Origin of the sequence: Peteryoungia wuzhouensis (assembly GCF_003205195.1) — a bacterium.
Taxonomy (GTDB): domain Bacteria; phylum Pseudomonadota; class Alphaproteobacteria; order Rhizobiales; family Rhizobiaceae; genus Allorhizobium; species Allorhizobium wuzhouense.
This window is the reverse complement of record NZ_QJRY01000014.1, coordinates 1-54,874: the sequence shown is the minus strand read 5'-3', so window position 1 is coordinate 54,874 and position 54,874 is coordinate 1. Positions and strand designations below refer to the sequence as shown.

The 54,874-nt window shown below is 62.7% G+C and carries 60 protein-coding genes (1 of these 60 cut by a window edge); 29 read left to right on the top strand and 31 right to left on the bottom strand.

The features are described from left to right. A protein-coding gene (locus DMY87_RS23650) for a sugar-binding transcriptional regulator (RefSeq protein WP_110794100.1) crosses the window boundary here: on the top strand, window positions 1-773 show its 3' portion. It extends 205 nt beyond the left edge of the window; only the last 773 of its 978 coding nucleotides appear in the window; its start codon lies off the left edge, out of view; its stop codon occupies window positions 771-773. A 67-nt stretch (window positions 774-840) separates the two neighbouring features. Continuing rightward, a complete protein-coding gene (locus DMY87_RS23645; protein WP_165826442.1) occupies window positions 841-1,794 on the top strand; it encodes a class I SAM-dependent methyltransferase in 954 nt (317 codons plus the stop codon). 17 nt (window positions 1,795-1,811) lie between these two features. Here the strand turns inward: DMY87_RS23645 and DMY87_RS23640 are convergent, their stop codons facing one another. Together DMY87_RS23640 and DMY87_RS23635 are read right to left on the bottom strand one after the other, a co-directional pair. After that, window positions 1,812-2,696 (bottom strand): methylated-DNA--[protein]-cysteine S-methyltransferase, encoded by an 885-nt coding sequence (locus DMY87_RS23640; protein WP_110794105.1) that lies wholly within the window; start codon window positions 2,694-2,696, stop codon window positions 1,812-1,814. An 81-nt stretch (window positions 2,697-2,777) separates the two neighbouring features. Next, window positions 2,778-3,272, bottom strand: coding sequence for a DUF2244 domain-containing protein (locus tag DMY87_RS23635; protein ID WP_110794098.1), 495 nt, complete (start codon window positions 3,270-3,272; stop codon window positions 2,778-2,780). Between the two features lie 25 nt (window positions 3,273-3,297). Between DMY87_RS23635 and nth the strand changes: the two genes are divergently transcribed. After that, on the top strand, window positions 3,298-4,077 hold the full coding sequence (gene nth, locus DMY87_RS23630) for an endonuclease III (protein WP_110794097.1): 780 nt from the start codon (window positions 3,298-3,300) through the stop codon (window positions 4,075-4,077). A 3-nt stretch (window positions 4,078-4,080) separates the two neighbouring features. On the opposite strand, the gene DMY87_RS23625 is transcribed toward nth, so the two are convergent. Together DMY87_RS23625 and DMY87_RS23620 are read right to left on the bottom strand one after the other, a co-directional pair. After that, complete coding sequence (locus DMY87_RS23625) at window positions 4,081-4,794, bottom strand: sulfate transporter family protein (protein ID WP_110794096.1); 714 nt, start codon at window positions 4,792-4,794, stop codon at window positions 4,081-4,083. A gap of 75 nt (window positions 4,795-4,869) precedes the next feature. Continuing rightward, window positions 4,870-5,658 (bottom strand): carbon-nitrogen hydrolase family protein, encoded by a 789-nt coding sequence (locus tag DMY87_RS23620; RefSeq protein ID WP_110794095.1) that lies wholly within the window; start codon window positions 5,656-5,658, stop codon window positions 4,870-4,872. 216 nt (window positions 5,659-5,874) lie between these two features. On the opposite strand from DMY87_RS23620, the gene DMY87_RS23615 reads away from it, so the two are divergent. Beyond that, the gene (locus DMY87_RS23615) at window positions 5,875-7,824 is read left to right on the top strand and encodes an AI-2E family transporter (RefSeq protein ID WP_110794094.1); all 1,950 of its coding nucleotides are present in this window, start codon (window positions 5,875-5,877) and stop codon (window positions 7,822-7,824) included. Between the two features lie 118 nt (window positions 7,825-7,942). Further along, entirely contained in the window at window positions 7,943-8,425 is a 483-nt protein-coding gene (locus DMY87_RS23610) for a hypothetical protein (protein ID WP_110794093.1), read from the top strand. A gap of 69 nt (window positions 8,426-8,494) precedes the next feature. Here DMY87_RS23610 and DMY87_RS23605 read toward each other — a convergent pair whose 3' ends face one another. After that, complete coding sequence (locus DMY87_RS23605) at window positions 8,495-9,658, bottom strand: M20 aminoacylase family protein (RefSeq protein ID WP_110794092.1); 1,164 nt, start codon at window positions 9,656-9,658, stop codon at window positions 8,495-8,497. A 153-nt stretch (window positions 9,659-9,811) separates the two neighbouring features. Continuing rightward, the gene (locus DMY87_RS23600) at window positions 9,812-10,504 is read right to left on the bottom strand and encodes a phosphatase PAP2 family protein (RefSeq protein WP_110794091.1); all 693 of its coding nucleotides are present in this window, start codon (window positions 10,502-10,504) and stop codon (window positions 9,812-9,814) included. 754 nt (window positions 10,505-11,258) lie between these two features. Between DMY87_RS23600 and DMY87_RS23585 the strand changes: the two genes are divergently transcribed. The 4 genes from DMY87_RS23585 (at window position 11,259) to DMY87_RS23570 (ending at window position 16,417) form a co-directional block, all read left to right on the top strand. Further along, on the top strand, window positions 11,259-12,257 hold the full coding sequence (locus DMY87_RS23585) for a P1 family peptidase (protein WP_110794089.1): 999 nt from the start codon (window positions 11,259-11,261) through the stop codon (window positions 12,255-12,257). A gap of 314 nt (window positions 12,258-12,571) precedes the next feature. Continuing rightward, window positions 12,572-13,960: a bifunctional enoyl-CoA hydratase/phosphate acetyltransferase gene (locus DMY87_RS23580; RefSeq protein WP_110794088.1), complete on the top strand. Its 1,389-nt coding sequence runs from the start codon at window positions 12,572-12,574 to the stop codon at window positions 13,958-13,960. Further along, on the top strand, window positions 13,957-15,162 hold the full coding sequence (locus tag DMY87_RS23575; RefSeq protein WP_110794087.1) for an acetate/propionate family kinase: 1,206 nt from the start codon (window positions 13,957-13,959) through the stop codon (window positions 15,160-15,162). Before DMY87_RS23580 ends, DMY87_RS23575 begins: the two co-directional genes overlap by 4 nt. A 61-nt stretch (window positions 15,163-15,223) precedes the next feature. Next, entirely contained in the window at window positions 15,224-16,417 is a 1,194-nt protein-coding gene (locus DMY87_RS23570; protein WP_110794086.1) for an alpha-D-ribose 1-methylphosphonate 5-triphosphate diphosphatase, read from the top strand. A gap of 21 nt (window positions 16,418-16,438) precedes the next feature. On the opposite strand, the gene DMY87_RS23565 is transcribed toward DMY87_RS23570, so the two are convergent. The 7 genes from DMY87_RS23565 to DMY87_RS23535 form a co-directional block, all read right to left on the bottom strand. Continuing rightward, window positions 16,439-17,188, bottom strand: coding sequence for an ABC transporter ATP-binding protein (locus tag DMY87_RS23565; protein WP_110794085.1), 750 nt, complete (start codon window positions 17,186-17,188; stop codon window positions 16,439-16,441). Next, window positions 17,185-18,018, bottom strand: a complete 834-nt coding sequence (locus DMY87_RS23560) for an ABC transporter ATP-binding protein (RefSeq protein ID WP_110794084.1) — start codon at window positions 18,016-18,018, stop codon at window positions 17,185-17,187. Before DMY87_RS23560 ends, DMY87_RS23565 begins: the two co-directional genes overlap by 4 nt. Next, a complete protein-coding gene (locus tag DMY87_RS23555) occupies window positions 18,015-18,947 on the bottom strand; it encodes an ABC transporter permease (RefSeq protein ID WP_110794083.1) in 933 nt (310 codons plus the stop codon). The genes DMY87_RS23560 and DMY87_RS23555 overlap by 4 nt, the downstream gene beginning before the upstream one ends. Continuing rightward, window positions 18,944-20,011 carry an ABC transporter permease gene (locus tag DMY87_RS23550; RefSeq protein WP_110794082.1) on the bottom strand — a complete coding sequence of 356 codons (1,068 nt, stop codon included), beginning with the start codon at window positions 20,009-20,011 and terminating at the stop codon, window positions 18,944-18,946. Before DMY87_RS23550 ends, DMY87_RS23555 begins: the two co-directional genes overlap by 4 nt. A gap of 6 nt (window positions 20,012-20,017) precedes the next feature. Next, window positions 20,018-21,655, bottom strand: coding sequence for an ABC transporter substrate-binding protein (locus DMY87_RS23545; protein ID WP_110794081.1), 1,638 nt, complete (start codon window positions 21,653-21,655; stop codon window positions 20,018-20,020). Between the two features lie 45 nt (window positions 21,656-21,700). Further along, window positions 21,701-22,753: a dipeptidase gene (locus tag DMY87_RS23540; RefSeq protein ID WP_110794080.1), complete on the bottom strand. Its 1,053-nt coding sequence runs from the start codon at window positions 22,751-22,753 to the stop codon at window positions 21,701-21,703. Between the two features lie 141 nt (window positions 22,754-22,894). Continuing rightward, window positions 22,895-24,334, bottom strand: coding sequence for an amidase (locus tag DMY87_RS23535; protein ID WP_110794079.1), 1,440 nt, complete (start codon window positions 24,332-24,334; stop codon window positions 22,895-22,897). Window positions 24,335-24,778: 444 nt separating this feature from the next. Here DMY87_RS23535 and DMY87_RS23530 point away from each other — a divergent pair, with 444 nt between their 5' ends. The 8 genes from DMY87_RS23530 (at window position 24,779) to DMY87_RS23495 (ending at window position 33,989) form a co-directional block, all read left to right on the top strand. Further along, window positions 24,779-25,879 carry an ABC transporter ATP-binding protein gene (locus DMY87_RS23530; RefSeq protein WP_110794078.1) on the top strand — a complete coding sequence of 367 codons (1,101 nt, stop codon included), beginning with the start codon at window positions 24,779-24,781 and terminating at the stop codon, window positions 25,877-25,879. Between the two features lie 2 nt (window positions 25,880-25,881). Continuing rightward, the gene (locus DMY87_RS23525; protein WP_110794077.1) at window positions 25,882-26,805 is read left to right on the top strand and encodes an ABC transporter permease; all 924 of its coding nucleotides are present in this window, start codon (window positions 25,882-25,884) and stop codon (window positions 26,803-26,805) included. Beyond that, the gene (locus DMY87_RS23520; RefSeq protein WP_110794076.1) at window positions 26,798-27,601 is read left to right on the top strand and encodes an ABC transporter permease; all 804 of its coding nucleotides are present in this window, start codon (window positions 26,798-26,800) and stop codon (window positions 27,599-27,601) included. Before DMY87_RS23525 ends, DMY87_RS23520 begins: the two co-directional genes overlap by 8 nt. Window positions 27,602-27,643: 42 nt before the next feature. Beyond that, a complete protein-coding gene (locus tag DMY87_RS23515; protein WP_110794075.1) occupies window positions 27,644-28,678 on the top strand; it encodes an ABC transporter substrate-binding protein in 1,035 nt (344 codons plus the stop codon). A gap of 75 nt (window positions 28,679-28,753) precedes the next feature. After that, window positions 28,754-29,935 carry a serine hydrolase domain-containing protein gene (locus DMY87_RS23510; protein WP_110794074.1) on the top strand — a complete coding sequence of 394 codons (1,182 nt, stop codon included), beginning with the start codon at window positions 28,754-28,756 and terminating at the stop codon, window positions 29,933-29,935. A gap of 17 nt (window positions 29,936-29,952) precedes the next feature. Then, a complete protein-coding gene (locus DMY87_RS23505; RefSeq protein ID WP_110794073.1) occupies window positions 29,953-31,623 on the top strand; it encodes an amidohydrolase in 1,671 nt (556 codons plus the stop codon). A 12-nt stretch (window positions 31,624-31,635) separates the two neighbouring features. Continuing rightward, entirely contained in the window at window positions 31,636-33,312 is a 1,677-nt protein-coding gene (locus DMY87_RS23500; RefSeq protein WP_110794072.1) for an amidohydrolase, read from the top strand. Further along, window positions 33,309-33,989, top strand: coding sequence for a TetR/AcrR family transcriptional regulator (locus DMY87_RS23495; protein WP_110794071.1), 681 nt, complete (start codon window positions 33,309-33,311; stop codon window positions 33,987-33,989). Before DMY87_RS23500 ends, DMY87_RS23495 begins: the two co-directional genes overlap by 4 nt. Here the strand turns inward: DMY87_RS23495 and DMY87_RS23490 are convergent. Together DMY87_RS23490 and DMY87_RS23485 are read right to left on the bottom strand one after the other, a co-directional pair. Next, the gene (locus tag DMY87_RS23490; protein ID WP_110794070.1) at window positions 33,986-34,825 is read right to left on the bottom strand and encodes an amidohydrolase family protein; all 840 of its coding nucleotides are present in this window, start codon (window positions 34,823-34,825) and stop codon (window positions 33,986-33,988) included. The two genes, DMY87_RS23495 and DMY87_RS23490, sit on opposite strands and share 4 nt — an antisense overlap. Window positions 34,826-34,853: 28 nt before the next feature. After that, window positions 34,854-35,657, bottom strand: coding sequence for an IclR family transcriptional regulator (locus DMY87_RS23485; protein ID WP_110794069.1), 804 nt, complete (start codon window positions 35,655-35,657; stop codon window positions 34,854-34,856). Window positions 35,658-35,844: 187 nt separating this feature from the next. Between DMY87_RS23485 and DMY87_RS23480 the strand changes: the two genes are divergently transcribed. Beyond that, a complete protein-coding gene (locus DMY87_RS23480) occupies window positions 35,845-36,579 on the top strand; it encodes an SDR family oxidoreductase (RefSeq protein WP_110794068.1) in 735 nt (244 codons plus the stop codon). Between the two features lie 98 nt (window positions 36,580-36,677). Beyond that, on the top strand, window positions 36,678-37,520 hold the full coding sequence (locus DMY87_RS23475; RefSeq protein ID WP_110794067.1) for a fumarylacetoacetate hydrolase family protein: 843 nt from the start codon (window positions 36,678-36,680) through the stop codon (window positions 37,518-37,520). A gap of 112 nt (window positions 37,521-37,632) precedes the next feature. On the opposite strand, the gene DMY87_RS23990 is transcribed toward DMY87_RS23475, so the two are convergent. From DMY87_RS23990 to DMY87_RS23455, 5 genes are all read right to left on the bottom strand, one after another. Next, window positions 37,633-37,995, bottom strand: coding sequence for a hypothetical protein (locus DMY87_RS23990; protein ID WP_114149348.1), 363 nt, complete (start codon window positions 37,993-37,995; stop codon window positions 37,633-37,635). Between the two features lie 37 nt (window positions 37,996-38,032). Beyond that, window positions 38,033-38,242 (bottom strand): nucleotidyl transferase AbiEii/AbiGii toxin family protein, encoded by a 210-nt coding sequence (locus DMY87_RS24685; protein ID WP_425353527.1) that lies wholly within the window; start codon window positions 38,240-38,242, stop codon window positions 38,033-38,035. Continuing rightward, entirely contained in the window at window positions 38,239-38,505 is a 267-nt protein-coding gene (locus DMY87_RS23465) for a hypothetical protein (RefSeq protein WP_110794066.1), read from the bottom strand. The genes DMY87_RS24685 and DMY87_RS23465 overlap by 4 nt, the downstream gene beginning before the upstream one ends. 217 nt (window positions 38,506-38,722) lie before the next feature. Beyond that, window positions 38,723-40,156, bottom strand: coding sequence for an NAD(P)(+) transhydrogenase (Re/Si-specific) subunit beta (locus DMY87_RS23460; protein ID WP_110794065.1), 1,434 nt, complete (start codon window positions 40,154-40,156; stop codon window positions 38,723-38,725). Between the two features lie 21 nt (window positions 40,157-40,177). Next, the gene (locus DMY87_RS23455; RefSeq protein WP_425353526.1) at window positions 40,178-41,755 is read right to left on the bottom strand and encodes a Re/Si-specific NAD(P)(+) transhydrogenase subunit alpha; all 1,578 of its coding nucleotides are present in this window, start codon (window positions 41,753-41,755) and stop codon (window positions 40,178-40,180) included. Window positions 41,756-42,004: 249 nt separating this feature from the next. Here DMY87_RS23455 and DMY87_RS23450 point away from each other — a divergent pair, with 249 nt between their 5' ends. Beyond that, on the top strand, window positions 42,005-42,169 hold the full coding sequence (locus DMY87_RS23450; RefSeq protein ID WP_099058977.1) for a DUF1328 domain-containing protein: 165 nt from the start codon (window positions 42,005-42,007) through the stop codon (window positions 42,167-42,169). Between the two features lie 72 nt (window positions 42,170-42,241). Here DMY87_RS23450 and DMY87_RS23445 read toward each other — a convergent pair whose 3' ends face one another. Next, window positions 42,242-42,997 (bottom strand): Crp/Fnr family transcriptional regulator, encoded by a 756-nt coding sequence (locus DMY87_RS23445; RefSeq protein ID WP_110794063.1) that lies wholly within the window; start codon window positions 42,995-42,997, stop codon window positions 42,242-42,244. Window positions 42,998-43,116: 119 nt separating this feature from the next. On the opposite strand from DMY87_RS23445, the gene DMY87_RS23440 reads away from it, so the two are divergent. Next, on the top strand, window positions 43,117-43,512 hold the full coding sequence (locus DMY87_RS23440) for an ANTAR domain-containing protein (protein WP_110794062.1): 396 nt from the start codon (window positions 43,117-43,119) through the stop codon (window positions 43,510-43,512). Here DMY87_RS23440 and DMY87_RS23435 read toward each other — a convergent pair. Together DMY87_RS23435 and DMY87_RS23430 are read right to left on the bottom strand one after the other, a co-directional pair. Further along, on the bottom strand, window positions 43,480-44,046 hold the full coding sequence (locus tag DMY87_RS23435; protein WP_062280489.1) for an RNA polymerase sigma factor: 567 nt from the start codon (window positions 44,044-44,046) through the stop codon (window positions 43,480-43,482). The two genes, DMY87_RS23440 and DMY87_RS23435, sit on opposite strands and share 33 nt — an antisense overlap. Then, window positions 44,043-44,252: a NepR family anti-sigma factor gene (locus DMY87_RS23430; protein ID WP_165826441.1), complete on the bottom strand. Its 210-nt coding sequence runs from the start codon at window positions 44,250-44,252 to the stop codon at window positions 44,043-44,045. The genes DMY87_RS23435 and DMY87_RS23430 overlap by 4 nt, the downstream gene beginning before the upstream one ends. Window positions 44,253-44,423: 171 nt before the next feature. Here DMY87_RS23430 and DMY87_RS23425 point away from each other — a divergent pair, with 171 nt between their 5' ends. Beyond that, on the top strand, window positions 44,424-44,588 hold the full coding sequence (locus DMY87_RS23425) for a DUF1328 domain-containing protein (RefSeq protein ID WP_082511077.1): 165 nt from the start codon (window positions 44,424-44,426) through the stop codon (window positions 44,586-44,588). Between the two features lie 101 nt (window positions 44,589-44,689). Here DMY87_RS23425 and DMY87_RS23420 read toward each other — a convergent pair whose 3' ends face one another. From DMY87_RS23420 to DMY87_RS23400, 5 genes are all read right to left on the bottom strand, one after another. Next, complete coding sequence (locus DMY87_RS23420; RefSeq protein WP_110794060.1) at window positions 44,690-44,914, bottom strand: hypothetical protein; 225 nt, start codon at window positions 44,912-44,914, stop codon at window positions 44,690-44,692. Beyond that, on the bottom strand, window positions 44,911-45,264 hold the full coding sequence (locus DMY87_RS23415) for a hypothetical protein (protein ID WP_245409032.1): 354 nt from the start codon (window positions 45,262-45,264) through the stop codon (window positions 44,911-44,913). The genes DMY87_RS23420 and DMY87_RS23415 overlap by 4 nt, the downstream gene beginning before the upstream one ends. Before the next feature lie 76 nt (window positions 45,265-45,340). Continuing rightward, window positions 45,341-46,426 (bottom strand): zinc-binding metallopeptidase family protein, encoded by a 1,086-nt coding sequence (locus DMY87_RS23410; protein WP_110794059.1) that lies wholly within the window; start codon window positions 46,424-46,426, stop codon window positions 45,341-45,343. A gap of 48 nt (window positions 46,427-46,474) precedes the next feature. Continuing rightward, a complete protein-coding gene (locus tag DMY87_RS23405) occupies window positions 46,475-47,455 on the bottom strand; it encodes a sensor histidine kinase (protein WP_245409031.1) in 981 nt (326 codons plus the stop codon). A 99-nt stretch (window positions 47,456-47,554) separates the two neighbouring features. Next, window positions 47,555-48,349, bottom strand: coding sequence for a response regulator (locus DMY87_RS23400; protein WP_110794057.1), 795 nt, complete (start codon window positions 48,347-48,349; stop codon window positions 47,555-47,557). Window positions 48,350-48,398: 49 nt separating this feature from the next. On the opposite strand from DMY87_RS23400, the gene DMY87_RS24490 reads away from it, so the two are divergent. Beyond that, window positions 48,399-48,701 carry a NepR family anti-sigma factor gene (locus DMY87_RS24490; protein WP_245409030.1) on the top strand — a complete coding sequence of 101 codons (303 nt, stop codon included), beginning with the start codon at window positions 48,399-48,401 and terminating at the stop codon, window positions 48,699-48,701. 32 nt (window positions 48,702-48,733) lie between these two features. Here DMY87_RS24490 and DMY87_RS23390 read toward each other — a convergent pair whose 3' ends face one another. Both DMY87_RS23390 and DMY87_RS23385 read right to left on the bottom strand, forming a co-directional pair. Next, window positions 48,734-49,174 (bottom strand): hypothetical protein, encoded by a 441-nt coding sequence (locus DMY87_RS23390; RefSeq protein ID WP_110794055.1) that lies wholly within the window; start codon window positions 49,172-49,174, stop codon window positions 48,734-48,736. 2 nt (window positions 49,175-49,176) lie between these two features. Continuing rightward, complete coding sequence (locus DMY87_RS23385) at window positions 49,177-49,530, bottom strand: ElaB/YgaM/YqjD family protein (RefSeq protein ID WP_245409029.1); 354 nt, start codon at window positions 49,528-49,530, stop codon at window positions 49,177-49,179. A 180-nt stretch (window positions 49,531-49,710) separates the two neighbouring features. Here DMY87_RS23385 and DMY87_RS23380 point away from each other — a divergent pair, with 180 nt between their 5' ends. Further along, the gene (locus DMY87_RS23380) at window positions 49,711-49,908 is read left to right on the top strand and encodes a CsbD family protein (protein WP_110794054.1); all 198 of its coding nucleotides are present in this window, start codon (window positions 49,711-49,713) and stop codon (window positions 49,906-49,908) included. A 61-nt stretch (window positions 49,909-49,969) separates the two neighbouring features. On the opposite strand, the gene DMY87_RS23375 is transcribed toward DMY87_RS23380, so the two are convergent. Next, entirely contained in the window at window positions 49,970-50,827 is an 858-nt protein-coding gene (locus DMY87_RS23375; protein WP_110794053.1) for an aromatic ring-hydroxylating oxygenase subunit alpha, read from the bottom strand. 117 nt (window positions 50,828-50,944) lie between these two features. Between DMY87_RS23375 and DMY87_RS23370 the strand changes: the two genes are divergently transcribed. The 5 genes from DMY87_RS23370 to DMY87_RS23350 all read left to right on the top strand — a co-directional run. After that, window positions 50,945-51,226 (top strand): hypothetical protein, encoded by a 282-nt coding sequence (locus tag DMY87_RS23370; RefSeq protein WP_110794052.1) that lies wholly within the window; start codon window positions 50,945-50,947, stop codon window positions 51,224-51,226. After that, window positions 51,223-51,894, top strand: coding sequence for a Rieske (2Fe-2S) protein (locus tag DMY87_RS23365; protein ID WP_110794051.1), 672 nt, complete (start codon window positions 51,223-51,225; stop codon window positions 51,892-51,894). Before DMY87_RS23370 ends, DMY87_RS23365 begins: the two co-directional genes overlap by 4 nt. After that, window positions 51,894-52,520 (top strand): glutathione S-transferase family protein, encoded by a 627-nt coding sequence (locus tag DMY87_RS23360; protein WP_110794050.1) that lies wholly within the window; start codon window positions 51,894-51,896, stop codon window positions 52,518-52,520. Before DMY87_RS23365 ends, DMY87_RS23360 begins: the two co-directional genes overlap by 1 nt. Before the next feature lie 59 nt (window positions 52,521-52,579). Further along, complete coding sequence (locus DMY87_RS23355) at window positions 52,580-53,536, top strand: D-2-hydroxyacid dehydrogenase (RefSeq protein WP_110794049.1); 957 nt, start codon at window positions 52,580-52,582, stop codon at window positions 53,534-53,536. A gap of 273 nt (window positions 53,537-53,809) precedes the next feature. After that, on the top strand, window positions 53,810-54,874 hold a 1,065-nt coding region (locus DMY87_RS23350), incomplete at its 3' end, for an enoyl-CoA hydratase/isomerase family protein (RefSeq protein WP_110794048.1).

The following is a 54,874-nucleotide window of genomic DNA, read 5'->3' as shown; positions in this document are numbered from 1 at the left end:
CCGATTGCGTCGAACTCGCCGTCCGGCTGGAAAAGGCCTATGGCCTCGACGAAGCGGTCGTCGTGCCCTCGCCGGACAAGGAGGACGCCGGATCGATCGCCAAGGCCGTGGGCCTGGCCCTCGGCCAGTTCTTGACCGAGGTCATCACCAACGACATGACGATCGGCGTCGGCTGGGGCCGCACCATGACCGCTTCGCTGTCAGGATTCCGCCCGCCGAACCGCGAGAACTGCAAGGTCGTCTCGCTGCTCGGCGGCATCGTTGCGGTGCGCCAGACCAATCCGATCGACTACACTTGGCGGCTGGCAAGCCAGCTCGGCGCGGAATGCTACATGTTCCTCGCCCCCCTGCTCGTCGATTCCGTGACGACCAAGCAGGCGCTGATCGAAGAATGCGGCCTGAAGGCGATCTATGATCTGGCTGAAAACCTCGACCTCGCCATCGTCTCCTGCGGCGATATCGGCCCGCACTCAACCTCGCTGTCGGAAGGCTTCATCAGCCAGCAGACGCTGACCGAACTGGTCGAGGCCGGCTGCGTCTGCGACACCATGTTCAACTTCCTCGACGCCGACGGAAACTCGGTCGCCCACCCGATCAACCAGCGTGTGATGTCCGTCGATCTCGATACGCTGAAGAAGGCGAAACACATCGTGCTGTCGTCGGGCGGTGCGCATCGTGCAAAGGCGATCCGGGCGACGATCAGAAGGATCGGATGCAATACGCTAATTACCGATGAAGCGGCGGCGCGGGAGTTGCTGGGGCTGGCGGATTAGGGATAGTGTAACGGCGTTAAACTCGCCAGTGGCGAGAAAATGCTTTCATTGCCCCGGGAATTCCATTTTGGCTCAGCGTCTTCTACGTCAGTTCCGCTACGGCAGGACCTTCGCCTTCCTCAGACGCCTCACAAGCAGCCGGTCGAAGAGCATCCGCGCCGTGCGCAAACTCTATCGGGACTATGGCCTGGAAAACCGCCCCTGCGTCTTGTGTGGCGGACGCGAATTCACCCTGATCTGCGAGGGCGACAGGTATGGCTTCGACCTCGACAAGCAGATCTGCGACCACTGCGGCCTCGTGCAAACCAGTCCGGCGGTCAAGAAGGACTTCCTGGACGTCTTTTACCGCGACCACTACCGCCGCCTTTATACAAAGCGCAACGATGTCGATCACGCCCGTCTGGTGGACGAACAGAGGCAGAAGGGTGAGCGTTTCCTGGGCTATCTTGAGACGACGTCCGTCGCCGCGAGCCTGAAGGATCTCGCCGTCATCGAAATGGGCTGTTCTTCGGGGGGCATCCTGGATGAATTCAGAACCCGGTGCCGCAGCGTCCAGGGCTGCGATCTCGATATCGAGGCAATACGTTACGGCAAGGAACAGCTGGAGCTCGACCTGGAAGTTGCCGAATTCCCGACACATCTCCCCGACGGACCGCGACTCTTCATCCTCTCGCATGTCCTGGAACACACGCATGATCCGCTCGCATCGATGAAGCAGATCAAGACCTTGATGGCAGCAGAGGATTACCTGTTCATCGAGGTCCCTGGCATCAACATGGTCGCCGAAGGCGACTACAAGCACGACTTGAAGTCGTACTTCCATCTTGCCCATGTCTGCGACTTCTCGGAAGGCACGCTGCGCGCACTCGCCGCTCGCGCCGGCTATGAGGTGATCAGTTGCAACGAGACAGTCACAGCACTGCTGCGCCCCTCAAACGAAGCGGAATTGCCATGGCAGCGCAGCGAGAAGGATACACCGGAAAACATTCTTCGGATCGACGCAACCCGCAAAGGCCGCTAATCGGCCCGAAGACCGCCTCACCCCTTGCCCGCTTCCCATCCCAGCATCGCCCGCTTGCGCGTCAGACCCCAGTGATACCCCGTCAGCGCGCCGCTCTTTCCCAGTGCCCGGTGGCACGGCACGACAAACGAGATCGGATTGCGGCCGACGGCGGCACCGACGGCCCGGCTGGCGGTCGGCTGGCCGATCTTCTGGGCGATATCGGAATAGGTGACGGCGCGCCCGAGCGGAATTTCCAGCAGACTTTCCCAGACGCGGATCTGGAAATCGGAGCCGATCAGGACGACCCGCAAGGGCTCCTCCGCCGACCACCGCTCGGGATGGAAGACACGTGCCGCGTAAGGCGCCGTGGCCTCGATGTCCTCGACATAATGCGCATTCGGCCAGCGCTGAGCCATGTCGTCGAAACAGGCGACCTCGCCACCGGGATCGGCAAAGGCAAGGCCCGCCAGCCCGCGGTCGGTGATCATCACAAGCGCCAGTCCGAAGGGCGAGGGATGAAAGCCATGGCGGATGGTAAGCCCCGCCCCGCGCGCCTTCCACTCGCCCGGACTCATCGCCTCGTGGGTGACGAAGAGGTCATGCAGACGGCCCGGCCCGGAGAGACCGAGTTCCAGCGAGGTTTCGAGCAGCGGCAGTTCCTCGCGGCCGAGCAGCCGCTTGGCATGATCGAGCGTGACAGCCTGCAGGAAAGCCTTCGGCGAAAGCCCGGCCCAGCGCGTGAACGTCTTCTGCAACTGCGTCGGCGACTGGCCGAGCCGATCCGCGATCAGTTCCAGCGACGGCTGGCTCTGATAGTCGAGCGTCAGCATCTCGATCACCTGGCGCACGGTCTCGTAATCCGTTCCGTCGGGCGTGATGTCGGTGGTGCGGGAAAGGTCGATCTGTTGCGCGAGCGTCATGGCAAAATCCTCATCTTGCGCAGACTTCACCATGGGCAAAACCATTATGCCACCCGTTTCTTGCGCCGGAAGCTAGAGGCTTCAGATGCGCTGCTTGGCTGTCGCCAAGGCGCCCTTGAAGGCCTTGGCGAAACTTTCGCGATCATCGGGGTTGAGGAAGGAGCCGATATCGGTCCGCCGCCCCTCGCCGGCCACACCCATGGAGGTGATGCCGAACTCCTCGTGACGCTTGACGAAGAAACGCGCCCAAAGCGTCTTGAAGCGATGTTCGGTCATCCGGCCGGCCGGCGTGTATTTCCGGATCGACAGGTTGGTGCGTGACACCGTCACCTCTTCGCGAGCCCGCGCGGCGCGGTAGTTCAGCCAGAAGGCGCCGTAGAGCAGCACAAAATCGAGCCCGAAAAACAGGCCGATCGGCCAGGCCCCGGTCGCCATGAAAAAACCGGCATGCACCAGGCAGACGATCCCGGTGATCGCAAACAGCACACGGTAACCCTTGCGGCCGAGCGACCGATAAGGAGTCAACTCTGCGGCGAAAATTGGCTGGTCTGCAGCCTGCTCGACATTGCCTTCCACGATTGCACCCGACTATAGGTTTTGCATGACTGAAGCGAAGCCGAAATCCAGCACCCAAACCTTGAAAAAGTCAAATCCGGAGACCCGTCGCAAGCCGGCGACACGCGGTCGCACGGCCTATTCGCGGGCCGAACTGGAGGAGATTTTTCGCCGCTTCTCGATCCAGAGGCCGGAGCCCAAGGGCGAGCTGGAACACGTCAACCCCTTCACGCTGGTGGTTGCCGTGGCACTCTCCGCCCAGGCGACCGACGCAGGCGTCAACAAAGCGACACGCGCCCTTTTCAAGGTGGCCGACACGCCGGAAAAGATGCTTGAACTGGGCGAAGAAAAGGTCCGCGACTATATCAAGACCATCGGGCTTTACCGCAACAAGGCGAAGAACGTCATCGCCCTGTCCCGGAAGCTGGTCGACGACTTCGGCAGCGTCGTGCCGCGTACACGCGAAGAGCTGGTGACCCTGCCGGGGGTGGGCCGAAAGACCGCCAATGTGGTGATGTCCATGGCCTTCGGCATCCCGACCATGGCGGTCGACACGCATATTCTCCGGATCGGCAACCGCATCAAGCTCGCGCCCGGCAAGACGCCTGACGAGGTTGAAGCCATCCTGATGCGGATTATTCCCGAGCAGTATCTGTTCCACGCCCATCACTGGCTGATCCTGCATGGCCGCTACTGTTGCAAGGCCAGGCGTCCCGAATGCGAACGCTGCGTGATTGCCGACATCTGCAAGTCGCCGGAAAAGACGGTGGATGTGCCGGCCCCGCTGGTCGAACTGCCGCCGCAGGCAATCAGCGCCGTGGAATAATGCTCAGCGCGCGAGCGCCCCATCCCGCGCCGCGAGCGCCTTGTGCAGATGCACCATCAAGCCTGCAGCAAAAAGCGGCGTCAGCAGGTTGAGGATCGGCACCGCGAGGAAGGCTGCAATCACGAGACCGGCCATGAACACCGTTCCCGAATGCCTTGACCGCAACAGCTTCGCCTCCTCCACCGAGCGGAAGCGCATGGCGGCGAATTCGAAGAATTCCCGGCCGAGCAGATAGCCGTTGACCAGGAAGAAGGCGAGGATGTTGACGCCCGGAATGAACAGCAGCATCAGCGCAATCAGGTTGCCGACAATGACGACGCCGAAGAACTTGATCGAGGCAAGGATCGCCTCGCCGATTGGCATGGCCTTGCCCGGCGGGTCGTTGGGATAATCCCGTTTCTCGACCACCTCGGCCACATCGTCGAGAAAGAGGCCGGCGATGATCGCGGTCACCGGCGAGAGCAGAAGAGCAAGACCCAGGGCAAGCCCGATGCTGGCGAGGATGCCGAAGACGAAGGTGAGCCACCCCGCCCAGGCCGGAAGATCGGGCACGAAACCTTCGATGAAGGGCATGACGAAGGCGATGAAGCTCTCGCGCAGACCGAACCACAAGCCGATCAAGACGAGGACCGTGAGGCCCAGCGTCTTCCAGAAAACGGAGCGCGTTTCCGGCGCAAAGAGATTGCGCAGGGAAAGCGCGGCAGCATCGAATATCATCAGGGCCTCCTTCGAACTTGGCCATGATGTAGGAGCGATGGTTCCCCACTGCAATCGGCGCCGTGGCGCGTGAGATCAGCCGAGGCGGTAGAGTGCCGGGCGCCGGTCGGCAAAATAGGGGTTCTGCGATTTGGCACCGGCATAGGCGGAAGTATCCACCTCCGCCACCAGCAGGGTCTCGCGCAAGCCAGCCCGCGCCAGTTCGTCGCCATCGGGGGCCAGGATCACCGAGCGTCCGCCATAGGACAGATCGTTCTCGGTGCCGCAGAGATCGGCATAAACGAGGAAGACGCCATTTTCGAGCGCCCGCGCCGGCACCACGGTATCGGCAATCCGCCGGCTGATGATGCCGTCCGGCAGCGCCGTCGGCACGATCACAAGTTCGGCTCCGGCCAGCGCCAGCGTGCGAACGTTTTCCGGGAACTCCACATCGTAGCAGATCAGCATCCCGGCCTTGATGCCACCGATCTCGAACACATGCGGCGCCTCGTCGCCGGGTGCAAAGGCCGCCCTTTCACCGTCGCCGTAAAGATGGCTCTTGCGGTAGAATTCGGCCGAGCCGTCCGGCCGCACGAGCACGGCGGAATTGAACACGCGGTTGCCGTCGCGCTCGGGAAAGCCCGCACAGATGGCAAGCCCGCAATCGGCCGCGATCTCCGTCAGCGCGCCGACAATCGAACCGTCCCGTCCCTCGGCGAGGTCTTCGAAGGCAGCCCCCTGTGCATAGCCGCTGGTCCCCAGTTCCGGCGTTACCAAAAGTTCGGCACCCATCTCGGCAGCGGCCATCGCCGCCTGGGCGATCTTGCCGATATTGCCGGGCACATCGCCGGAGATCGGCTGCATCTGGTAGAGGGAAATCAACATGCGGCACCTGTCGGACTGAGGGGTTTTCGCTAGACTTGAACCTCTTGGATAGCCGAGACAAGCGGCAACTCCAAGGCACGGAATGCGACCCGTCGGAATGCTTTGCAGAGGCACACGGCGAGTGGATCAAAAACCGCTCAGAACCGTTGTATCGCAGGCATCGACGAAAGCCGGCCATGTGGCCGGCGCGCGGTGGTCTGGGGAACGAGAAACATCATGGACAACCTTCGGGTGGGCAACCTCGAATCGCTCGACATTGCGCAGCGCACGACGGATGCGTCGGCAGCAACGAAATTCAGCGGCCGGACGATCCTGATCCTGATCGGGGTCGCGGTCATCCTGAAGGTTGGTCAGGAGATCCTGGTCCCGCTGGCGCTCGCACTTCTCCTCACCTTCGCCCTTGCGCCGATCGTTTCGTTTCTCCGCAAGCGTTCGGTGCCGAAGATCGTGGCCGTCATCTTTGCGGTTGTCTCCGCGTTTTCCGCCATTGCCCTGTTCAGCTTCCTGGTCGCGACCCAGGTGTCGAACCTCGCCGAAAACATCCCGACCTATCAACGCAACATCGTCGACAAGGTCCAGTCTCTGCGTGCGGCAGGTTCCGGCAACGGCGTGATCGAACATCTGAGCCGTGTCGCCGAGCGGGTCGGTTCGGAACTGCAGATCCGCGCCGAGGAAAGCCAGGAGGCCGAAGCCGTTCCCCCGGCCGTGGACCGCGATCCCCTGCCCGTCGAAATCATCACGCGGTCGAACCCGATCCAGACGCTCGGCAATCTGATCCTGCCGCTGATCAGTCCCTTCGCGACGGCCGGCCTCGTCGTAGTCCTCGTCATCTTCATGCTGCTGGAGCGCGAGGATCTGCGCGACCGGTTCATCCGTCTGGTCGGCCTCGGGGATCTGCACCGCACCACGTCTGCCCTTCAGGATGCCGGCCGGCGCGTCGGTCGATATCTGCTGATGCAGCTGGTGGTGAACACGCTTTATGCCGTGCCGATCACGCTCGGGCTCTGGATCCTCGGCATTCCCAACGCCCTCCTCTGGGGCCTGCTGACGCTCGTCCTGCGTTTCGTGCCCTATATCGGCCCGGTCATCGGCATGGTCCTGCCGCTCTTCCTGGCGCTCGCGATTGCCCCCGGCTGGTCGCTGGTGCTGTGGGTCGCCGCTCTCTTCGCCACCGTCGAACTGATCAGCAACAACGTCATCGAGCCCTGGCTTTACGGCGCCCATACCGGCCTGTCGCCGCTGGCGATCATCGTCTCCGCGATCTTCTGGTCATGGCTCTGGGGGCCGCTGGGGCTGATGCTCTCGACCCCGCTCACCGTCTGTCTTGTGGTCCTGGGCCGCCACGTGCCGCAATTCGCCTTCCTCGACGTGCTGCTCGGCAACGAAGCCGTCCTCGAACCGCATGAAAAGCTCTATCAGCGCCTGCTGGCCGGGGACCCGAGCGAGGCGACGGACAATGCCGAGGAGTATCTCGAGGAGGAATATCTCGCAGATTATTACGAAAAAGTCGGCCTGCCCGCCCTGCTGCTCGCCGAAGTGGACCGCCAGCGCGGCGTGATGAGCGACGTGCAGCTGCACCAGTTTGCAACCAATTGCCGCGCGCTTGTCGAAAACCTCTCGGACATCGCCGAGGAAGAGGAAAACGAGGACATCCAGCCCCCGGATGCGCTGGAGAAGCAGGATCCGGCCCATGCCGAGGAACTGCCCGATGGCGAGGGTCGGACCGTGCTTTGCCTCGGCGGACGCGGTGCCATGGATGATGCCGCCGCCGCCATGCTGGCGCAGGTCCTGGAAGTCCAGGGGGCAACGGTCTATTCCGGAACCCATGCGGATCTGACCGCGCGCCCGGCCGTGCAGCCCCGCATTGAAGGCGTCGAGACGGTCATCATCGCCTTCTTGAACGGCAACTCGAAGTCGCATGCCCGCCTGATGGTCCGTCGGGTCAAGCGGCTGAGGGCAGATGTGCGGGTCGGCATCATGATTCCGCTTGCCAACGGCACCGATCATCCCCGGATCGAGGCTGCGGAGATCGGTGCCGACTTCGTCTGCCAGAGCATGTCGCAGACGGTGATCGATGCCCTCACGGTTGCGCCACCCGTCAGCCTGCAGGTGCCCGTGCGCCGGGCGGCACGGCCGCGCGCACGCCTGGTCAAGGCGGTGGTCTGAGGAGCGGAGCCGCCTTTTCAGCGCAATGGGCGGCCAGAATGCCGCACATCCGTTGCCTTTCCGGCCCGGAAGCTTATCTTGCCGGCATGACATTTCGTTTCGCCACAGACTTGACCGCATGATCTGGGTCGCGGCCGCCTTGGCGCTGATCGCCATTTTCCTCCTTCGAAAGCGCGTATTGGCGATCGGCTTTGCCGTCGCGATTGCGGCAATCGCCGGGCTGATCTGGTTCTTCACCGAATCCGACTCGCGCCGCCAGAGCAATGAAAACGCAGCCGTCACGGTCAGTGCCGTGGGCGACCCCAGGATCTGCGTCGATCCGGCGCTGCCGGTCGCCGTCACCTTCACCAATGGTGCAGACCGCGCCATCAACCGCCTGTCCTTCGACCTGATCGGCATGCCGCAGGGGAAGACTGCCGTGGTCTATCGCGGTTTTCTGCGCGATGACCAGCTGATTGCGCCCGGCCAGACCGTGACCCGTTGCTACGCCCTGCTCTTCCACGGCTTTTCACATCCGCGCCCGGCCATCATCGATGCGACGAAATATGACTGGAATGCCCGGATCACGCTGCTCGATTTCGGCCAGGGCCCGCAATCGTGACCGGCGCGACAAGCGCTCGGCAGATGCTCTCGGCATCGACGCGGGTCAGCGCCGGAATGTAGGGCAAACTCAGGCGGCGAGCGCCGTCTCCGCAAGCGTCACCCAGTAGCTTATCCCGTAAGGGATCGCCTCGTCATTGAAGTCATAGGCTGAGTTGTGCAGGTTGGCCGTGTCGCCATTGCCGATGAAGACGAAAGCCCCTGGCCGCGCTTCCAGCATATAGGAAAAATCCTCGGCCCCCATGGCCGGCGGGAATTCGTCGCTGACCGCTTGCGTGCCGGCCACCTTGCGCATCACGTCGAGCGCGAAGGCCGTTTCGGTGGCGTGGTTGAAGGTGACGGGATAGCCGCGGTGATAGCTGACCTGCGCCTGTGCGCCCATGGCCATGGCGATCCCGGTCGCGATTTCCTTGATCCGGGTTTCCGCCATGTCGCGCAGTTCCGGCAGAAGCGTGCGCACGGTGCCGGACAGTTTGACGCCGTCGGGAATGACATTATAGGCGTCGCCCCCGTGGATCTTGGTGACGGTGACGACGACCGACTTCAGCGGGTCGGTCTCGCGCGCCGCGATTGACTGCAGCGCCACCACCACCTGGGCCGCCGCCAGCACCGGATCGATCGATTTGTGCGGCTGCGCGGCATGGCCGCTGCGCCCGTTGATCTGGATGTCGAACTGGTCGGCCGCCGCCATCACCGAGCCCTTGCGGGTGGCAAAGGTGCCGACCGCCATGCCCGGATGATTGTGCATGCCATAGACCTCGGAGATGGCGAAATTCTCCATCAGGCCGTCGCGCACCATTTCGCGCGCACCGCCACCGCCCTCTTCCGCCGGCTGGAAGATGACCGCGATAGAGCCCTTGAAATTGCGGGTTTCCGCCAGATGTTTCGCCGCGCCCAGCAGCATCGCGGTATGCCCGTCATGTCCGCAGGCATGCATCTTGCCGGGCGTCTTCGATGACCAGGCCTTGCCCGATACCTCGTGGATCGGCAGGGCATCCATGTCAGCGCGGAAACCGATCACCGGACCATCGCCGCGATTGCCCTTGATGATGCCCACCACGCCGGTGCGGCCGATCCCCGTCTTCACCAGATCGCAGCCGATTTCCTTGAGCTTGTCAGCCACGAAGGCGGCCGTGCCATGCACGTCGAACAGCAGTTCCGGATGCTGGTGCAGATGCCGCCGCCATTCGGCGACTTCGGGCTGAAGCTCGCTGGCACGGTTGATGACGGGCATGAAAGACCTCTTGAAACGCGGCGTCCGGATGAAATATCACCAACAGTGTTTCCGCGATCAGCCGCTTTGGCAAGGCGCAAATGCCGTTTTGCATCGAAATGAAGCGCCCGCCTGCATGGCCCGAGGTTCAGCCACGCAGACCGGAAAAGCCTCTCAGCGCCGCCCCAGCATCCACCGCGCCACGAACCAGCTGCCGCAGGCCCAGACGGTTCCGGCCGCCCATCCGCCGAGCACGTCGGTCGGGTAATGCACGCCGAGATAGATGCGGCTGAGGCCGATGATCAGCGTCAGCACCACCGCGACCAGCGGGAAAAAGTAACGCAGCGAAGGCTGCTCCTCGATGCGCGACAGCATGGCGCCGAGCGTCAGATAGGTGATCGCCGAGAGCATGGCATGGCCGCTCGGAAAGCTCATGTCGGTGACTTCGACGAGATGCTGCACCACTTCCGGCCTTGGGCGGGCGATGCCGATCTTGATCGCGCTGCTGAGAGCCCAGCCGCCGAGGATCGATCCCGTGACGAAGAGCGCCGTGCGATATTTGCGGCGCAGCGCCAGATAGACGACGACGAGCGTGACGATCAGCGTCAGCACGGTCACGCCGCCGAGTGCGGTGATGTCGACCATCATCTTGGTGAGCCATGTGGGGCCAATCGGCAGGGCCGGATCGGTCGGATCGCGCAACGCCAGAAGCACGCCCTCATCGAAGGCCCGCGTCTCGCCCTCCAGCACCTCGCCCGTCAGTTCGAACAGAAAATAGGCGACCAGAGCCGCCACCAGAGCCGTCAGCCAGACCCGGGCTTCGGCCGCCGAGGCGATACGGGTGATATGGTGCTTGATACGCTGCATGGGCGAGTTCCTGTTCGGTGGCATTATGGCTTACATCGCGTCGGAGGGCGGCGGCGTCAACCCGAGGCGGTCCGGCAAATCTGGGCGGGTTGAGGTATTGGGGGAGACGGCGGGCCTTTGTGGGGGATTTAACCCCCTCTGTCCTGCCGGACATCTCCCCCTCAAGGGGGGAGATCGGATGGGGCGGGCCGCTTGATCTCAACGAAGCTCCGTCCCCATGGTACCGGTATCGCCATGCTTTCTGCGTCGACGTCACGTTGCCCGGACGGTTGCGGTGGTCGAGACATCCTCCACGCGCCGATCTCCCCCCTTGAGGGGGAGATGTCCGGCAGGACAGAGGGGGGTACCCTGCGGCAAAAGCCATCGACCAAGCAATCGAGACGTCCAACCACCTTGATCTTCTCCCCCACCCCCGCCACTCTCCGCAGATGAACCGGAGTCCATCAATTGTCCCTCGTCAAAGCCCTCATTACGATTCTCCTGTTGACAGTTGCTGCCGCCTGTTTCGGGGCAACGGCCCTGTTTGGCTTTGCAGGGCTTGCCGCGTGGACGGATTATCAGAACTTGGGCTGCCCCGGCGCAAACCAATGCAGCGATGCGATCTCCGTGATGTGGACTGCAAGCATAGTGGTACCGTTTTCGCTCGCACTGGCTGTCGGCATCGTTCGTTTCCGATGGAAGAACAGCCCCTGGCGCGCTGGACGAAGCCTCTGAACTTCGCCACTCTCCGCCCACCCATCCGGAGACACGCCTCATGCCCCACGGCCCGCTCAACCTCCTGACCGACATCGACGGCCTCGCCGTCGGCCATGCGACCGATCTGGCGCTCGGCTCGGGCGTCACAGTCATCCTCTTCGACGAACCGGCGACCGCCTCCGGCACGGTGCTCGGCGGCGCGCCGGGCGGGCGGGATGTGAGCCTGCTCGATCCCTCGATGACGGTGCAACAAGTCGATGCCTTCGTGCTTTCGGGCGGCTCGGCCTTCGGGCTTGATGCGGCGGGCGGCGTGCAATCGGGCCTAAGGGCGGCAGGCCGCGGCTTTGCCGTGGGCTCGGTGCGCGTGCCGATCGTGCCGCAGGCGATCCTGATGGATCTCCTGAATGGCGGCGACAAGGGCTGGGGCCTGCATGCGCCCTATCGCGACCTCGGCTATCAAGCCTACCAGAACGCCGCCAAAGGCGCTTTCCCGCTCGGCACAGTCGGCGCGGGGACGGGTGCCACGACGGCCAATTGCAAGGGCGGCCTCGGCTCGGCGAGCGCGGTCTCGTCATCGGGGCATACGATCGCGGCCCTCGTTGCCGTCAATGCCATGGGCTCGGTGACCGTGGGCGACGGCCCGCAGTTCTGGGCGGCCCCCTTCGAAGAGGCGGACGAATTCGGCGGGCTCGGCCAGCCCGCTCATGTCAGCACCGAGGACCGGGCCATGCGTATCAAGGGCCTGCGGCTGACGGCGACGACCATCGGTGCGGTCGTGACCGATTGCGTTTTGTCGAAACCCGAACTGCACCGTCTGTCGCTGTCGGCCCATGATGGCCTCGCCCGCGCCGTGCTGCCCGCCCACCTGCCGCTCGACGGCGACACTGTCTTTGCCGCCTCGACCGGCAGGCGTCAGGGCAATGGGGTCGCCGATATGCTGGAGCTTTGCCATCTGGCGACTTTGGTGACGGCGCGGGCGATTGCGCGCGGGGTGTATGAGGCTGTGGCGCTGCCGTATGCGGATGCGCAGCCTTCCTGGCGTGACAGGTGGGGGTGATCTGTTTTCCCCTCACCCTGAGGCGCCCGACAAAGTCGGGCCTCGAAGGGCGAGGCCACTGCCGCACGAAGCGCATCATCATCACTTCGGCACAAGTGATATAAAGCCGCTGGATGCTTCGAGGCCCGCGCTGCACGCGGGCACCTCAGCATGAGGGAACAGCCCCCACCCCAAGACTTTCGCCCCACTACCCCTTGACCCAAGTCAAGGACATCCCACCCTTCCCCGAGGAGATTGCAGGCCAAGGTTGATCACGCGGCTGACGCAGATCATCCGCAGGATGATAAGAGACCGGAAGGGAGGCTGGTCGGACAATGGAAGACGAAAGCGACATGGAAAGACCAGTGCTCACCAACCGCACCTTCGACGAGTTGAAGCTCGGCGATGCCGCGAGCCTCAGCCGCATGATCGGCCCTGACGACATCGAACTCTTTGCGGCATTGTCGGGTGACAACAATCCGGTGCCGCTTGGCCAGTCGCTGATCCCGGCGGGCATGATCTCGGCCGTGCTCGACACCCGCCTGCCCGGCCCCGGCACGGTTTATCTCGGCCAAGATCTGGAATTCTGGAAGGAGATTGCAACGGGCGACCGGATCACCGCGACGGTGACGCTGATGAAGAAGGAAAGCGACGGACGCACGCTGGTCTTCGACACGCGCTGCGTGAACCAGAACGGCGAACCTGTTCTCGTGGGCAAGGCCCGTGTGCGGGCGCCGGAAACCCGCATCAGCTGGTCGGAAAACCTGCCCCCCGATGTCTCGCTGCAGCGGCACGACCGTTTTGACGCCATCGTCGCCGAAGCCCGCAGCCTGCCGATGGTGAAGACCGCCCTTGTCCACCCCTGCTCGCCGGAAGCGATCGAGGCGGCTGTCGAAATCCGCGACGAAGGTCTGCTGGAGCCGATCCTGATCGGTCCGGAGGCCAAGATCCGGGCGGCGGCCGAAAAGGCCGGTATTTCGATCGCCGGGCTCGAAATCCTTCACACCGAACACAGCCATGCGGCCGCAGCCCTTGCCGTGGAACTCGCCGTCGCCGGCAAGGTCGGCTCGGTGATGAAGGGCAGCCTGCATTCCGACGAGCTGCTCGGCGCCGTGGTCGGCAGCGGCTCGGGGCTGAAGACCGAACGCCGTGTCAGCCATGTCTATGTCATGGATGTGCCGGCCTATTCCAAGCTGCTGATCGTCACCGATGCCGCGATCAACATCGCGCCGACGCTCGAGCACAAGCGCGACATCTGCCAGAACGCCGTGGATCTCATGCATATGCTGGGCGTGGCCGAGCCCAAGGTCGCGGTGCTGGCCGCCGTCGAGACGGTCAACGACAAGATGCCGGCGACGCTGGAGGCAGCGGCTCTCACCGTCATGGCGGCGCGCGGCCAGATCCGGGGTGCCAAGGTCGACGGCCCGCTCGCCTTCGACAATGCGATCAGCATGGAAGCCGCCCGCACCAAGGGCATCGTTTCGCCGGTGGCGGGTGACGCCGACATCCTGCTGGTGCCGGATCTCGAAGCCGGCAACATGCTGGCCAAGCAGCTCCTCTATTTCGCCAATGCGGATGCCGCTGGCCTGGTGCTCGGCGCCCGTGTGCCCGTGATCCTTACCAGCCGCTCCGACAGCCTGCGTGTGCGCATCGCCTCGGCAGCCCTCGCCAAACTCGTCGCCGCCAAGAAGGCCGCAGCCCTTGCCCTGGGTCCGATGGCATGAGCCAGAAACTGCTGCTCACCTTCAATGCCGGCTCGTCCACGGTGAAGATCGGCATTTTCGCCCGCGAACAAAATGGGGCAAAGCGCATCGGCAAGGGTCTCATCGACTTTCGCGCCGAGCCGCTGACCTTTCACCTGATCGAGGGTCCAAAAATCTTCGACGTGCCGCTGGTGGCAAAGACCGATGACCTGCTGCACGACGTCTTGGAAGAGGTCTTCGACTGGCTCGGTGAACACTATGATCTCGACGCCGTCTCGGCGGTCGGACATCGGGTGGTGCATGGCGGCGATCTTTTTGGCGAGGCCGTGAGGATCGATGACACGAGCCTCGCCGGCATCGAGAGCCTGGTGACGCTGGCGCCGCTGCACCAGCCGCAGAACCTGCGCCTGATCCGCGCGATTGCCGAGCTGAAACCCGGCATGCCGCAGACCGCCTCTTTCGACACCGCCTTTCACCGCACCCAGTCCGATGTTGTCAGACGCTTCGCCATCCCGCGCGACTGGTTCGACAAGGGCGTGAAGCGCTACGGCTTTCACGGGCTGTCCTATGCCTATATCGCCGGGGCGCTGAAGGCGCTGGACCCGGAACGGGCCGGCGGCCGCGCAGTCGTTGCCCATCTCGGCTCCGGCGCCAGCCTTTGCGCGCTGGAACATGGCGTGAGCCGCGACACCTCGATGGGCTTTTCCACCATCGACGGCGTGCCGATGGCCACCCGTTCCGGCGCCATCGACCCCGGCGTGCTCTTTCATCTCGTCGAGGCGCATGGAATGAGCGTCAAACAGGTGGAGGAGATGATCTACAAACAGTCCGGCCTGCTCGGCCTGTCCGGCATCAGCGCCGACAGCAGGGTCCTGCTGGAAACCCCTTCGAAGGAGGCGTGCGAGGCTCTGGATGTCTTCACCTTCCGCATTGCAGGCGAAGTGGCACGTCTGGCCGCCACGCTCGGTGGCCTCGATACGCTGGTCTTCACGGCCGGCATCGGCGAGAACCAGCCGACGATTCGCCGGTCGGTGGTCGAGCGCCTGCGCTTCCTCGGCCTTCTGCTCGATGGGGATAGGAACGACCGCAACGAAGGGGTCATTTCGCGTGAGGAAAGCCGGGTCAAGGTGCGCGTCATCGCAACCGACGAGGAGCAGGTGATCGCCGACGACTGCCTGCGGCTGGACGCGCAGGACAACGCACCGCTTTATCGCGTGCTCTGACACCAAAGCGTCATGAAACGCGCCTAGAGACGCTTCGACTGCGAGCGGATGGAGGCGAGTCATGCTGCGACAGACGGATGCGACGGGTGAAACCTTCGAAGCGGCGCGCGGTGAGGTGCTGATCCTCTCCAATGCCCGCGTGGTGACATCAGGCCATGTCTTGCACGGTTCCGTGGTGATCGAAGACGGCCGGATCGTCGAGGTCCACGAAGGCCCCTCGCGTCATGCGGCATCGATCGACTTTGCCGGCGACTATCTGCTGCCCGGTTTGGTCGACATCCACACCGACCACTTCGAAAAGCACCTGTATCCCCGCGCCCATGTGCGCTGGGATTTCATGCGCGCCGCCTTGGCCCACGACGCCCAGATCATCGGCGGCGGTGTGACCACCGTCTTCGACAGCCTCTGCGTCGGCGCCACCACCGACAATCCGGAGCGGGCGCAAATCCTGAAACCGATGATCGAGGCGCTGGAGCAGGCTCAAAGCTCTGGCATGCTGAGGGCCGAACATCTCGTCCACCTGCGCTGCGAACTGACGGACCCGGCAACCCCGGCGCTGACGGCGGAGAACATCGACCGGGAGATTGTTCGCGTGCTCTCGATCATGGAACACCTGCCCGGCATCCGCCAGAGCCGCGATATCGAGGCCTATGTCGCGAGAGCCTGCAAATCGACCGGCGAAAGCCCGGCACTGGTGCGCGAGAAGATCAAGATGCTCGTCGCCGAGAAGAGCCACTTTGCGGCCATGACACGGCCGGAGGTCGTGGCACTCGCCCGCGCCCGCTCCATGCCGCTGATGAGCCATGACGATACTGACGTGGCCCATATCGAGGAAGGGCTGGCGGAGGGCGTGTCGATCTCCGAATTCCCCTGCTCGATGGAGGCGGCACAAGCGGCACGCGATGCCGGCATGCGCATCGTCGCCGGTGCGCCGAACCTTGTGCGCGGCGGCTCGCAATCCGGCAACATTGCCGTGCGCGATCTGCTCGCGGACAAGCTGGTCGATATCCTCGCGTCGGATTACGTGCCGCGCTCGATGCTGGATGCGGCCTTCATGATCTCTGCCGATCCCGGTCTCGACTACGACCTGCCGAGCGCCGTTGCTCTGGTGACGCGCAACCCGGCGCTCGCCGGCAATCTCGCGGACCGCGGCGCGATCGAGATCGGCCTCAAAGCCGACCTGATCCGCGTCGATCTGCAGGACGGCCATCCCTTCGTGAAGTCCGCCTGGCGCTCGGGCCATCGCGTCGCCTGAAAGAGCCTCGACCGGGACCGCTCAGACGCGCCGAAAGCCTTCGCTCGCCGTCATCAGCTGGCGGGTATAATCGGTCGAGAAATCGCCGTCGCGCAGCTGCCCGACGCTGAGCGTCTCGACGATCTTGCCGGATTTCATCACCGCCAGATGCTCGCACATATGGCTGATGACCGCGAGGTCGTGGCTGACCATGACGAAGGTCAGACCCCGATCCCGACGCACCTGTTCGAGCAGATTGAGGATTTCCGCCTGGATCGAGGCATCGAGCGCCGAGGTCGGCTCGTCGAGCAGCAGCACCTTCGGCTCGAGGATCAGCGCGCGGGCAATCGCGATGCGCTGGCGCTGGCCGCCGGACAGCTGGTGCGAAAAACGGAAGCGGAAGCCGGCACCCAGGCCCACTTCGTCGAGCGCCCGCGCGATGCGCGTTTCGGCATCGGAGAACCCGTGGATCGTCAGGGGCTCGCGCAGCAACCGGTCCACCGTCTGGCGTGGATGCAGCGAGCCATAGGGGTCCTGAAAGACCATCTGCACCTGGCGATAGAATTCCTTGTCGCGCTTGCGGCCCTCATAGAGCCTGCCGTTGACCGACAGGATGCCGCTGCTGAAGGAATTCAGCCCGGCCACGGCCCGAAGCAGCGTGGATTTGCCGGAGCCGGATTCGCCGACGATGCCGAAGGAGGCACCGTCCTCCACATCGACGCTGACGCTGTCGAGCGCCCGGTAGCCGTCGAAGCTGACGACCATGTCCCTGATGGCGAGCACTGGCCTCATAGCTTCCACTCCGCCTGGCGGGAGAGCACCGGCAGCGGATGTCGGTCGGCGGCGATCTGCGGCAGGCATTCGAGCAGTCCTCGGGTGTAGGGATGTTGCGCCTCCCGGAGCCGCGTCGCCTCGATCTCCTCGACCACCCGGCCGGCATACATGACGAGCACCCGGTCGCAGAAGGACGAGACGAGCCTGAGGTCGTGGCTGATGAAGATCAGCCCCATGCCGCGATCACGCACCAGCGCATCGAGAATGGCGAGCACTTCGAGCTGCACCGTCACGTCGAGGGCCGAGGTCGGTTCGTCGGCGATCAGCAGTTCCGGCCCGCAGATCAGCATCATCGCGATCATCACGCGCTGGCCCATGCCGCCGGAGACTTCATGCGGATAGAGATCGAAGACCCGCTCCGGATTGCGGATCTGCACCGCTTCCAGCATGGCGAGCGCCCGCTTGTGCGCCTCGCCGGACGATACCTTTTCATGGGTACGGAGCGTCTCCATGATCTGGCGCCCGACGGTCATGACCGGGTTCAGCGAGTATTTCGGATCCTGCAGGATCATCGCCAGCTGCTTGCCGCGCAGCGAGCGGCGGCGAGCGGGGCTGGCGGTCAGGAGATCGGTATCGCCGAACTGCAGCCGGTCGGCCGTGATCCTCGCCTGGGGGGAAGTCAGCCCCATGATGGCTCGTCCCGTCTGCGACTTGCCGGAGCCGGACTCACCGACAATGCCGAGACGTTCACGCCCGAGCGTGAAGGACACCCCGCGCACCGCCTCGACGAGGCCGGTGCGGGTCGGGAAGCTGACGCGGAGATTTTCGACGGTCAGAAGCGCGCTCATTGGCCGGCCTCCTTCGGATCGAGCGCATCGCGCAGACCATCGCCCAGAAGATTGAAGCCGAGCGACACGACCAGAATGGCAAAACCCGGCATGGCCGCGACCCACCATTGATCGAGGATGAAGCGGCGACCGGACGCGATCATCGCGCCCCATTCCGGCAGCGGCGGCTGTGCGCCGAGGCCGAGGAAACCGAGGCCGGCAGCCGTGAGGATGATGCCGGCCATGTCGAGCGTGACGCGCACGATGACCGAGGAGAGACACAGCGGCACGATATGCGACAGCACGATCCGGAGCGGCGAGGCGCCCATGAGCTGTACCGCCGCGATGAAATCCGAGTTGCGGAAGGTCAGCGTTTCGGCCCGCGCGATACGGGCATAGGGCGGCCAGGAGGTGATGGCGATGGCGAGAACCGCATTCTCGATACCGGGGCCGAGCGCTGCGACCAATGCGAGCGCCAGCACGAGCTTCGGGAAGGCGAGGAAGATGTCGGTGATGCGCATCAAGACGCCATCGACCCAGCCGCCGGCATAACCGGCGATCGTGCCGACGATCAGGCCAACGGGTGCGGCGATGATAGCAACCAGCGCCACGACGAACAGCGTCAGCCGCGAGCCGTGGATGAGGCGCGAGAGGATGTCGCGGCCCTGGTCGTCGGTGCCGAGCAGATATCCGGCACTGCCGGGCGGCAGAAGGCGGGCGTTGCGCAGGTCACCCTGAACAGGCGAATGCGGCGCCAGCACATCGGCAAAGGCGGCGACGAACAGAAGCGCGATCAGAATGGCGAGGCCCGCCAGCGCCAGCCGGTTTTCGGCGAAGCGCTGCCAGATGATATAGGCGCGCCCACAACGGGCCTGCAGGCGGGATTGCGGCCGGTCTGACGTGAGCCAGCCTTTCCAGGTCAGTTCGGAAGCGGAGACGGGTGTGGTCATCGGCTGCGCGTCCTCGGATCCAGCATGCGATAGAGAATATCCGACAGAAGATTGATGCCGATGAAGACGGATCCGATCACGATCGTCCCGCCGAGCACGGCGTTCAAGTCGGCATTCTGCAGCGAATTGGTGATGTAGAGCCCAAGCCCCGGCCAGGAGAAGATCGTTTCCGTCAGCACCGACCCTTCGAGCAGTCCGGCATAGGAGAGTGCAATGACCGTGACCAGCGGCACTGCGGCATTGCGCAGCGCATGGAACCAGATGATCCGGGTTTCGCTCAGGCCCTTGGCACGGGCAGCGACGATGTATTCCTGCGCCAGCTCGTTGAGCATGAAGGAGCGCGTCATGCGGCTGATATAGGCCATGGAGAAATAGCCGAGCAGACCGCCAGGCAGGATGATGTGGCGGAAGAGATCCCACAACACGTCCCATTGCCGCTGCATGGCGGCATCGAGCAGGAAGAAGCCGGTGACAGGGGTGAAGCTGTACTCGTAGACGATATCGACACGGCCGGGATAGGCAACCCAGTTGAGCTTGGCATAGAAGAGCAGCAGCGCCAGAAGCCCGAGCCAGAAGATCGGCACGGAATAGCCGATGAGGCCGACGACCCGCACCATCTGGTCGGCGATCGAGCCGCGCTTGACGGCGGCGAGCACGCCGAGCGGAACGCCGAGCACGGCGCCGATGATCGTGCCGACGGTGGCAAGTTCGATGGTGGCCGGAAAGACGCGGGCGATGTCCTTCATGACCGGATTGGTGGTGAGCACCGATACGCCGAAATCACCCGACAGTGCCTGGCGGACATAGATGATGAACTGCTCCCAGAGCGGCAGGTTGAGGCCGAGCTCCTCGCGCACGCGCTCGACGACATGCGACGGCGCCCGATCGCCGACGATGGCGAGCGCCGGATCGATCGGCACCACGCGGCCGATGAAGAAGGTGACGGCCAGAAGGCCGAGATAGGTGGTCACCACCGTCAGCAGAAACTTGCCAACGGCGATGGCGATCGCAGAGGCGCGCCTGGAAGCGCGCCTCTCGTCGACCTGGCTGTCCACGGAGGTCAAGGACGACTATTCCTTGGTGACCGTGTTGACATAGTTGGTGTCGAAGCTCGGGCCGAGCTTGTAGCTCTGCACCTTGCTCGAATAGCCGGCGATTTCCGTCTGCTGGAAGATCACCACGAACGGGCCGGACGCAAGCACCTGCTTCTGCAGGTCTTCGTAGATCGCCGCACGCTTGGCCGTATCCTTCTCGAGCAGGGCAGCCGCCGTCTTGGTGGACAGTTCCTTCGGATCCCAGGCATTGCGCCAGGCGAGCGTCTTGTTCGTGCCTTCGTCGGAATTGTCAGGGTTGAAGGTGAAGGTCTCGGCGTTCGAGTTCGGGTCGAAATAGTCCGAGCCCCACTGGCCGATATAGATGTCGTGCTGACGCGCACGGTACTTCGTCAGCGTCTGCTTGCCGTCGCCCGGGATGATTTCCAGCTTGATGCCCGCCTGGGCGAGCGTCTGCTGGACGTTTTCGGCAATGCCCGTCACGGGCTGCGTGTTGCGCACGTCCATGGTGACGGTGAAGCCGTCGGCGAGACCAGCCTTGGCCAGCAGTTCCTTCGCCTTGGCGACGTCGAGCTTGTACGGATTGTCGTCGAGCGCGCCGAGCTGGCCGGATGGCAGGAAGGTCTGGTGGATCGTGCCGATGCCCTTGATCAGGGTTTCGCCGAGCGCGTCGTAATCGACGAGGTACTTGAAGGCCTCGATGACTTCGGGCTTGGCCAGGTTCGGGTTCTTCTGGTTGAGGCTGAAGTAGTAGAGCGTGCCCTTCGGTGCCGAAGTGGTGGCGATGCCGTCCTTCTTGGCAACGGCATCGAAATCGCCCGGATCGAGGTTGCGGGCAACGTCGATGTCACCGTTTTCCAGTGCCAGGCGCTGGCCGGAGCTTTCCTTCATGTAGCGATAGATGACGCGGGCGAGCTTGGCCTTTTCGCCGTAATAGTTGTCGTTGCGCTCAAGCACGACGACTTCATTGGCGCGCCATTCGCGGATCTTGAACGGGCCGGAACCGGCATAGCCGGTCTTCAGGAACTCGTTGCCGAAGTCCGTGTCGTATTTGTATTCCTCGGTCGGCGTAACAGGCTTGGCATTCTCCATCACGACCTTCTTGTCGACGACGGAGGCGACGGTGGCCGTCAGGACGTTGAGCACGAAGCTCGGGGCATAGGGCTTGTCGACGGTCAGCACGAAGGTGGATTCGTCGGCCGCCTTGGCCTTTTCCGTGACATTGTCGCCGCTCAGACCGAACTGGGTCAGCAGGAAGGCCGGCGACTTGTCGAGCTTGATGACACGTTCGAAGGAGAAGGCAACGTCTTCAGCGGTGATCGGATTACCCGACGCGAAAGTGAGGTTCGGCTTCAGCTTGAACGTATAGGTCAGGCCGTCCTCGGACACATCCCAGCTTTCGGCGAGGTCGCTGACGATCTTCGACGTATCGGCCGGATCGAGCGCCACGAGCTTGCTATAGGTGTTGGCGGTGATCTCCGCCGTCGAGAGTTCGAAGGCTTCACCCGGATCAAGCGTGATGATGTCGTCGATCGCCCAGGCCTGGACGAGCGTATCCGCCGGGGTCGCAGCATAGGCCTGCGGCGCAACCGCGACCATGAGTGCCAGCATCGCGCTGGTCGTCAGAAGTTTGAGGCGCTTGTCGAACATTGTCATCGTTACGGTTCCCTTCTTGGTTTTTATGGGTATGCCAGTATGAACTTATTCGTGCCAGGCGGAAGCCAGCACCCGCAGCCAGTTTTCGCGGCAGATCTTGTCGAGATCACCGGCACTGTAACCGGCGGCACCAAGCGCTTCCACCAGTCGGTGGTTGCCGGAGGCATCGGCGATGGCAGCCGGTATCGTCGCGCCGTCGAAGTCCGAGCCGAGCGCGACACAGTCGATCCCCATGCGTTCGACCAGATGGTCGATATGCCGGACCATCAGCGAGATCGGCGTATCCGCGTTGTCGCCCCCGTCCGGCCTTAACATGGTCACGGCATAGTTCAGCCCGACCAGACCCCGGCTCTCGCGGATCGCGTCGAGCTGCTTGTCGGTCAGGTTGCGCGCCACCGGCGTCATCGCATGCACGTTGGAGTGGCTGGCGATCAGCGGCTGGTCGCTCAGTTTCGCCACGTCCCAGAAGCCCTGTTCGGTGATGTGGGCGAGATCGATCAGGATGCCGAGCTTGTTGCAGCGGCGGACCAGCTCGCGACCGAGATCGGTGAGGCCGGGACCGGTATCCGGAGAACTGGGGAAGGCAAACGGCACCCCATGCCCGAAGATGTTGTGGCGGCTCCACACAGGCCCGAGCGAGCGGAGCCCGGCGGCGTAGAAAACCTCGAGCGCATCGAGATTGGCGTCGATCGCCTCGCAGCCTTCCATGTGCAGGACAGCTGCGAAACCACCATCCGCCATCACCTTGCGGATTTCGGCCGTGCTGCGGCACAGCGTCCAGGCGCCGGCGCGATCCAGCTGGCGGGCGATCGCGATCATCTCCAGCGCGATGTCGAGCGAGGGCGACCGCTCCAGCGGCGGATCGAGCGGTGTCAGATAGTGACCGTCGGCATCCGGCTCCTTCAGCACGAAATCATGCGGCGACGGGATATAGACGGCACACAGCCCGCCTGCCAGGCCACCGCGTTTGGCGCGCGGCCCGTCAATGTGGCCGGCCGTTGTGCCCTGAGCGAACTCCTTCACAGGGTCGGCGCCGTCCTTGCGGCTGCGCCAGAGGCGAAGGAGAACGTCGTTATGGCCGTCGAAGACAAGGTTCATGAAAATGAATTCCGTAGTTCGGTCGCGTCAGTGAGAGGATCCCATGCCCAGAGAGAGGCGACGGGGCTGGATAAACAGTAGCTTGGCAAGCCCATCAAATCGTAGGGCCAAATTGCCCTCCCATTCAAGAGTGAAAAAGATTTACTCCAGAGCATCCTGCGCCAGGGAGGGTACGCGGTCCAGCCAGTCGGTCGCCGCCTCGTAAAAGGCGGCAACGGAAAGCACCCGCGCATCGGCTCGCGGCGGCCCGATCAGCTGGAAACCATTCGGCAGGCCGCCCTCGGAGAAGCCGGCCGGCAGCGCTGCCACAGGCAGGCCGGCCATGCTCGGGCCGATCACCACCTCCATCCAGCGGTGATAGGTATCCATGTGGCGTCCGGCGATTTCACGCGGCCAGGGAATGTCGGCATCGAAGGGGAAGACCTGTGCGGCCGGTGCGATCAGATAGTCGAAACGCTCGAAGAGCTTCAGCATCGCCTGATACCAGGCGGTCCGGATGGCGGAGGCTTCGAAGACATCGGCGGACGAGGCCCGCAGACCGTTCCGCACCTCATAGAGGATTTCCGGCTTGAGCGATCCCCGCCGGGCCGGATCTTCATAGGTGTCACGCATGCTGCCGGCGGTGAAGACGCTGCGCAGCGTCGTCCAGGCCCACCACAGCCGTTCCATATCGAAGGCGGGCGCCGCCGCCTCGACAGAAAAACCCATGGCTTCGAAAATACCGAGAGCCTTTTCATTGAGCGCGAGGACACCCGGCTCGAAGGGCAGATACCCGGAAAAATCACCCAGCCAGCCGATCCGGCCGCCCTTGCGCGCAAGGTCGGGATCAATGGTGACGGGTCCACTCTCGAAGGAGGACGGATCACGCGGATCGAAGCCGGACTGGATGTTCAAAAGCAGCACCACGTCTTCGACGCTGCGGCCCATGGGTCCAAGCGTTGCGAGCTGATTGAGATAGGCATCCCGACCGGGAAGCGCCGGGATGCGACCGAAGCTCGGACGGAAACCGATGACATTGTTGAAGGCGGCGGGGTTTCGAAGCGACCCCATCATGTCACTGCCGTCAGCGACCGGCACCAGCCGGGCCGCAAGTGCTGCCCCCGCACCGCCACTCGACCCGCCGGCCGACTGCGCCGGGTCATACGGATTGCGGGTGACGCCGAAGACGGGATTGTAGCTGTGCGAACCGAAGCCCCATTCCGGGGTATTGGTCTTGCCAATGACGATTGCGCCTGCCGCCCGGATCCGCTCCACCTGGATGTCGTCGAAATCAGGCACGAAATCCCGGTAGAGCGGAGAGCCGTACGTGCAACGGATGCCCTTCGCCTCGCTGAGATCCTTGATGGCAATCGGCACGCCATGCAGCGCTCCCCGGATGGTGCCGGCGGCCCGCTCCCGGTCCAGCAAACGCGCTTCGGCAAGCAGTTCCTCGTTCGAGCGCAGACTGATGAGCGCGTTGATCCGGGGGTTCAGCCGTTCAATCCGTGCCAGATAATCGCGCATGACCCCTTCGGCCGAGAGCGCGCCGGACCGGAGGGAAACGGACAGCGCAGCGGCGCCAAGACGGGTGGGATCGGTCACGGGTGTCTCCGGATCAGGTGGGACCGGCGCAAGCGCCCGGCAACATGGCCCGACGATGGGATGCTTGGCCAAGCCGTGTCAAGCGGGCGGCTAAGCGCCTGCCGCAGGCCTGCCATGCGGTCCGCACAAATTTTCGCTGAAGCCAAAAATAAAAATGGTCATACGACCAAATTAGAGGCAACATGCCCCAAAATCAGGTGCGCGGACTCGACCGGACCGCGACGCCGAAGACAAGGGAACACCGGTCGGCAAAGAGCGAGATCAGCAGAAACCCTGTCATTCCGGGGCGTCTGCGGGCTCCAACGGGAGGGAGGCTCCACATGCATTCGAGCTGGCACACGACTTGCGTGACCAGAATTACGCGCCCCGGTCGGCAGAAGCTCCTGCCATTGCCGGATCGCACCGCAGTCCATCGCGCATAACCCGAACGCCAGGGGGCATCGCTTGAGTTCCGCATCTGACAAGGCAGCCATCGAGATCCGCGGCGTCAGCCGCATTTACGGATCAGGACACGACAAGGTCACCGCACTCGACGGGATCTTTCTCACCATCCGGGAAAATGAGTTCTTCACCTTGCTGGGGCCATCCGGCTGCGGCAAGACCACGCTTCTGCGGCTGATCGCCGGCTTCGATTTTCCGACGACAGGCGAAATTCTCCTGCACGGCGAAGACATCGCCCCGCTCCCGCCGTTCAAGCGGCCGGTCAACACCGTCTTCCAGTCCTACGCGCTCTTCCCCCATATGACGGTCGCCGACAATATCGGCTTTGGCCTGAAGATGCTGGGCAAGCCGGCGGCGGAGATCAAGTCGCGCGTCGACGAGATGCTTGAACTGGTGCACATGACGAAGATGCGCGATCGGCAGGTCAGCCAGATTTCCGGCGGCCAGCAGCAGCGCGTGGCGCTTGCCCGCGCCCTGGCGCCAAAGCCGAAGGTCCTGCTGCTCGACGAGCCCCTCTCGGCGCTCGACTATAAACTTCGCAAGGAGATGCAGATCGAATTGAAGCGCGTGCAGGCCGAGACCGGCATCACCTTCATCTTCGTGACCCACGACCAGGAAGAGGCGCTCACCATGTCGGACCGCATCGCGGTCATGTCGACGGGGAGCCTGCGCCAGGTCGGCTCGCCCTGGGATATCTACGACCGCCCGGCCGAGCGTTTCGTGGCTGACTTCATCGGCGAGACGAACTTCCTCGAAGTCGAGGTCGCATCGGTGGAAGGCGACAGAGCCAAGGTCCGACTGCGCTCGGGCCGGGAAATCCCCGCCACCTTCCCGGAAAAGACGACGCCCTCGGGCAAGGTCACCATCGTCATCCGCCCTGAACATGCCGAGATCGTCGCCCCCTCGCCCGAGGCCACCCTGCAGGGCACGGTCGAGAGCGTCGTCTATCTGGGCACGGACACCAACATCAACGTCCGGCTCGAAGGCGGATCGCTGTTCACGGTGCGCCAGCAGAACAGCCGCAGCGGTGCCTGCGGTCATGCGGAGGGACAACCGGTCGGCATCCTCGTCAGCGACGATGTCGCGCAGATCCTGAAGGATTGACCATGAGCGCGATCCGAACGGCCCCCGAAAATGCCAAATCGCGCGACATCCGAAACCGTTGGCTCCTGAGCCTCCCCGCGCTTCTCATCATCCTGGTCGCGGCCATCGGCCCGCTCTTCGTCATGCTGGTCTATTCCTTCCTGGTGAAGGGAGACTATGGCGACGTGAAGCCCTGGCAGTTCTCGCTGGATGGCTGGTTCTCGGTTTTCTTCGAACGTGACATCTTCGACGATACCTTCGGTCTCGCCAGTGCCCATGTCTCGATCATCTGGCGGTCGCTGAAACTCTCCTTCTACACCACCATCCTCACGCTGATCCTCGGCTTTCCCACCGCCTATTTCATCGCCACACGGCCTGCAAAAAGCCGGGAAATGTGGGTTTTCCTGATCACCATCCCGTTCTGGACGAACCTGCTGATCCGCACCTTCGCCATGCAGCAGGTGATCCGCAACGAGGGCATCGTCAACAACGTGCTGATGTGGCTCGGTGTCATCAAGAGCCCCCTGCAGATCATCTACACGGACACGGCGACCCTGCTCGGCATGACCTATGTCTACCTGCCGCTAATGGTCCTGCCGCTCTACGCCTCGATCGAGAAACTGGATTTCCGCCTCGTGGAGGCCGGTTACGATCTCTATGCCAACCGGCTGCAGGTGCTCTGGCGGATCGTCATCCCTCTGGTGAAGCCGGGCCTGATCGCCGGATCGATCCTCGTCTTCATTCCCTCGCTCGGCGCCTATGTCATTCCGCGCGTGCTGGGTGGCGGCAAGAACATGATGCTCGGCAATCTGATCGAGATGCAGTTCGGTGCGGGCCGCAACTGGCCGCTGGGTGCGGCCATGTCGATCACGCTGATGGTCATCGTGATGCTGGCCCTGCTCTTCTATGTCCGCAACGCATCCAAGTCGGGAGCCGGACATGTCTGAGCGCCGTTTCGACATCCGCAGTCAACCGGGCTTCGGCCTGATTGCCCTCTTCACCTTCTTCGCGCTCTACCTGCCGATCGCAGCGCTCGTGGCCTATGCCTTCAACGCCAATGAAAGTCTGGCGGTCTGGGGCGGGTTCTCGATGCGTTGGTTCGTCGTCGCCTGGCACAACACTGCGGTTCAGGATGCTGCGATCCGCTCGCTGGTCATTGCCCTCTGGGCCGCCGCCATCTCGACCATCGTCGCGACCATGGCCGCACTCGCGACCACCCGGACGGAAGGTTATCGCGGCCTGACGCTGAAATATGCGGCAATCAACCAGCCGCTGATGGTGCCGGAAATCGTCACCGCCGTGGCCCTGCTCATCGTCTTCTCGCGCATCAAGGTCTGGACCGGCTATTCCGGCCTCGGCTACCTGATCATGGCGCACACGGCCTTCTGCATCCCCTTCGCCTATCTCCCCATCCGGGCACGGCTGGAAAGCATGGACCTGACCCTGGAGCGGGCTGCAGCCGACCTCTATGCCACGCCCTGGCGGGCCTTCCGCTTCGTCACCTTGCCGCTGCTGCGCCCCGCCATCATCGCCGGCTTCATGCTCGCTTTCGTGATCTCGCTCGACGACGTCGTCATCACGGAATTCGTCAAGTCCGGTGGGCAGGACACTCTGCCCACCTACATGCTCGGCCAGATCCGGCGTGAGGCGACGCCGGAGATCAATGCCATCGCCAGCATCTTCCTGGCGCTGTCGACGGTGTTGATCGTGGCCTTCTTCTTCATCAACCGGCGCAAGCCGTAAGCCTGACAACGACTTAAAAACAGAGAGGAACGGAGAATGACAATGAAATGGATGACGACGACGGCGATCGCCACGCTCACGCTGTTAAGCCTTGCCGGCGCAGCATCGGCCGCAGGCGAACTCAACATCTACAACTGGGGGGACTACACCAGCCCCGAGATGATCAAGAAGTTCGAGCAGCAGTTTGACGTCAAGGTGACGGTCACCGACTACGATTCCAACGACACCGCACTCGCCAAGGTGCGCGCCGGCGGTCATGGCTTCGACATCGTCGTTCCCTCCGCGAACTACATGCCGATCTGGATCAACGAAGGCCTGCTCCTGGAGTCCCGTCCGGACCAGATGGAGAATTTCAAGAATGTCGATCCGCGCTGGGTCGACGTCGCCTGGGATCCGGGTCGCCACTATTCCGTTCCGTGGCAGTGGGGCGTGACCGGCATCGGCGTCAACACCAAGGTCTATGGCGGCGACATCAACACCTCAGCCGTCTTCCTCGATCCGCCGGAAGAGCTGGTCGGCAAGATCAACGTCACCCCGGAAATGAACGATGTGCTGTTCGCCACCATCAAATATTTCGGCGGGAACTGGTGCACGACGGACAAGGACGTGCTGCGCAAGGTGCGTGACAAGCTGGTGGAAGCCAAGTCCAAGTGGCTCGCCATGGATTACAGCGTCACCGACAAGCTGCCGAACGGCGACTATTCCGGCGTCTACTATTGGAACGGCGCCATCATGCGCTCGCGCCTGAAGAACCCGGACATCAAGTTCGGTTATCCGAAGGAAGGTTTCCCCGTGTTCATGGACAGCGCGGCGATCCTGAAGGACGCGAAGAACCCTGACAACGCCAAGGCCTTCCTGAACTTCATCATGGCGCCGGAAAACGCAGCCATGCTTTCGAACTTCGCCAAATACGCCAACGGCATCAAGGGCTCGGAAGAATTCATGGATGCGGCCATGAAGGATGCGCCGGAACTCGTCATTCCCGCTGACATGGAAAAGGCCGGCGAATTCCTGCTGACCTGCGAGCCGGACGTGCAGCAGCTTTACACCAAGATCTGGACCGAAATTCAGAAGTAAGCTCGATCCGACACCGAACCAAGAAAAGAAAAAACGGGAGGGCTACCGGCCCTCCCGCAGGGGGAGCATTCACGGATGACAACGCGTTTTGCCGAAACCTATGGTTTCGAAAGAAATGCCCTGACGCTTGCCAACTGGCGGACGGAGCCGTTCAGCCGCTTCAGCTTCGGCCACGCCGAAGAAGTGGTGCCGAGCACCACGATCGCGGCAACCGCCGAGAGACCGGAGGGGGCGCCTGTTGCGTCCGACCTCCTGCGCCAGGCACTTCCGCAGGGCCTTGCAGGACAGGCCGATGTCGGCTCCTATCTCGACTATGCCCACACAGACGCCTTCGTTTTGATGAAGGCCGGCAGGATCGTTGCCGAGCACTATGCGCCTCATGCCGGCGTCGACCAGCGCCACATCGTTTTCTCGATCAGCAAGTCCTTGACGGCGCTCGCCATGGCGACGCTGGAAGCTGACGGCCTCATCGACCCGAACGCCCCGGTCACCAGCCTTCTGCCGGAGGCGAGTGGATCCGCCTATGGCGATTGCTCCATCCGCGATGTGCTCGACATGCGCGTCAGCCTCGCCTTCGACGAGGCCTATCTGAACACCGACGGCGCCTATGCGCGCTACCGCCGCGCCACGCTCTGGAATCCGGCGGACCCGGCACGACCGAACGAAACGCTGCTCGCTTTCCTGATGACACTGCAAAAGGACGCCCATGCCCATGGCGGCGCGCATTTCTACGCGTCGCCGAACTCGGACCTGCTCGGCGTGCTGATCGAGCGCGCAACCGGCGAGCGTTATGCCCAGGTGCTGTCGGAACGCCTGTGGAAACCGCTTGGCGCCCGGCATCATGCGAGCGTGACGGTGGACGCCGAGGGCACGGCACGTGCAGCCGGCGGCATTTCCGTCACCGCCCGTGACCTTGCCAGGGTCGGAGAGATGCTCCGGAACGGCGGCACGGTCGATGGTCGCCGCATCATCTCCGAAACCTGGCTCAAGGATATGCTGACGGCGGGCGACCATCAGGCCTGGGTCGACGGCAAATCGAATTTCTTCCCCAACGGCCGCTATCGCAGCCAATGGTACCAGTCGGGTGAAGCCGACGGTGCCTTCTGCGCGATCGGCATTCACGGTCAGTGGCTCTATGTCGATCCCTCCACCGAGACCGTCATCGTCAAGCTTTCGTCGCAGCCGAACCCGCTCGACGACGAACTGAAACACGACAACTTCGCATTCTTCCGCGCGCTCTGCGCCTGGACCGCATGAAATCAGAGGATACCGAAATGGCAGTGACTGCAGACATCATCATCACCAATGGCCGCGTGCTGACCATGGACAAGGCAGCTCCGCGCGCCGAAGCCGTGGCCCTTGCCGGCAACCGCATTCTTGCGGTCGGCAGCGAAGCGGAGGTGAACGCTCTGGCCGGTTCGAACACGCAGCGGATCGACGCCAGGGGCGCGACCGTGATGCCCGGCTTCAACGAGGCCCATATGCACATCTTCCCGGGATCGGTGTCGCTGCGCCAGCTCAACCTCCACGGCGTGCTGGGCTTCGAGGCGCTGAAATCCGCGATCCTCGACTATGCCGCAAAGAACCCGGACGAACCGCTGCTGATGGGGTTCTCCGCCGACTATTCGATCATTTCGCTGACCGAGCCCTGCACCCGCCATCATCTCGATGCCATCCTCCCGGATCGTCCCTTCATGATGTTCGCGCCCGATCATCACACCGCCTGGGCCAACAGCATGGCGCTGGAACAGGCCGGTCTTCTGCAGGGCAAGGATGTCGGCGTGGGCAATGAGGTCGTCATGGGCCCGGATGGCCTGGCCAACGGCGAGCTCCGCGAAGGAAACGCCTTCGGTCCGGTTGCCGCACTCGCCTCGACCGGCGGTCGCGAAGAACTCGGCATGGGCACCGGCATGGACCCGGAACACGTCACGCCGGAGCAATATGCGCTGGACCGATCGATCCTGAAGGCGGGCCTCGAATACTGCGCTTCCTGGGGCGTCACCTCGATCCAGAACTTCGACGGCAACCACTACCAGCTGCGCCTGATGCGGGACCTGGAACTGGCGGGCGAGCTCCCCTGCCGCATGCGCATTCCCTACCACATGAAGAACTTCATGCCGCTGTCCGACCTCGACAAGGCTGCCGAGTGGAAGAAGGAATTTGCGACCGACATGCTGCGCGGCGATTTCGTCAAGGTCTTCATGGACGGCGTTCTCGACAGCCAGACGGCCTACATGCTGGAGGGATATGGCGACCGTCCCGGATACACCTTCGAGCCGCTTTTCACGCCCGACGCCTTCAACGCGATCGCCACAAAGGCCGATGCGCTCGGCCTGCAGGTCGCGGTGCATGCGATCGGCAGTGCTGCCATCCGCCAGACACTGGATGGCTACGAGGCCGCCGTGAAGGCGAACGGCAAGCAGGACAATCGCCACCGCATCGAGCATATCGAGATCATCCATCCCGACGACATCCCGCGCTTTGCAGAATTCGGCATCGTCGCCTCCATGCAGCCGGTGCACTATCCCGGCGGCACCTGCTTCCCGGCCGAGCCGACGCCGGCAAAGATCGGCGAGGACCGCTGGGACTACGCCTATGCCTGGCGGACGATGAAGGAAGCCGGCGCCCCTGTCGTCTTCGCATCCGACTGGCCGGTTTCGCCGGTCTCGCCCTTCCAGTGCATCCAGGATGCGCTGACCCGCAAGCCCTGGAAGGAGGGCCTGAAGGACCAGCGCTTCACGCTGGAGGAAGCGCTGGAAGCCTATACTGCGATCGGCGCCTGGGTGGAATTCATGGAAGACCGCAAGGGTGTGCTGAAGCCTGGATATCTGGCCGATGTCGTGGTCCTCACCAAAGACATCGAAGCCGTCGCCGCCGACCAGATCATGGACACGGTCCGCCCTGCCGTCACGATTTGCGACGGTCGCATCACATTCCAGGCCTGAGAAAGAACTGCCATGAGCGCCGATATCATCATCCACAACGCAACCGTCCTGACCATGGACGACGACCGTCCGAGGACAGAAGCGGTCGCCCTGACCGGCAATCGCGTGACCGCGGTCGGTTCGAACGCGGAGATCCTCGCGCTGGCGGGGCCACAGACCCGCATCGTCGACGCGAATGGGGCAACAGTGCTGCCCGGCTTCAACGAAGCTCATATGCATATCTTCGGTGGTTCGGTGTCGCTGGGCGAACTCTCGCTCTTCGGCGTCAAGGGCTTCGATGCCCTGAGCAAGGCCGTGAGGGACTATGCCGCCGCCCATCCCGACCTGCCGCTGCTCGTCGCGCAAACGGCCGACTACACCATTCTCTCCGAGACGGAACGTGTCACGCGCCACCACCTCGACCGCATCATTGCCGATCGGCCGTTCCTGATGTTCGCCCCCGACCACCATACGGCCTGGGCCAACACGATGGCCCTGGAGATGGGCGGCATCATCAAGGGCGGTGATGTCGGCGTCGGCAACGAGATCGTCATGGGCGAGGACGGCCTGGCGAACGGGGAACTGCGTGAGACCAATGCCATCCGTCCCGTCGCCTCCATGGGCGCAACCGGTGGACGGGAAAGCCTGGGTGTCGGCACCGGCGGCGATCCGGCGCACGTGACCACCGAGGAGCGGGCGGGTGATATTGCTGTTCTGAAGAAAGGTCTCGCCTATTGCGCCTCTCTCGGCATCACGTCGTTCCAGAACATGGATGGCAATCTCTACCAGCTGGAAATGCTGGATGAGATCGAGAAGACCGAGGGTCTTCCGGTGCGGGTCCGCATGCCCTACCACATGAAGAACTTCATGCCGCTTTCGGACCTGGAAGAGAAGGCAGCGGCCTGGAAGAAGCGCTTCGACACGGACAAGCTGCGCTGCAACTTCGTCAAGTTGTTCATGGACGGCGTGACCGAAGGCGAAACCGCCGTTTTCGTCGATGATTATGCCCACAAGCCCGGCTGGAAGGGCGAGCCGCTGTTTTCAGCCGAGGCCTTCAATGCGGTCGCGACCGAGGCCAACCGCCTCGGCATGCCGGTTGCGGTCCACGCCATCGGCGACGGCGCGGTGCGCATGGTGCTCGACGGCTACGAAGCCTCGATCGCCGCCAATGGCAAAAGCGACATGCGCAACCGCATCGAACACATCGAAGTGGTTCATCCCGACGACATCCCGCGCTTTGCCACATCCGGCACGATCGCCTCGATGCAACCGACCCATCCGCCGGGCTCGGCCGGCCTGCCGCTCGAACCTTACCTCACCTATATCGGCCGCGAACGCTGGCCCCATGCCTTTGCCTGGAAGACGCTGGTCGATGCAGGCGCCACCATCGTCTTCGCCACCGACTGGCCGGTCTCGCCCCTGCCCCCGCTGAGCTGCATCCGCGATGCGATGACACGGCAGCCCTGGGCCGACGACATGCCAGACCAGCGTCTGAGCCTCACCGAAACGCTGGCCGCATACACCCGCACCGGCGCCTGGGTCGAATATATGGAGGATCGGAAGGGTGTTCTGAAACCCGGCTATCTTGCAGACGTCGTGGTCCTGTCCGGCAATATCGAGACGACCGCCGCTGCCGATATCGCCGATCTCTCACCCGTGCTCACCATCTGCGACGGCCGTGTCACCTTCGATGCCGGAGGAGGCCGATGAGCGAACCGGCAGACGCGGCGAACGAGACATCATTGGCCTCAACGGGCCGAGGGCGTCCGGCAGGCGCGACACGCAAGGGTCTTGAAACCCGTCTACGGATCATCCGGGGCGCGCGCGAGGCGCTGGAGGAGGGTGGCATCGAGGCGCTCACCACGCGCCGCATAGCCGCCTCTGCCGGCGTGAAACTCGCCACCCTGCACTACTACTTCGACAGCAAGGAGAGCCTGCTGATCGCCGTGCTCGAAGACCTGATCGCCGAGATGGATGCAGCCTATCGTCAGGACGTATCCCTGCCCTCGGCCCCGGAAGATCGCGTCGAGGCCCTGATCCGAGCCAGCTGGCGCTACATTCAGAGGACGCGTGGCAAGCAGATCGCCCAGACCGAACTGACGCTCTATGCATTGCGCACCAAGGGCTCCGAATGGCTCGCGGCCCGGCAGTACAATGCCTATATCGATTTCTACGGCCACTTGGTCTTCGAGGACGATGCGGACGAGGATCTTCGCCGGATCGGTCGCGCCGTCGCCCGCCAGATGCTGATCGGCATCGACGGCATCATCCTGCAGAGCTACGCCCTGCAGGATCTGTCAGCCTCCAACGACGACATCGAGGCGCATATCATCGCCATGCGCGGCTATCTGCGCCGCCTGCTCGCCGAGCGCGACCGGCCCCGTTAACCGAGCTGCCAGAGGCGTTTGGCATTGGCCGCGAAGAGCTTGTCCTTCTCGTCCATGGTGCAACCATGCAGCAGCGCCTGCGTCGTCGCGACCCATGTCGAGAGCCCGCCGCCGAGCGTGCAGACCGGCCAGTCCGATCCCCAGATGGCACGGTCGAAGCCGAAGGCGCCGAGGGTGTGGTCGAAATAGGGTTTCAGATCGTCGAGCGTCCAGTTTTCGCGATCCCCATAAGCGGGGATACCGGAGATCTTCACCCGCACATTGCCCCGCCGGGCAATCTCGGTGATACCCCTCTTCCAGGTGTCATAACCATGCCCCTTGATATCGGGCACGCCGCAATGGTCGATGATGAAAGTGACATCGGGCGCGAGATCGACGAGCGCCTTCGCCTTGTCGATCTGATGCGGAAACATACAGAGATCGAAGGTCAGCCCCGTGCCGGACAGCCGCTTGACATTCTCCCTAAACAACGCCCCCTCGGAGACGTCGTCGGGCACCACATGCAGGACCCGGCGAAATCCCTTGACGAAGGGATTGGCACGCTGGGCCTCGAGATAGGCAGCGAAACCGGGATCTTCAGGGCGGCAGGACGCGATGACGCCGCGAAGAAGACTGTCCGGTGACTGGGATAGGCCCTGCACCATCGCCGTTTCCGCCTCGATGTCGGCGGGGGCCACGTCGACTTCCATATGCAACACCGAGGAAATGCCGAGCCGCCGCGCTTCACGCGCATAGGTTTCCCAAGTGAAATCGGCGTCGAGGCCGGGCTCGTCCTTCAGCCAGGGATAAGTGAGGCGGTCGCGGTAGATCAGATGCAGATGGGTATCGATGATCATGGATGGCCCCTCCCAAGGCCTTTGAAACTCAGCTGTCGGCCGACGGGGAACCGGCACCCAGACTTGCGCCTGCAAGCTCAGAGATCCGCCGCGCCGTATCCTTCAAGACCTCGATCGTCCGGGCAATATCGGGGGCATCGGGCATGTTGATGATCGTGATGTAAGGCACGGTAAGCGCTGCCAAAGCCTCGCCGTCTGCGCTGACGATCGGGGCGGACAGGTTTGTCACGCCCGCCGTCTGGGCGCTCGGCATCATCTCGTAGCCACGCGTACGGATCGCGTCGAGCCGGGCGGCAAAGGCCTCGGTCATTCGCCCGTCCAGGCCGCCACTTGCGACATGTTCCGCCACCATCATCGACCGTACATCCGGGCTGCGGAAGGCCAGCAACACATGCCCGGACCCGGTATCGAACAATCCCATGCGCGAACCGACGCGGATCGAGATCCCCCAGTAATTCGGCGCCTCAAGCTGTGCGATCACGACCGGGTGTCCCCGGTCATAGACGACGATGTGGTTTTCCTGTTGCGTGATCTCCGCCAGTTCCCGCATCAGCGGCATGGCAAGCGACGCGAGGCGCCGTGTCGGCGCATGCAGCTGCGCGAGACCGAAAAGCTTGAGCGTCAGCACATAACGGTCGCCCTCGAGGCGCGCGACATAGCCGCGCTTCACCAGCCGGTCGAGCATCCGGTAGAATTCGTTCGGACTGCGGTCAAGCTTCTTGGCGATTTCCGCCTGGCTGAGGCCACCATCCACACCCGCGAGCAGTTCGAGAATATCGAGACCCTTGTCGAGCGCCGGCGCCCGGTATCGATCCTGGTCGAGGTCATTCACGCATTTCTCTCCTCGAACTCGCCGGACTGACCTTGACGTTCATGAATAAATGTTTTGCATATGAATGATGCTCGCACCGCTGCGCAAATTATGCAAGTGTCGAGTGGTCCGGGAATGGGAGTTTACGTCCGAGACGCCGGCAGGACCGGTCAATCGGTGGATTTGAGATCGGCTGGAGGAGCCTAGGATGAACCTGCCTTTGAAGAACAAACATGTGCTGGTGACGGCAGCAGGCCAGGGCATCGGTCGCGCCAGCGCGCTCGCCTTTGCCCGCGCCGGGGCAACCGTCGTCGCAACCGACATAAACACCGAAGCGCTGGCAAGCCTTGAGCACGAGGCCGGCATCACGACGCGCCAGCTCGACGTCTTGAGCGAGGCAGCGGTCAAGGCGGTGGTCGCCGAAACCGGTCCTTTCGATGTTCTCTTCAATTGTGCCGGTGTCGTGCATGGCGGGACGGTGATGGACATGGCCGACAAGGACCTCGACTTCGCCTTCGACCTCAATGTCCGCGCCATGATCCGCACCATCCGCGCCGTCCTGCCGGCGATGCTGGAGCGTGGCGACGGCTCGATCATCAACATGGCCTCGGTCGCAAGCTCGGTGAAGGGCGTGCCGAACCGCTGCGCCTACACAGTCACGAAGGCGGCAGTAGTCGGCCTGACGAAATCGGTTGCGGCCGATTACGTGACGCAGGGGATCCGCTGCAATGCCATCTGCCCCGGCACGGTCGAAAGCCCCTCGCTGCAGGACCGCATGCGCGCGCAAGGGGACTATGACGCCGCGCGCGCCGCCTTCATTGCCCGCCAGCCCATGGGGCGGCTCGGGACCCCGGAAGAAATCGCCGATCTCGCCGTCTACATCGCCGGCGCCACCTATACCTCGGGCCAGGCCTTCGCCATTGACGGCGGCTGGACGATCTGAGCAACACCAAGGAAACGTGTGAAGCAGTTTTCCCGTCCGCCATTGCGGACAACAGACAATGAGCGGCTCTGCCGCGACCTTTGGAAAGGAATACGACCATGAAACTGATGCGCGTCGGCCCGCTTGGCCAGGAAAAGCCGGCTATTCTCGACAAGGACGGCAAGGTCCGTGACCTCTCGGCCCATGTCGCCGATATCGGCGGTGCCGCGATCTCTCCCGAGGGCCTCGCAAAGATCGCCGCCCTCGACCTCGCATCGCTGCCGGAGATCGCCGCCGACCGCATCGGCGCCTGCGTTGCCGGCACCGGCAAGTTCATCTGCATCGGTCTCAACTATTCCGACCACGCCGCCGAAACCGGTGCAGCCGTGCCGCCGGAACCGGTCATCTTCATGAAGGCGACCTCGGCCATCTGCGGCCCGAACGATGATGTTCTGATCCCGCGCACCTCGGAAAAGACCGACTGGGAAGTCGAACTCGGCGTCGTCATCGGCAAGACGGCGAAATATGTTTCGGAAGCCGACGCCATGGATTACGTCGCCGGCTACTGCGTCTCCCACGACGTTTCCGAACGCGCCTTCCAGACGGAGCGCGCTGGCCAGTGGACCAAGGGCAAGTCCTGCGACACCTTCGGCCCGATCGGCCCCTGGCTGGTCACCAAGGATGAAATTGCCGACCCGCAGAACCTCAAGATGTGGCTCTCGGTCAACGGCAAGATGATGCAGGACGGCTCATCGAAGACAATGGTCTACGGCGTCGCCCATCTCGTTTCCTATCTCTCGCAGTTCATGAGCCTGCATCCCGGCGACGTCATCTCCACCGGCACCCCTCCGGGCGTTGGCCTCGGCATGAAGCCACCGCAGTTTCTCAACGCCGGCGATGTGGTGGAGCTCGGCATCGAAGGACTCGGAACGCAGAAGCAGACGTTCAAGGCGGATGTTTGAGACGTCAAGCGCCGAGCAGTCAGACCCCGCCCGCGTGGCGGGGTCTTGCGTTTGAGGGCAAAAGATAAAGAACGCCGGAACGTAGGCACGGACAGACCACTGTTTGGGGCGGTTAGTCCTTGGTACCCGCAAAGCTGATCGCCGTCGAAAACACATCAAGGCAGTCTTCGATCGCTGAGACCTTGAGGTGCTCAAATCCCGGTCTGATCTGCAACTGATCGACCACGCTCATCACGAATTCAGGATTGAGCCGTCGCAAAGCATCAGCGGCAATTGCGGTTCTGGCCGGATAGGTCGCCAGCGCTTCAATAACGGTTTGCCTGTGGCCGACGCTCGCCGCCACAATATCGAATACATCACGCGCGGCGATATGCGCGCCTCGGTAAAAGACCTTCTTGGTGATGATCTCAGGAACGGTCTCAATCCTGATCGATCTTCCGAGCAGCTCGATCTCCGTCCAGGATGGACTGGTCATCTGAGCGCAAGCGATAAAATCGATCTGGCCTATCTCTTCAAATCTTCAGAAAGCGGTGTCCGTCGCCGATGTAGCTCATCGGCAGATTGCAAAGCGGGAGGCTTTGTCGAGCGGGATCCTGGCTCAATCGATGATCGATTTGGAGCATCAATGCGGTACCGCCGCCAAATGTCCACTCGTGACCAAGAGGAGAACGATCGATCAGATCGCAAGCAACGCGCAGAAGCTGTTCCCAATGGGATGTCATGCGACAAGCAAGTGGTTCTTCTGCCCCGACCATGTATCGAATGCCGCAGCAGCAGCCCGCAAAGCGGCCGTGGGGATGCTGTGTGCCTCCGCAAACTGCATTTGAAGCGCGGGAGAAATCTCGTAAAAGAATGATGACATCGGCCCGGCTGCCGCTTTGCTCTCATCCGGATCAAGGATGCAGGCGACAAGCCCAGCCGCGTCCAGCTTCTTGCTATACGGCGCGTTCACAGTGCCCAGCACAAGTGAATCGATCGGCTTCATCTCACGTTCCTCTTCATCGGGGCCGTGCACGCATTATGCGCGCGGCATCTTGGCGCCGTCAAATCAATTGCACGGAGCACTCAACGGTCGCCGCTCCACGAAATCGGCTGAGATCGGCAACCCTTGCGTTGCCCCCGCCGCACTTTCACGTCCGCGAGGCCAACAAAAAAGCCGGGCGTCTCCGCCCGGCTTTCCATCTTCACAAATCCAACCCGCCTTACTTGATCAACGGCAGAATGCTGTCGATCGACTTCTTCGCGTCGCCGTAGAACATCCGCGTATTCTCCTTGTAGAACAGCGGGTTCTCGATGCCGGAATAGCCGGTGCCCTGACCGCGCTTGGACACGAACACCTGCTTGGCCTTCCACACTTCGAGAACCGGCATGCCGGCGATCGGCGAGTTCGGGTCTTCCTGGGCGGCCGGGTTGACGATGTCGTTCGAGCCGATGACGATCGCGACGTCCGTTTCGGGGAAGTCCTCGTTGATCTCGTCCATTTCGAGAACGATGTCGTAAGGCACCTTCGCTTCCGCGAGCAGCACGTTCATGTGCCCCGGCAGGCGGCCGGCAACCGGATGGATGGCGAAACGCACGGTCTTGCCGGCGGCGCGCAGTTTGCGCGTCAGTTCCGAGACCGACTGCTGCGCCTGGGCGACCGCCATGCCGTAACCCGGGATGATGATGACCGAGTCCGCATCATTGAGCGCATTGGCGACACCTTCGCCATCGATTGCGATCTGCTCGCCGGTCACTTCCATCTGTGGTCCCGTGGTGCCGCCGAAGCCGCCGAGGATGACCGAGACGAAGCTGCGGTTCATCGCCTTGCACATGATGTAGGACAGGATCGCGCCCGAGGAGCCGACCAGCGCGCCGACGACGATCAGGAGATCGTTCGACAGCGAGAAGCCGATGGCCGCCGCCGCCCAGCCGGAATAGCTGTTGAGCATGGACACGACGACCGGCATGTCCGCGCCGCCGATACCCATGATCAGGTGATAGCCGATGAAGAAGGCCAAGAGCGTCATCAGCACCAGCGTCCAGGCGCCCGCACCGCCGACATAGAGGTATAGCAGGATCAGCGAGGCAAGTGCTGCACCGGCATTGAGCAGATGGCCGCCCGGCAGTTTCTTTGCCTTGCCGTCGACCCGTCCGGCCAGCTTGCCGAAGGCGATGACCGAGCCGGTGAAGGTGATCGCACCGATGAAAACGCCGAGGAAGACCTCGACACGGAGGATGGTGAGTTCGACCGGCGTCTTGTGCGCGAGGATCGCGGCAAAACCTGTCAGCGTCGAGCGGGCGGCCTCATCCAGTGCGGCGACATCGACGGCTTCGATATGGGCGTTGAAGCCGATGAAGACGGCGGCAAGACCGACCAGCGAATGCATCGCCGCGACAAGCTGCGGCATCTCCGTCATCTGGACGCGCTGGGCAACGACCCAGCCGATGGCGCCACCGATCGCGATCATGACCAGCGAGACGAACCAGTTGCCGGCTCCTGGACCGTAGATCGTTGCGGCAACGGCGAGCGCCATGCCTGATATGCCGTACCAGACGGCGCGCTTGGCGCTTTCCTGGCCGGAAAGACCGCCGAGCGACAGGATGAAGAGAACGGCTGCGACGACATAGGCCGCTGTGGTGAATCCGTATTCCATGTGTGTGTCCCCTCCCCTAACTCAAGACTTCTGGAACATGGCGAGCATGCGCCGTGTGACCATGAAGCCGCCGAAGATGTTGATGCCGGCCATCAGGACCGACAGTGCGGCGAGGATGATCACCAGGAAGTTGCCCGACCCGATCTGCATAAGGGCGCCCAGAATGATGATCGAGGAGATGGCATTGGTGATCGCCATCAGCGGCGTGTGCAGCGAATGGCTGACATTCCAGATGACCTGGAAACCGACGAAGCAGGCGAGCACGAAGACGATGAAGTGGCTCATGAAGCTGGCCGGTGCATAGAGACCGGCAAGCAGGATCAGCGCACCGCCGGCGGCAAGCAGACCGACCTGGTTGCGGGTCTGCGTCTTGAAGGCGGCGATTTCCTGGGCCCGCTTTTCTTCCGCCGTCAGTTCCTTCACCTTTTCCTTCGGCTTGGCAGCCGCGATCGCCTGGATCTTCGGTGGCGGTGGCGGATAGGTGATCTCGCCGTCCTTGGTGACGGTCGCCCCCCGGATGACGTCGTCTTCCATGTTGTGCACGACGACGCCGTCCTTGGCCGGCGTCAGGTCCGTCATCATGTGGCGGATGTTCGTGGCATAGAGCGTGGAGGACTGGGCGGCCATGCGGCTCGGGAAGTCGGTATAGCCGACGATCGTCACACCATTGTCGGAAACGATCTTCTGGTCGGGCACGGTGAGATCGCAGTTGCCACCACGCTCAGCGGCGAGGTCGACGACGACGGAGCCGGGCTTCATCGCGGCGACCATGTCGGCGAGCCACAGCTTCGGCGCATCACGGCCCGGGATCAGCGCCGTGGTGATGACGATATCGATCTCCGGTGCCAGTTCGCGGAACTTCGCGAGCTGTTTTTCGCGGAATTCCGGCGAGGACGGTGCCGCATAACCACCGGTCGCAGCGCCATCCTGGGTGGCTTCGAATTCGAGGAAGACGAACTGCGCGCCCATGCTTTCGATCTGTTCGGCAACTTCCGGACGCACGTCGAAGGCATAGGTGATGGCGCCAAGCGAGGTCGCCGTGCCGATCGCGGCAAGACCGGCAACGCCGGCGCCGATGACCAGAACCTTCGCCGGCGGAACCTTGCCGGCAGCGGTCACCTGACCGGTGAAGAAGCGGCCGAAATTGTTGCCGGCCTCGATGACGGCGCGGTAGCCGGCAATGTTGGCCATGGACGACAGCGCATCCATCTTCTGGGCTCGGCTGATGCGCGGCACCATATCCATGGCAACGACGGTCGCGCCCTTCGATTTGGCCTGCTCCAGCAGGGCTGAATTCTGCGCCGGATAGAAGAAGGAGATCAGTGTCTTGCCCGGGCCGAGGCGGTCCACTTCGGACGTTTCCGGCGGGCGTACCTTGGCGATGATGTCCGCACTCTCGTAAAGGGCTGCCGCCGTCTCGACCACCGTCACGCCAGCGGCGCGATAGGCGTCGTCAGACAAGCCCGCCGCTTTGCCGGCACCGCTCTCGATGACGCAGTCATAGCCGAGCTTCTGCAACTGGGTGGCGCTGTCAGGCGTCATCGCGACGCGAGCCTCGCCGGCATAAACCTCTTTAGGCGATCCGATCTTCAATCCCATCTCCCTTGATCCTCGCTCCAAAACGCTGTTCCCCGTGGGGGATACCCCTGGGACTCTCCGCAGCGGAGAGCAGCAGAAGCGGGGGCGGCTGTCCAGCCCGCTTGAAGGCTTAAGTGTCCGTTTCTCGCCGGGGCCAAACACTTAAAACGATTTTTGCTGCACCGCAGCAGATGGCAGCGTCAGGCTTTCCAGATGGAACAAATATCGCCGATCCCTGTTTTCCCGATGGAACAACCAAAGGAACAAACAATGCTGCACTGGATCCTGATTTTTCTCCTGATCGCCGCCGTTGCCAGCCTTCTCGGCTTTCGCGGTGTCGCCGGCGCGTCTGCCGGCATCGCCAAGATCCTCATCTTCGTCGTGCTCGTGATCCTGATCATCGCGCTCTTCACCGGCGTTATCATCGTGGCGTGACCATCGCGATCAGCCAGAAACAGAAAAGGCTCGCACCACCGTGCGAGCCTTTTCTGTTTGGGAGCGATGCCGTCAGATGAAGGGACGGATCCGCAGATCGCCCGGCACCCAGCCGGCGATGGCACGCAGGCCCTCCGGATCCAGGATCTCGCAGCCGCGATCACGCCAGCGGATCAGTTCACGATCCGAGAGCTTCTTCAGGGTCTTGTTGGTGTGGACGATGGAAAGCCCGAGCGTGTCGGCAAAATGCGTCTGCGTGACCGGAATGTGCCGCCGGTTCTCGTCCAAAAGCCCAGCCAAGACGCCGCGATCATAGAGGAAGGCCAGGAGATAGGAGGCACGCTCCAGCGCCGACCGGCGGCCGATACTGAGCAGATGTTCGTCGAGAATGACCTCTTCGCGCGCGGCGAGCCAGGTCAGGTCGAAGCCGAGACCGGCATGACGCTCGAACAGGGAAAACAGCCGGCTGCGCTCGAAGACACACAGCGTCATCGCCGTCATCGCCTCGACCGAATGCTGCATCTCCGCCATGACGGCACCTTGCAGGCCGACCATGTCTCCCGGCACCACGTAATTGAGGATCTGCCGCCGTCCGTCTTCCAGGATCTTGTAGCGGAAGCCCCATCCCGAGAGGACGGTGTAGAGGTGCGCGCTTCGGGCCCCTTCGACAAGCACGGTCGTGCCGGGATCCGCTTGAAGCTCACCGCGCTTGAACTGCGCGACGAATTCCAGTTCCTCCTCGCTGAAGGGACGAAACTGCTTCATGCGACGCAAGGGACATTCATAGCAGCTGACACGGACGGGATTTGGGCGTGGTTCAGCAACCATGGACGACCTCGCAGAATGGCCACACTGTTCCCTTATGGAACCCATGCGCCGACATGTCTTTTTTAAATGACGCTCCCTCCCTCGAAGACCATAAAGCGGTCCGAAACGAAGGATTGAACATGCCTCCAGCGCCGCTCCGCATCCTGATTGCGGATAACCAGTACCTGATCGCCATGGAGGTAGAGCGGATGCTGTTGGAAACGATCGCCTGCACGGTCGTCATAACGCCGCTGGCACGACTGCAAGACCAACTCGCCACATCCCATTTCGACGTCGTGGTCCTGGATGCGGCCGGCACCGAACAGCTGAACGTGTCTCGCGCCAACGCCATTTCTGCCGCTGGTGCAAAGCCGGTGTTCCTGTCGTCATATATCGACCACGGTCGGAACCAGAGCATCGTCTCCCTCCATCCCGTGGTGGCCAAGCCACCGCTGCCAGAGCCGTTGGCTGCCGCCGTTCTGGAGGCAGCCAATCGTCGGACCTCAGACGGCGAAAGCCTTCTTGATAACAGCTGAACTGTTGGCATCCGGACCGTAGTCACCTTCTCCGCTGACACCCAGGATTTCCTGCAGCTTGTTGCGGGCACGGTTGATGCGGCTCTTGATGGTGCCGACGGCGCAGCCGCAGATCTCGGCGGCCTCCTCATAGGCAAAGCCGGAGGCCCCGACGAGGATGATGGCTTCACGCTGGTCGCTCGGCAGCTGATCAAGCGCACGCTTGAAATCCTGCAGATCGAGTGAACCATACTGCTGGGGGTGGGTGGAAAGCTGGGAGGTGAAGATACCGTCGGTGTCGGACACTTCGCGACCACGCTTGCGCATCTGCGAGTAGAACTCGTTGCGCAGGATGGTGAACAGCCAGGCCTTCATGTTGGTGCCAGGCTCGAAGTGGTCCTGTTTTGCCCAAGCCTTCATGATCGTGTCCTGCACGAGATCGTCAGCCACATGGTGACGGCCGGTGAGCGACACGGCAAATGCACGAAGATTGGGTAGCGCTGCCAGAAGATCGCGCTTGAACGAATGGTCGGTCGACTTTGCGTCAACAGTCATCGAGCAGCTTCCCTGTTTTGAATGCTTTCTTCCGCGCGGCGCTCCGCCACATCAAGGCGCTCCAGCAACTCCAGGAACCGCTGCGGAATGCCTTCTTCCTGGACCGACTGATAAAATTCGCGCAACTGAGCCGACACGCCGGGATGAAAGGCCGCCATACCAGGCAGGCCGTCCGACACTGTCACTTTTTTTGAGTTTTCTGTCATGTGGTCCAACGGGTTTGAGCGATTGTCGGCAGGTAACGCCCGATCCGCCACAATGTTCCAGAAAAAACGACTTTTTCATTGGCAGCTTATCGATTGTGATTGGCCGCGATCAAGAGGGAACAAAGACCATCGGGGCACGTTTTTCCGTCATCGCAACAGGAGGAACCCCCTATGCTGTATTACGCTCTCGTCTTTCTCGTCGTCGCCCTCATCGCCGGCGTTCTCGGCTTCGGCGGCATCGCCGGTGCATCTGCCGGTATTGCCAAGATTCTTTTCGCCATCTTCATCATTCTCTTCCTCGTTTCGCTCGCCATGCGCCTGTTCCGCCAGGCCTGATCGGGCGATCCGGCAAAAAGAGGAGGCCGCTGCCCAAGGCGCGGCCTCCTCTTTTCGTTTGGAGATGGGAAGAACAAAGAGGGATGGAAGCGAAGATCTTCTTAGGCCAGGATCCAGATCAGCGCGGCGACGGCGACAACGAGGAGTGCGATCACGACGCGCTGGGTGAAGCTGCCGTAAAGCGGAGGGACCTGCGATTCCAGATCCCGGTCGAGGCCGGCCTCCTGGGCCATGTCACGCGTCTGCGCATCGACCGGCTGGCCTCGCCTGTCGTCGCCATGTTCGCCCGCCGCAGCAGCGCCAGTGTCGGGTGTAAAGCCGTTCATCGGATATCCTGGAAGCGTTCAAGCGGGATCGGAACGCGGTTCGGAACCGCCGGCAACATTGCCTGCGCTTCGACGCTACCGGCGCTCGCCGGCGTTGCCTTGAGAGCCATCAGTTTCGCTGGATCGATGTCCTGACGGATGGACTTGCCGGCAACGAGATCAGCGCTGACAGGCACACAGTCTCCATAGACCAATTGTGCCATGCTGCGCGCACGGGTCAGCTCCTTGTTGAGGGATGCATAGCACGCTTCGTCGTTCTGGTAAGAAATGACGGCGACCGGCTCTTCCAGGCAGGTCGCGTCCTGCGGGTGGCAGGCGACGATAACCATAAGGGCTGCCATACTGTTCATGACCAATCTCCACGTTACTCAATCGTTAACGCGGAGAAACGGTCAGAAGTTCCGGAAGAGCCGGAAATGCAAGGGGTCACAACGGTCTGGCAGTCGCCGAGGAGCGGATCAGACCATGGATATACTTGAGTTTTTCAAACACCGGTTCTGAAAGAACGAAAGGATAGAGATCCTGCTGCCCCATGCTGCGATTGATGCTGTTGATCGCAAGCGTGAGCGGGACCCAGGCGCGGATGAGGGATTCGACCGTGCCGGTCGCATAGCTGTCGAAGGTACGCCGCAACTCGATGCCGACGGCATCCGTCTCCACGTCGGGATTGGTCCGCAGGCCGAAGGCATCTGCGGTATCGAGAGCATCGACGATGTGGAAGTAGTGGGCGAAGGTCTCGGCGAAATCCTCCCAGGGGTGGCTCGCAGCATAGGCCGAGATATAGCTCTGCTCCCAGCCCAATCCGGGACCTTCCGTATAATGCCGTTGCAGCGCCTCGCCATAATCCAGGCGCTCGTCTCCGAACACGGCACGGAAGTCGTCGAAGGCACCGCGGTCGCGCACCAGCACATTCCAGTAGTAATGCGCAACCTCATGGCGGAAGTGACCGAGGAGCGTCCGGAAGGGCTCGCCGAGCGCAACCCGTCTTGCCTCGCGTTCGGGATCCGATGCCTCGGCAATGTTGAGCGTGATCAAGCCCTCGGCATGGCCGGTCAGCACATGCCCCTCCTCGCCCTCTGCTTCCGGATCATCCGCAAGGAAGGCGAAGCCCAGGCCCTTCTCCGGATCTTCGGTCCGGGTCTGAAGCGGCAGACGGAACCGCAGGAGGGAATAGAAGAGGCCGCGTTTGGCCAGTTCGATCTTCTGCCAGTTCGTCTGGTTCTCGACGAGCGTGAGGTCCGGAATGGTGACATTGTGACGGCAGGCAACACAGAAACCGGATGGGTGCCCGTCATCGACCAGCCAGTTGCAGCCGCCGAGCTCGGCATTGGCGCACGCCATAACTGGGCCGATCGCCGACTGACCGGGGGCAAGGATCGGCGTTCCCTCCGGATCGAGCGAGATCATCTCCAGGGCGGCCGGCCGAAACGCGAGGCGCGCGCTGCAGGTCACACAGCCGTTGTTTTCGAAATGCACGACATTGCTACAGTTGCTGCACGTAAAAAGGCGCATGGCGGCTCTCACAGCTGAAGGGGGGGCCGCCAGACCGGCGGATCGAGATCAGTCGAATGTCTCGAGCGGAAATGTCAGCTCGTAACGAACAAGTCCGTTTTTCAGGTCGTGTTTCGCCTGGCCGTTGACCGATGACGGCACGACCCGCTCCAGCACGGTGCTGCCGAAGCGGCTCGCCTTGGCGTCCCTGCTCTCGTCGATCCCGGAGAATGGCTCCTCCCAGATGATCTTGACGACGGGACCCTCTGGCAATTCCTGCCGTCGGCAGCTCACCTCGATCGGCCGGCGTCTTTGCAGGAAATCGCCATGGCTGACAGCGTTGACCACCAGTTCATGCAGAGCCAGACCGATATGCAGGGAGGCGTTCGGCGTCAGAAGCACATCATCGCCGGAGACGTGAACAAGATCCCCATTCTCCTGGATGTAGCGCTCCACCTGCTGCTTCAACAGGTCGCGGAAATAGGCACCGCGCCAGCTCGAATCGGTGATCAGGTCCTGCGACTGGGACAAGGCATGCAACCGCCCACGGAACTTTCCGAGGAAGGTGTCGAGCGAGCCGGCATAACGGGCCGTCTGCGAGGCGATGCTCTGGATGATCGCCAGCAGGTTTTTCGATCGGTGACTCACCTCGCGCAGCAACGCTCTCAAAAGCCGTTCGCGACGACGGTCTTCCGTCCTGTCGATGACGACGGTGATCAGGTGAAGATCGTGGTTATCCATCTCCGCCATGCGGCAACGGAATTCGAAGAAGGTGTCGTCGGCCGCCTCGATCTCGAGTTCGGCGCGATCGCCGGGATTCTTGAGGCCGGCCTTCATTTCGACGAGCCGCTCCCCGATCTCCTTGCCGAAGACCGTGGTGTCGGACGGCGTGACCCCAGGCGTCAGCTTCCAACGCGGAGGGAGCGACGTGATGCAGACATACGTCCCATCGCGGCTCTGCAAAATGAGGCTCGCACCCACGTCGATCAGTGCGGTTATGAAGAACTCACGCAGCTGATCCTCGCCGCGCTGAGGTTCAAACCATGTCAACCGATGTACCAAGTGTGATGCTCCGCCGTTTGTCGGCTCCTCGGCCCTCCGCAGCTCAAAGAGCTGGAGAGAGGCCGAACTCCATGAAGATCGCGCGCCTTATGCCTGTTCCGATACCCGTTCGTTGAAAAACAATGCCTGACTGATCAGGGCCTTGACCATGTCCGGATTGAAAGGCTTCGTCACCAGGAACGCGGGTTCCGGACGTTCGCCGGTCAGAAGCCGCTCCGGGAATGCCGTGATGAAGATGACAGGCACCGTGTCGACCTTCAGGATGTCGTTGACGGCATCAATACCGGAGCTGCCGTCTGCGAGCTGGATGTCGGCAAGCACCATCTTCGGGTTGGTGCGCTTGTAGAGATCGACAGCCTCCGCATGGGTGCGGGCGATGCCGGTCACGCGGTGACCCAGATCCTCGACCATCTGTTCGATGTCGAGGGCGATCAGCGGCTCGTCTTCGATGATCATGATATCGGTCGCCACCTGGCGCGAAATTTCCATCGAGGCCTCGTTGAACAAGGAATTGAACTCCGCTTCGGACACGCGCAGGACGCTGGCGGCTTCCGCCGTGGAGAACCCTTCGACCGTGATCAACAGGAAGGCATGGCGCGCCCGCGTCGGAACGGTCGCAAGATTGGCCGCAGCGCGCTTTTCCCAGGCGAAAGGCGATACGATCGGCGGCAGCTCCACCTTGGTGGAATCGTAGATCGTCACGAACAGCCGGTAGAGGGCGACCCGATCGTCACCCGTATCCGGGAAGATCGAGATATCGGCGATCAGGGCCTCCAGAACCGCTGCAACATAGGCGTCGCCGGATGTCTGCGAACCGGTGACGGCGCGTGCATATCGCCTGAGGTACGGAAGATGGACGGCGACGCGGGCGGTAAGGGACATGCAATTCTCCAATCGAAGTGGAATATGGTGCGGACTCGGCGAAAAACGCATGAAACAAAAAAGAGTTCCACCGTTCGGAACTTTTTTGCATCATGATGCTTATGAGGCTAATTCCCATCTCGCACAATCTCGTCTCGAGAGACAATGGAACGCGAAGATCATGACCGGCACCCCTCCGGATAAACCGGAAAAATCGACGAAATCCTCAGGAAACAAGCAAGTGAACGCGAATGCCATCATCGCCTCCAAGCTCAGAAGCTATTATGACGGGATCATTGACGAAGGCACCCCCGACCACTTGCTGTCGCTCCTGGAACGCCTCCACGAGGCAGAAATGAAATCCAAGAAATAACCCGCGTCCAATACTGGGCTATTCCCGGTTAATCAGTCTCGATCTGAGTTGTGCTGCAGCCGGGTCACGCCGTAGACGAGTGCGGCGACCGTCACGGCACCGAGCAGCGATCGCCCCCTGAGCAAAGCCGGCACGCCCGCCAGAAGCTGCAAGGTCATGGGGTCGGGGAGGCGCGCCCGCGCCGCCCGCCTTTGCGCCTCCAATTTCCGTTCGCTGCGCCGGTTGACCAGAGCGATGATGCCCGCAATGACAATCGCGGTTATGGCCGTGACACCACCGACGATGACGGCTGCGAGCGGCCCGCCCACCTCATGCGAGAGATACAGGCCAAGCGCCACCAGCAGCGACACATAGGTGGTCAGCGCGAGCACGGCGATGACGGCCCCACCGATGAGCAGCCGGGTCAAGCGGCGGGCTGTCGGTTTCACCTTGCCGAAGGCGAGTATTCCCAATTGCTGGAAGAGTGGCAGCATGTTCAGCGCCGGCTGAGCAGAGCAAGGACATAGCCAACGCCGGCGGCCATCGCCAGCGACTGGAAGGGCTTGGCGCGGACATAGGCTTCGACATCCTCTTCAATCGTGACCAGCGTATCGCGTGCAGATTCGATATATTCCTGAGACGTCTGGCCCGCCTCGCGGATCTTGCCGCTGCCGAAGGATGCCAGCGTCTGTGTCAGCGCTGCAATATCGCGACGGAGGTTTTCGAGTTCGGCCTGGACATCGCCGCTAGTCGCATTGGAATCGGTGGATGCTGCTTCAGCGAGGCTGTCTGCGACATCGTCAGCCATGCGCTCAACGTCGCCCTTCGGTGCGCCCGATACGTGTTCCATAATGCGTCTCCTTGTTTGTCTGGTTGATCCCACAACGCCGCAAGGCGGAGAGTGTTCCGGCGCGACACACGATTGTTCCATTCGTTTGAAGGATTTCCGCGTGGAACTCAGGCCGCGTTTCGACGTTTTCCCATCCGAGGACATGAGCCTCGAAAATTTACCAGACACGGGAGAACACCGATGAATTGGAATCAGATCGAAGGCAATTGGGAACAGTTCAAGGGCAAGGCCCAGACCCAGTGGGGCAAGCTGACCGGTGACGATCTCGACGTCATCAACGGCAAGCGCAAGGAACTGTCCGGCAAGATCCAGGCAGCCTATGGCAAGACCCAGGAAGAAGCCGATCGCGAGATCGACGACTGGATGTCCCGCCACTAAGACCGCAAGGTTTTGAGTTTCCAGAAACCCGGAAGCAGCCGCTTCCGGGTTTCTTGTTGTCTCACGCAGCCACGGTCGTCGCGCCGTAGGTGACGCCCTTTTCCTTGAGCCAGCGACGATAGGCAATCGACGAGGCATCCGCCCGGGTCGGGATTTCCTTGCGCGGCTCCAGCGGCAGGAGCACCGGCCGCTGATTTTCCAGAATGATGCGATCCTGCAGAAAAATCATCTGCTGGAAATGGATGAGCTCCGTCGTCGTCGAGACATCGTCGATCAGATACATGATCGGATGCGCCCGGCAGCGGCCAGGATCGAGCGGCTGGACGAAGAGCCCGATGACATCCCAGCGATTGGTGGCGTTCGGGCAGGTCTTGTAGAGGATCGTCGTGAACGGCGTCATCACGCGGTACATGTATTGCGTGGTGATGCCGTCCTGCGCCGACAGCGCCGCCTGCGGCTGGAAGAAGGTGCAGTTGGTCGCCCAGACCTCGTCTTCCTCGCGCCGGATCTCGACATCGTAGCTTTGCACCTCCGTATGCGGTTCGGCGCCGAGAACATCGGTGTGCACGAAGGGAAAATGCGCCATGTCGAGAAAGTTCTCGACGATGCGAAGCCCTGATGCCTTCACGGTCACGACACCGCAGGGCACGTAACGCCGGTCCGGCTCGTCGGCCTCCGGCAGCGGAAAAATCTCGCGTTCGGGCTGGCCCAGTGTCGCCCAGAGGAAGCCGAAGCGATGGCGCAGCGGCAGCGGCTCGGCCCGCCCCTCGGCAAAGACCTCGATCGCCCCATCCGCTTGCCTGACGACGGTGAGATCCGTTCCAAGCAGCCGGTTCTGCGACCGTCCGACGGGGATCACCGCCTCGGTATCGAGCACATACCACTGATTGAGCGAAGCCTGGTCGATACCGATCTGCATGGTCAAGTCTTTCCTCTGGAGCACGGGAGAAACCGCTTGAAACCCGATTATGCCCGCCGCTAGATTGCCCAAAAATTAGAGCGCGCACAATTGCAAGGCAACACTGATCCCCATCCGATGACGGCAAAGACCGACCAGGCGACCGTCAGCTTCACCTTTTCCGGAAGGCTGGAGCCGCAGGGTTTTGTCGCGTTCGCCGAACATCGTGCGACCCGGCTGTCGCTCGGCCTGACGATTGCCTCGTGTGACCACGAGTACTGTCGCCTGACGCTCTCAGGCCCGGAAGCGCTGATCGACGCCTTCGAAATGGCTGTCAGCCTAGGGCCCTATGACAGCATCGTGCTCGACGTATCACGATTTCAGACAGACGACGACCTGCCCGAAAAGGCCGCATCATGACATCAGCCTCTCCCTGGATCCCCGTCGCGCTCTCCGCCGACATCGAAGCCGGCACCTCTGCCGGAACGCTGGTCAACGGCGAGGAGCGTGTCGTCTGGCGTGACGACAAGGGGGCGATCCATGTCTGGGAGGACCGCTGTCCGCATCGCGGCATGCGCATGAGTTTTGGCTTCGTGCGCGGCGACCACATCGCCTGCCTCTATCACGGCTGGCGCTACGACACCGGTGGGCAGTGTCGCTACATTCCGGCCCACCCGGATCTCGACGTGCCCCAGACCATCAAGGTCCCGACTTTTGCCGCAACCGAACGCGCCGGCGTCGTCTGGATGGCGCCGGAAGGGGCGGATGCGGCTGAGCTTTCGGCACTTCCTGAGACGGCCGAACCAGTGCGCAGCCTATACCTCGACATGTCGGCGGAAGCGGCTCTTTCGGCAGTAACGATAGCACTGCCGGAGGGCTACAGCGTGAGCGCATCCTCAGCCACCACGGTGACCCTGCAAGGAAACGGCACGACCGTGCTGATCGCAGCCCAGGTCCGCGATGCCGAGCGCACAGCACTCCACATGACCGTCACCGGCGACATCTCGACGGCCACCCGCCGCACCCTCGCACTCTGGGCCACAGACCTCCGCAACCGCCTCGAAGGCCGCTCAATGGAGGCCGCGTGATGATCAGGCTTTACGATTACCATCTCGACGAAAACGGCTTTCGCGTTCGTCTTCTCCTCTCCATGCTCGGCCTTGCCTTCGAGACGGTTGCCGTCGACAAAGCACCGGGCCGCGAGCAGGAAAAGCCTCACATGCTAGCGCTCAACCCGACCGGCACGCTGCCGATCCTCGAAGACGGCGATGTCAGGCTCTTCGGCACCGCCGCGATCCTCGCTTACCTCGTCCGCGCCCATGCGCCCGATAGTCCCTGGCTGCCTGCCGATGCCGCAGACTTCGGACGCGTCCAGCAATGGCTGGGTTTTTCCGGCCGCGAGCTGAAACCCGCCGTCGACGCCCGCGAGGCAGCGCTCTTCACTTCCGAAGGCGCCAGCAACAGCGATCTCGAGGCCGCGCGCAAAGCCTTCCGCATCATGGAGGACCATATGACGCTGCAGCAGATCGAAGGTTTTGACTGGTTCGTCAGCGCCAACCCGACACTGGCCGATCTCGCCCTCCTGCCAAGCTTTGCGCTCTCGCGCGACTGCGGCATCGATCACGACGAATACCCGGCGCTCCGCCGCTGGCTGCGCCGTTTCCGGGCGCTTCCGGGCTTCATTACCATGCCCGGCGTACCGGATTACCACTGACCTGCCTTGCTGGCCGAAAGCCGCTGGGCTAGGTCGATAACAACGCAGGGAGGTCCGCCATGATCCGCATCGTCTTTCTCGACCGCGACACGCTGTCGCCGGAAACCGTGGTCCGCGCGCCCTCCGTGCCGCATGAGATGGTGGTCCATGCCCGCAGCGCCCCGCATGAAGTGGCCGAACGCATCCGCGACGCCGATGTGGTGATCACCAACAAGGCTCCCGTCCGTGCCGAAGCACTTGCCGGCGCCGCGAAACTCAAGCTGATCGCCGTCGCCGCCACGGGCACCGATATCATCGATCTCGTGGAAGCGAAGGCGCGTGGCATCGCCGTCTGCAATATCAGGAACTATGCCAAACACACGGTGCCCGAACACACCTTCGCGCTGATGCTGGCGCTGCGCCGCTCGATCCTGCCCTATCGCCAGTCGGTGATCGAAGGACGCTGGCAGCAGGCGGCGCAATTTTGCTATTTCGATTATCCCATCGCCGATCTCGGCGGCGCGACGCTCGGCGTGATCGGCCATGGCACGCTTGGCCAGTCGGTGGGCAAGATCGCCGAAGCCTTCGGCATGACGGTGCTCGCCGCCGGTCGTCGCGGCGCAACCGAGCTGAAGCCCGGCCAGACGGCTTTCGACGAGATCCTGAAGCGCTCGGACGTGATCACGCTCCACTGCCCGCTGACGCCGGAAACGCGCGGTCTGATCGGTATCAGAGAATTCGGCCTGATGGAGCGCAAGCCGCTCCTGATCAACACCGGCCGCGGCGGTCTGGTCGACGAATTGGCGCTGGAAAAGGCGCTCGATGCCGGCCAGATCTCCGGCGCCGGCTTCGACGTCACCGATGGCGAACCGCCCGCGCCAGACAGCCCGATGATGCGGATCGCGTTACGCGAAAACGTCATCCTCACCCCGCATGTCGCCTGGGCGAGCCGCGAGGCAATCCAGGCGCTGGCCGACCAGCTGATCGAAAACATCGAGCTTTTTCTCGCCGGCACGCCCCGCAATCTTGTTGGCTGATCCGGCTTAGGCAGTAGGACTATCGCATGGGAATACCCCCCTCTGTCACTGCGTGACATCTCCCCCACAAGGGGGGAGAGCGGAGCGCCGCGTTTGCCGATCCCTTGGCGACGCCAACGGAATGCGAACGGGCCGGCCGTTCAGCCAGTCTCCCCCCGTGTGGGGGAGATGCCCGGCAGGGCAGAGGGGGGTCCGTTCCCTATGTAACAGCCCAGCCCTTGCCCTTTGAGAACGACGCATATCTAACTCTTTCAAAACACACGGGAGGACGGCATGCGTTATCTGGAAGCGGACTATCGGGGCGACGAGATCCTGACGGCGAAAAAGGGCGCCATTGGCCTGATCGCCCTCAACCGGCCGCGTGTGCTGAACAGCCTTTCCCACGACATGATCCTCGATTTCGGCAAGGCGCTTGATGCCTTCGAAGCCGACCGACAAGTGGCAGCGGTCCTCGTCACCGGCGAGGGCGAACGCGGGCTTTGCGCCGGCGGCGATATCAGGATGTTCTATGAAAGCGGCAAGGCCGGCGACGGCAGGGCCTCCGAATTCCTGAAAGCCGAGTATCGCCTGAACGCCCGCATCGCCCGCTTCAAAAAGCCCTATGTCGTCGTGATGGACGGCATCACCATGGGCGGCGGCGTCGGCATCTCCAGCCATGGCAGCCACCGCATCGTCACCGAAACGACGAAACTTGCCATGCCCGAAACCGGCATCGGCTTCTTCCCCGACATCGGCGCCACCTGGCTCTTGTCCCGCGCCTCCGGCGAACTCGGCACCTGGATGGGGCTATCAGGCGAGGCGGTGAACGGCGCGGATGCCATCACCGCCGGCTTCGCCGACTGGTATGTGCCGCAAAACCGGGTGACAGAACTTCTGGAGCGGATCGCCGCCCTGCCCGCACCTGCCCTTGGGGCAACCATTGCCTCGACGATCCGCGACTATACCGTCGATGGACCGAAGGGCATTTTCACCGAGGGCCGCGAGATGATCGACCGCTGCTTCGCCTTCGACACGGTCGAGGAGATCATCGCCGCCCTCGAAATGGAAAAGTGCGACCTCGCCACCAGAACGCTCGTCGCCATCAGTGCCAAATCGCCGACCAGCCTGAAGGTGACGCTCAGGATGCTGCGCGAGGCCCGCCGCTCGAAAGACCTCGAAACCTGCCTCGAACGCGAATTCGCCGGAACCTTGCAGGTGGTGAAAGTCCCCGACTTCTACGAAGGCATCCGCGCCGCGATCATCGACAAGGACCGGAACCCGAAATGGGACCCGGCGACGCTGGAGGATGTGACGCCGGAGAGTGTGGCTGCGTTTTTTGTGGCGCGGGATGAGCGGTTG

What these genes read in the sequence shown, in the direction of transcription:
- DMY87_RS23640 (WP_110794105.1), bottom strand. Translation starts at nt 2,696, where the DNA reads ATGACGCTCGCGCAACAGATCGACCTTTCCCGCACCACCGACATCACG.
- nth (WP_110794097.1), top strand. Translation starts at nt 3,298, where the DNA reads ATGACTGAAGCGAAGCCGAAATCCAGCACCCAAACCTTGAAAAAGTCA.
- DMY87_RS23625 (WP_110794096.1), bottom strand. Translation starts at nt 4,794, where the DNA reads ATGATATTCGATGCTGCCGCGCTTTCCCTGCGCAATCTCTTTGCGCCG.
- DMY87_RS23620 (WP_110794095.1), bottom strand. Translation starts at nt 5,658, where the DNA reads ATGTTGATTTCCCTCTACCAGATGCAGCCGATCTCCGGCGATGTGCCC.
- DMY87_RS23615 (WP_110794094.1), top strand. Translation starts at nt 5,875, where the DNA reads ATGGACAACCTTCGGGTGGGCAACCTCGAATCGCTCGACATTGCGCAG.
- DMY87_RS23610 (WP_110794093.1), top strand. Translation starts at nt 7,943, where the DNA reads ATGATCTGGGTCGCGGCCGCCTTGGCGCTGATCGCCATTTTCCTCCTT.
- DMY87_RS23605 (WP_110794092.1), bottom strand. Translation starts at nt 9,658, where the DNA reads ATGCCCGTCATCAACCGTGCCAGCGAGCTTCAGCCCGAAGTCGCCGAA.
- DMY87_RS23600 (WP_110794091.1), bottom strand. Translation starts at nt 10,504, where the DNA reads ATGCAGCGTATCAAGCACCATATCACCCGTATCGCCTCGGCGGCCGAA.
- DMY87_RS23585 (WP_110794089.1), top strand. Translation starts at nt 11,259, where the DNA reads ATGCCCCACGGCCCGCTCAACCTCCTGACCGACATCGACGGCCTCGCC.
- DMY87_RS23580 (WP_110794088.1), top strand. Translation starts at nt 12,572, where the DNA reads ATGGAAGACGAAAGCGACATGGAAAGACCAGTGCTCACCAACCGCACC.
- DMY87_RS23575 (WP_110794087.1), top strand. Translation starts at nt 13,957, where the DNA reads ATGAGCCAGAAACTGCTGCTCACCTTCAATGCCGGCTCGTCCACGGTG.
- DMY87_RS23570 (WP_110794086.1), top strand. Translation starts at nt 15,224, where the DNA reads ATGCTGCGACAGACGGATGCGACGGGTGAAACCTTCGAAGCGGCGCGC.
- DMY87_RS23565 (WP_110794085.1), bottom strand. Translation starts at nt 17,188, where the DNA reads ATGAGGCCAGTGCTCGCCATCAGGGACATGGTCGTCAGCTTCGACGGC.
- DMY87_RS23560 (WP_110794084.1), bottom strand. Translation starts at nt 18,018, where the DNA reads ATGAGCGCGCTTCTGACCGTCGAAAATCTCCGCGTCAGCTTCCCGACC.
- DMY87_RS23555 (WP_110794083.1), bottom strand. Translation starts at nt 18,947, where the DNA reads ATGACCACACCCGTCTCCGCTTCCGAACTGACCTGGAAAGGCTGGCTC.
- DMY87_RS23545 (WP_110794081.1), bottom strand. Translation starts at nt 21,655, where the DNA reads ATGACAATGTTCGACAAGCGCCTCAAACTTCTGACGACCAGCGCGATG.
- DMY87_RS23540 (WP_110794080.1), bottom strand. Translation starts at nt 22,753, where the DNA reads ATGAACCTTGTCTTCGACGGCCATAACGACGTTCTCCTTCGCCTCTGG.
- DMY87_RS23525 (WP_110794077.1), top strand. Translation starts at nt 25,882, where the DNA reads ATGAGCGCGATCCGAACGGCCCCCGAAAATGCCAAATCGCGCGACATC.
- DMY87_RS23520 (WP_110794076.1), top strand. Translation starts at nt 26,798, where the DNA reads ATGTCTGAGCGCCGTTTCGACATCCGCAGTCAACCGGGCTTCGGCCTG.
- DMY87_RS23515 (WP_110794075.1), top strand. Translation starts at nt 27,644, where the DNA reads ATGAAATGGATGACGACGACGGCGATCGCCACGCTCACGCTGTTAAGC.
- DMY87_RS23510 (WP_110794074.1), top strand. Translation starts at nt 28,754, where the DNA reads ATGACAACGCGTTTTGCCGAAACCTATGGTTTCGAAAGAAATGCCCTG.
- DMY87_RS23505 (WP_110794073.1), top strand. Translation starts at nt 29,953, where the DNA reads ATGGCAGTGACTGCAGACATCATCATCACCAATGGCCGCGTGCTGACC.
- DMY87_RS23500 (WP_110794072.1), top strand. Translation starts at nt 31,636, where the DNA reads ATGAGCGCCGATATCATCATCCACAACGCAACCGTCCTGACCATGGAC.
- DMY87_RS23495 (WP_110794071.1), top strand. Translation starts at nt 33,309, where the DNA reads ATGAGCGAACCGGCAGACGCGGCGAACGAGACATCATTGGCCTCAACG.
- DMY87_RS23490 (WP_110794070.1), bottom strand. Translation starts at nt 34,825, where the DNA reads ATGATCATCGATACCCATCTGCATCTGATCTACCGCGACCGCCTCACT.
- DMY87_RS23480 (WP_110794068.1), top strand. Translation starts at nt 35,845, where the DNA reads ATGAACCTGCCTTTGAAGAACAAACATGTGCTGGTGACGGCAGCAGGC.
- DMY87_RS23475 (WP_110794067.1), top strand. Translation starts at nt 36,678, where the DNA reads ATGAAACTGATGCGCGTCGGCCCGCTTGGCCAGGAAAAGCCGGCTATT.
- DMY87_RS23990 (WP_114149348.1), bottom strand. Translation starts at nt 37,995, where the DNA reads ATGACCAGTCCATCCTGGACGGAGATCGAGCTGCTCGGAAGATCGATC.
- DMY87_RS24685 (WP_425353527.1), bottom strand. Translation starts at nt 38,242, where the DNA reads ATGACATCCCATTGGGAACAGCTTCTGCGCGTTGCTTGCGATCTGATC.
- DMY87_RS23465 (WP_110794066.1), bottom strand. Translation starts at nt 38,505, where the DNA reads ATGAAGCCGATCGATTCACTTGTGCTGGGCACTGTGAACGCGCCGTAT.
- DMY87_RS23460 (WP_110794065.1), bottom strand. Translation starts at nt 40,156, where the DNA reads ATGGAATACGGATTCACCACAGCGGCCTATGTCGTCGCAGCCGTTCTC.
- DMY87_RS23455 (WP_425353526.1), bottom strand. Translation starts at nt 41,755, where the DNA reads ATGGGATTGAAGATCGGATCGCCTAAAGAGGTTTATGCCGGCGAGGCT.
- DMY87_RS23450 (WP_099058977.1), top strand. Translation starts at nt 42,005, where the DNA reads ATGCTGCACTGGATCCTGATTTTTCTCCTGATCGCCGCCGTTGCCAGC.
- DMY87_RS23445 (WP_110794063.1), bottom strand. Translation starts at nt 42,997, where the DNA reads ATGGTTGCTGAACCACGCCCAAATCCCGTCCGTGTCAGCTGCTATGAA.
- DMY87_RS23440 (WP_110794062.1), top strand. Translation starts at nt 43,117, where the DNA reads ATGCCTCCAGCGCCGCTCCGCATCCTGATTGCGGATAACCAGTACCTG.
- DMY87_RS23435 (WP_062280489.1), bottom strand. Translation starts at nt 44,046, where the DNA reads ATGACTGTTGACGCAAAGTCGACCGACCATTCGTTCAAGCGCGATCTT.
- DMY87_RS23430 (WP_165826441.1), bottom strand. Translation starts at nt 44,252, where the DNA reads ATGACAGAAAACTCAAAAAAAGTGACAGTGTCGGACGGCCTGCCTGGT.
- DMY87_RS23425 (WP_082511077.1), top strand. Translation starts at nt 44,424, where the DNA reads ATGCTGTATTACGCTCTCGTCTTTCTCGTCGTCGCCCTCATCGCCGGC.
- DMY87_RS23420 (WP_110794060.1), bottom strand. Translation starts at nt 44,914, where the DNA reads ATGAACGGCTTTACACCCGACACTGGCGCTGCTGCGGCGGGCGAACAT.
- DMY87_RS23415 (WP_245409032.1), bottom strand. Translation starts at nt 45,264, where the DNA reads ATGAACAGTATGGCAGCCCTTATGGTTATCGTCGCCTGCCACCCGCAG.
- DMY87_RS23410 (WP_110794059.1), bottom strand. Translation starts at nt 46,426, where the DNA reads ATGCGCCTTTTTACGTGCAGCAACTGTAGCAATGTCGTGCATTTCGAA.
- DMY87_RS23400 (WP_110794057.1), bottom strand. Translation starts at nt 48,349, where the DNA reads ATGTCCCTTACCGCCCGCGTCGCCGTCCATCTTCCGTACCTCAGGCGA.
- DMY87_RS24490 (WP_245409030.1), top strand. Translation starts at nt 48,399, where the DNA reads ATGAAACAAAAAAGAGTTCCACCGTTCGGAACTTTTTTGCATCATGAT.
- DMY87_RS23390 (WP_110794055.1), bottom strand. Translation starts at nt 49,174, where the DNA reads ATGCTGCCACTCTTCCAGCAATTGGGAATACTCGCCTTCGGCAAGGTG.
- DMY87_RS23385 (WP_245409029.1), bottom strand. Translation starts at nt 49,530, where the DNA reads ATGGAACACGTATCGGGCGCACCGAAGGGCGACGTTGAGCGCATGGCT.
- DMY87_RS23380 (WP_110794054.1), top strand. Translation starts at nt 49,711, where the DNA reads ATGAATTGGAATCAGATCGAAGGCAATTGGGAACAGTTCAAGGGCAAG.
- DMY87_RS23375 (WP_110794053.1), bottom strand. Translation starts at nt 50,827, where the DNA reads ATGCAGATCGGTATCGACCAGGCTTCGCTCAATCAGTGGTATGTGCTC.
- DMY87_RS23370 (WP_110794052.1), top strand. Translation starts at nt 50,945, where the DNA reads ATGACGGCAAAGACCGACCAGGCGACCGTCAGCTTCACCTTTTCCGGA.
- DMY87_RS23365 (WP_110794051.1), top strand. Translation starts at nt 51,223, where the DNA reads ATGACATCAGCCTCTCCCTGGATCCCCGTCGCGCTCTCCGCCGACATC.
- DMY87_RS23360 (WP_110794050.1), top strand. Translation starts at nt 51,894, where the DNA reads ATGATCAGGCTTTACGATTACCATCTCGACGAAAACGGCTTTCGCGTT.
- DMY87_RS23355 (WP_110794049.1), top strand. Translation starts at nt 52,580, where the DNA reads ATGATCCGCATCGTCTTTCTCGACCGCGACACGCTGTCGCCGGAAACC.